Below are 57,671 nucleotides of genomic sequence, written 5' to 3' on the forward strand. Positions count from 1 at the left end.
ACCGAACGTGACTTCGGGGTCCGGATGTTCCGGCTTCACCTCCCGCTTGCGCTCCGCCACGACCTCCAGTACGCGGCGCAGGACCGGGTTCCTGACAGGAGAGACCCGTCGATACACGTTGATCACGTCCTCCGCAAGCTCCCGCCGACGCCGCGAGATATCCTCTAACAACCGGCCGTAGTCCCGACCGCGCCTTACGCGACCACGCTCCAGAAACCGGTCGAGCTCTCCGGCCAAGGGCGACGTTCTCCCCGTTCACTTCGACGTTTCCCCAGACAGGGTGCCGATAACTAGCTTGCGGGAGACAGAACGTTACGACATTCATAACAATTTACGGTTTTGGCGCCCCGGCCGGGATTTGAACCCGGGTCCCGGGCTCGACAGGCCCGGATGATAGACCGGGCTACACCGCCGGGGCTCGTCCTTCCGCACCCTCTCACCACCCGCCTAATTATAAACTTTACTCCTTAACCCGCTCCACGACCACCTTGATGAGTCCTCCTCCCGTCACATCCACCCTGTAGCTCGCCCATGATCCCTTCACTGGGTTCGGGATCTCGCTGACCGACTTCGGACGTCCGTACAGTGCCACGTAAACTTGCAGCAACACATTACGCTTCAGCAGGTCCACGACGCCTGTGGAGTTGTTGCCGGAGTAGCTGAGCTCGTATTCTACCCTGTCATCACTTAACTGGTATCTCACCACCGATAAGTTACCCGATACCTCCAAATTATCCACTGAGACCCCGACAGCCACCTGCTCTCGAGTCTTCGCGACGGCGTCGCTCACAGCCTTCTTCACGCAGTACCACTCATATTCTGGACCCATGTACCGACCCGCAATGAACGCCGCCGTGAGTACGATAATGGACAACAGTACGAACTCCACCGATACCTGGCCTGACGTGCGAGTGTCCATCTGGGGCTTAGCCCCCTGGTATCACGTACAGACCGAATTCGAACGGCTCGCCCGAAGTAGAAACCCACCACCCTCTCGGCCATTCTTCCACAGGTACGATGCTCCCGTATCTCGTGTAGGAGTCAGGGTCGATCAAGACGACACCGGGAGTGTTAGGAGGGTACCCGACCAGTACAGGTACGCTGGTAGTAACCTCCACGTCCCCACGCCACCGACCACCGAGCCTAAGAATTACCACGATCTCGCCAGGACCACCCGGCTTACCCTCCACCCGGACCTTAAGGTAGTACTCGCTGTTCCCTATCTTCTTCGGCAGGTGTATTTGGTTCGCGGTACTCTGCCAGTCCGGGAGCCAGCTGATCGTTCCGGCGATCGCGTTCGCGACGTAGTTGGCGATGTACCGGGCTTCGATCAACGCCATCACGTCCGACACTCCCAGGAACGTGCCCACGACCGAGTACGTGAAATACGCACTGAGGACCAACATCATGAGCAACAACGCCGCGAACTCCACCGTTACCTGTCCACTAGGCGTTGCGAACGACGAGCTTCGGGCCCTCAACGACGCTCACCTCCACAGTTCCTGGTACAGTTACGTTCTCCACTACAACGTCCTTCCCGAACGAGTAGAACTTGGCGACGCCTTTAACGCCGTTACCCTTGACGATCACGTAGTATTCGTCGTGCTGGCCTGTCGGTTCCACACTCACCGTGTAGCTTCCTTGAGCACTATATCTGCCCTTGATCCCGACGGTGAACCTGGTCCCGACGTCGCATGCTGCGGCTTTATCGAGCACTCTGGCCAGCTGCTCCGCCATCGCCTTCGCCTCGAGGGCGGACGCGGCCTCCTCGACACCGCCTGGCCCGTACATTCCCTCCTTCACGAACGCCATCGTCACACCGACGGCGGTGACTCCTATCAACAAAACCAGGAAGTACTCCAGAGAAGCCTGACCGCGGGAGAAATTCATAAACAAAGTCGTGTAACCCCCAATACGGGGCCGTGTCGTAAGTTGCCCCTCTTAAAGGAGCGTGGCCAGGTGTTCACCCTAGACGCGATGACGGCGCTCTTAATCTCCTTGGTACTGGTATCGCTAACCTTAGATTACATTCATATGGTTAGCTGGCCTTCAATCTCGCTCGGACAGAAGGTTTCCTCGGTCGCCGTCGTACAGCCTGTCAAGTGGGGATGGGTAGCCACCGGTGTGTACAGGGGAGAACTCCCGCACCTAGAAGTCAAAGAGATTAACGTCACGAATTGGAACGCGAACGGCGACAAGTGGACCGCGGAGGTCGACGTCTCGGACGAGATCCCACCGGACAAGAAGATCGTGATGGCGTTCCTCGTTCTCATGATAGGGGATAATCACGTAGCCGATGCCTACGACCCGAACGATAAAGACCTAGGTGTTTACGTCAATGTGAACGGCGACGAGAGACGCGTGTTTCCGACGGTCCCAATCGACTGGCGCGGTAACATCGGATGGAATTTCCCATACAACTACAACGGTCGCATCTGGGAGAAGACCATAGTCGACCTCACCGTGGACGGCATCGGCAACCCGCTCCTTGTCAACAAAACTTCAAACGACGACATCAAGGTGCGGATCGGAGTCAGAATTCGAGGTCGCTGGGGCAGTTCGTATAGGGATAAGACCAAGATCGTCCTCGTACTAGCTCCGAAGCAGTTCGACGTCGCTGTCCAAGTTTGGCGTCCAAACGATACTCAGATCGGCCCCCAACCCTACGACGACCGCGGAGGTAAGACAGGAGTACCTGTTAAAGGCCCTGTAGCGAGTGATCTCAGTAAGGAAGACCCTGTCACGAATTTCGCCGACTGGTACGGAGAAGACATAGACAAGGACAGGTTGGAGAACCCAGACGAGAACCCGGTACTCACAGTCAAAGATCTTGTTATGAGAATAGGCAAGGTCTTCGTCGATTGGGGACGGTGGACTCCGGTGGGAACCGGTCCTTACCGCGAATATTACGATGAAGGCGATGGAACCGTCCATAAATTGGAAAACGCGAGAGACCCGAACGGTGATGGGGCCGACGGCATAGTCCTGACCCGCCACGGGGATAACATCGACGACTCGTATCACCTCTTCGCGGCGTACGTGATGATGCCAAGGACGTTTTCGTCCGTATGTCCGCTGGACGCCCCAATGCTCGCGTTAACCACACAGCGCGACGGTCCTCCCGAGTTCTGGGTATACGCTAACGTCAGGACCCCACAAGATATAGCTAAGATAGACCCTGCAGATGTCGATGGATCGTTGGGAGAGTCTAATATAGGGACAAACATCACCCACGAGTGGAACAAAACCTCCGACCTTCACGAAGAGGATCAAATGGAATACTATAAGTACTACGATGACTGGTACTCGAGGAGCATAGGTGTTCCGGCTGACTACCTTTATGGTTCCTCAGGATATGGTCATCTAGTGATGATTGACCCGAAAGCCCCATGGCCTACCGGAGGACTCTTAGGCACGACGTCGACGGTCGAGCAAGTGTTAAGAACCCACGACACCATATACGCGTATTTGAGACTACCGAACAGGAGTCATGGGGTTCATCCTTACTATAATTATGATGTCAATAACGGATATTGGTACCTTAAATACCCGGGAGGTATCCCGGTTCAAGGCGGCCTCCAACCACGTATCATAACCATTTGGATCAAGGCACCACGATGGCTCTACGAGTGGGCTCCTTGGAACGACTCCGTGAACTTGTCGTGCGGATTCGCCAACACGAGGTTCAAGAACGTTCCAGGTGACGGTCGCTACGACGAACTCGATATGACGATTAATATTCAGAGGCCGCCCGACATGCCTCCCATGATCAAGAACTGGTCGGTTCAAGACGTGTACATGTTCGGTAACTTGGACGAGGATCCCGACAACTTCTGGGTCTACATTGATGGTAAGGAGGTTTGGCCTGATAACTGGGTCCCACCATCAATCGAGGACCTGGAGTCGCTCTCCAGTGGTAAGATCGCAACCCCGGGTATTCACACGATCAGGATCGGTGAGTACGAACAACCGTCTCCGGAAGCCGTCGAAATCGGCCCGTTCAACGTTCTCGTCCTGTATAAGGGTACCGTGTACCTGTACTTGCCTTGTCTCAAGAGGGACAAGGAGGACGCCGTGGATGCTCTCAAGCAGGAATTCAGGAGTCTCGGAATAGACCCGAACGATCCCAGATTGAGGATAACGGTCGCACCATCCCGTGGTTACGATAAGCCGCACAAGTTCAGGCTCGTAGTGTGGCAGGAAGAGCGTGCACTTTACACTCCGGAATACTTGAGAAAGTTGTCCGCCGAAACCCTCTCGCAGATGCAGTCCTCCGGAGCTCTGAGCTACGTGGCTATGGAATGGGAATACTACAAGGACACGGGAGATGCGACGGGGCTGCGTCGGGCTCTACAATCGATGCATTCACTGCTGAGCTCCGTCCTGGGAGTACATTTCAAGATGGAGGTCTATGACGATAAAGACAAGCGGTGGGTGACACTGCTCACTGACCAAGGCCCAGCGATTTGAATCATGCGGACGCTTCGTTTTAACACTAGCTTCCGTAAATGACGTCAGCCGACGTGCGATAACGTGTGTTAAGTTAAGGCCAATTAAGGCCAAATCCGGATGACTTTGTCGTTCTTCAGTACCATGTCCTCGTTGGTGCCAGGTAGCAAGAACCACTTCAGTATGTCGGCGCCCGGAAGCGCGAATCCCCTCCTCCTGTCCGAGTCCGTTGCCAGCTGCAGCCCGGTCCCAGAGAGTACGCTGTTTATGTTCTTAACCACGGGGTCGTCTGAGTTGAATCCGTAAAGTCTGAAGATCCTCATCGGCTCCCCCTGATCGTCGTACCTCTCAGGTATTCCGAATTCGCTGGCTCGCACCCCGTCGATAACTCCCCTGAGCTCGCCGCTTCTCGACGCTAAAACCTCCATCCATGCCATCCAGTCGACAGTCCCGAACGGGCCGTGCGCCCACACGTCCACCTCCTCCGCCGGCAGTGTCGGGATCATCGTCTCCATACCTGCTTTGCAATCTTCGATAGCTTCCACACCCGAGTCGTGGATGCCGTCGACCGAGACCACCCGGTCACTCGGGAGCACGTACAGTATCCCTGCGGCCCTCTCGATGAAGTTCGGTGGTCGACCAACGTCGTTGCTCAACACACCTTCCCTGATCGGGAAGTACGGTAGTATAACCCATTGGCTTTCGACCTCACCGTCTACCTCGTTCTTGTCCAGGAGTCTCGTGTCGTCCCACGGGAGCATCTTGCCCGGTACGGATAGTACGTGGGCCAGCCTGAGCTTGTCCTCGTCGTTCGTGCTGTTGCCTCCGTCACCGTTCACCTCGTTCAGGTAAGCTGAGTAGAACCTTATCACGTCTGGCTCTCCTACCGATTCTCCACCGATGGAGCCGCCTTGCCCCACGGCCACCTGATAGTTACCTATTACCATCATCGGTTTGAACTTCAACGGGCTGTCGTCACTCCATCGGTACTTAGACGCGTAGTACGCCCAGATCGGAAGTGGGTCGAACACGGCCCTGTTCTCGTTCCCATATGGGGCGTATCCTTGGATCGAGGCCTGGACTGTCGTCTCCCCGAGATCGATGTCAAGTACCTCCCACCCTGGTATCTGCGCCATCAAATGGATGTCGAGGTGCACGTAGATCGTGAACGGGTCGTGGGCGTCTGGTACGATAGGCGTCTTGCTTATATCGCTCGGATTGGACGGTACGTACTGTGAAAGCCTCACCTTCGGGTGTTCTGGATCGCTCCAATCCCAATATAGCCACTCTCCATGACCAGCGTAACATCGGGGTACTATCCACACGTCGGCTCCTTGAGTCCTCTTGATCGAGTCATGGACGTCCACCGCGAGTTTCGCGAGCTCGTAGTCGATATAATAGCGTAGCGACTCTATCACGGTACGGTACGAATCGTAGCTCCCGTTCAGCGACCCGACGTCCACGATCTTGTAAGGGGCGACTAGCCCGGTGGGCGGTGCTACCCACTCGATGTTAGAGCCTCCCTGGTGGACTGCGATGCGACCGTACCTGTAACCGTTCTTCTCCCCGCCCGGTAATTTAGCTCCGTTTAAGAAGTCTACGACACCCAAGTAGACGGCCCGGCTCAGTTGCTGATGCGTCATGGAAAGTATCGCCTCGTTGATGACGGGCTTGATGTACTCGCATCGAATCAGGTACCCCGACTCCCTACCATGGTACGATAAGTATGAAACCGATAGCAACAACAGTGCTAGCGACAATGCCGCCGCCGGGGTGAAGAGGAATCCACGCTCCCCTCTGGGGATCATCCAGTTGTCACCCCTGCCCGAAGTTTCACGGGAAACAGTCCGGCCGTCCACTGGTTCCAGAAGATCTCGTTCTCCGACCCATTCAGGGTGACGGTGAACGGTTTCCCTCCGATCGCGATGATAGTCAACGACAACCCCGCACCTTCACCCTCGGCTACGATCCTCCTTACGAGCTCCACGGGGTCGTCGGTAGCCCAACCGGACGACGAGTAGAACACTATCCTGTTACCTCCCGAATCTACTCTCACAGCCTCACTGGCGAGTTCCTTGTACGCCTCTCCTTCCGACAACCCCGACCGTATCAACTGGTTGTAGCGCTTGTGTAACCATCTCACCCAGCCGTACAACCCGTCTCCCGACACGGTCACCCACACAACTTTAACTCCTGGCACGTTTCCGGAGTAGCTTACCGTGTTCCCATAAACCTGTGGCAGATTCTCATCGTAGACTGGATAGTTTCCTCGTTCTACCAGTATGATGCCGTAGGACTTGACCACCGATTCTCCAGAGATGTTCAGATCGTCCTTCGGGAAGACTAAGTCCGCCACCATCCTGCCGTTTTTCACTCTGATCGGGGAGTCCAGTGAGCCGTCCTCTGAGTAACGCGTCCACTTGAACGCGTCGACGGCCAAGTACATTCTAACCCCTGTCCTCAGCGGCGCGCCGCCCCAAGTCCATCTCAATGGCTCGCTCCACAACCACACTATGTCGTACCAAGTCAGGTTGGCGCCTACCCAGGACGGTGAGGTCAACGACGCCACGAACCTGTCCACCGAGACGTACATCTCGTAGGCTTTAAGTGACGTTATTCCGTGGGCAGTCACTACCCGGGCTACGTCCGTCACCAAGAGTAGGATGACGGCGGATATAAGCCCGGCGGCGAGTGCGTCGACAGTGATCTGACCCCTCAAGGCGTGGCCGCCCTCCGCACTACCTCACTGCCCAGTGTTTTTATCCCGGACGAGGCGAACCCCGAGCCCGTGGTGGATGCGAAAGAGTTGAGAGCTATACCGAGGGCGAACACGGACGCTACGACTATCATCAGAAGCACCGTCCACTCGACCGACACCTGGCCTGAACCGCTACATCCAGTACTCGGCAAGCTCACGACACACGCCTGGAACCTTCCCGTTTTGAGCTCGGGCAACCTCGCCCAGCCCCGAAGAGGATACTTTGATCGGAAGGTAGTAACCCAACACAGCCACCATAATAGCGACGGACGCTACGAGCACCCCCAACACCAGCAGTTCTAAGTTCGCCTGGCCAGTCACAGACCCCTGGCGGAGGAAGCGAATCTCTCGAACCCCCTTGACACGGCCGATCCCACGCCCTCTAGGTTCCGTCCTCCACCGCTGATCGGCAAGTAGTACGCTATGACACCTATTGCGATAGCGCACCCGGCCACGATCGCCGTGATGAGAAGGTATTCGACACCGCCCTGCCCCCTCACCCCCAGAGCCATGACAACGGACTCCCCTTCAGCGTGTAAGTGACCACGTATCCGGCCGCGATAGCAGGCGCGAACGGAGTGGTGTGTCCCACCCTTATCTCGTGTATCCCGAGGCGTTTCAACTTTTCGAGTTCCTCACTTGTGAACCCGTCTCCTGATGGCACGACCGCTGGTTCCGCCCTACCAATGGCTACCAGGAGCGCCCCTTTCATCCTGCCGACCCGCTTGACTCCGTCCTCCGTGCGAACCACGATCTCCAGCGGGATCTCGCCCTCCCTCAGCTCCTCCACGTTCCGTTCCTCTCCCGCCCAACGGTACGCGGTGAAGGCCGTCGAGAGGATTACTGCGACACCAACCTCCCAAAGGATGACGATCGAGGACGTTCCGAGGTTGAGCAGGATCGCTGGAACCGCGAGTACTGGGATGATTACCTTCGGCTCTAACCAGCGTGATTTAATCCACCAAACCGCTAGGATTAGGAGAGCTCCTATCAACGAAGATATCGCGGTCCCAAGGACTGTCGACAACCCTCCCGCGATCGAGCTCACCAAAGCCAAGATCGTGGTGTTCAGACACAACTCCTCGAGGAAAGGGCGGCCTCGCTCCATCGCCGTACGGACGGTTAAGTACAGCAACGCGAACGGTGCGTACAGCAGGACCGAGTTGAATAAGATGTCGATACCTGTCGTGAAACGGTCACCTTGATGGATGAACAGTGCCAAAGACGGCATGAGCTTGACATCCCCGCCACCTATCACACCCAACGCGTTGAGGACGAAAGCTACCACGAACGCGACCACCGAGTCCAGCAACGCGTAACCGAAGTGGGACGGGTCGACGACCGCTGTGTAGACCACCCCAGCTACCACCGCCGGATAGGTGAGCAGGTTCGGCACGATCCCCCACCTTAGGTCGGTAATCGCGGCGGTCGAAGCGACGATCAGACCGGCCAGGAAACCCGTGTCCATCGGTCAATACCCCGACATCGCCGATAGGATCTCGTTCCACCCTTCGATCGGCCTGTTACTGTCCAACATCCTGATACCGGTGTCGATAGCTTCGAACCGCCGCTTGAGCTCCCTTACCCTGAGTCTGTCGTCTTCCTCTTCCACCTCGATCTTGAAGCGACGACCCAACTTCCGTAGTGCACCTATCACGATAGGTCGCTTCGAGACCCTGGCGAGTCTCTCCGTGTACTCTTCACCCAACTCCTCGGCGAGCCTCTTACACACCGTCAGAACCCGATGCGGGTTCCTGAAGCTCTCGGACGCCAGATGCGCCAGGACCGTTCTCCTGTCGCCGACCTCTTCAACGAGTTCGGAATGAAACCTCCAGACTTCGGATAAAGCGGTCAGTAAGAGGTGCTCTCGCTCGGTGAGTATTCCACGATCGTTGAACTTCGCCCGTACACGACCATCCGCCTCCTCCAAGACTTCCGAGAGTGGCTTGACGGGCAGAGAACGCGCTATCTTGTCCACTACCTTGAAGTGCCTATCCCCCGGGATCTCAGACCCAGCCCGGAGCACCACGACGTCGTACGAGTCCAGCCTACTCAACACCCTGTTCAGGAACTTCCTGTCCGTAACATCGCAGATTATCGGCGCCTCCGTGACTCCGTGTAACTCACCCACACGACCCTTCCTGCTCCAACCCGAACTGTCCGCATCGAACCCGAGTTCCGGGAGCTCCCTCAACAGCGCCTTGTTCACAGCCAACGCCGGGGCGCGGAAGCACTCACCGAACTCCGAGGCCAGTTCGATATGCGCCCTCGCATCCTCCTCAGGCACGTACGTGATTGGCACGTCGGAGTACGTGGTACAGTGGACATCCCAGTCCACCGCCTCGAGCACGTCACGCATCTCAAGGATTGACAAGTAGTCCGCGAAAACCGTGATTTGGGCGTCCCTGGGTAAAAACCTCAACCTGTGTCGCTCCATTTCTCCGAAAAGGTCCACTGTGATAACGAGTTCCACGCTCGGACCTCCGGTTATTTCTTGGTATTCGTCTGAACAGGCTCAGTTAGGTCATCTTACTTGTGTACGATTGCACTACGGTCGACGATTCCTTCGAGGCGGCTTCGGTCGCGGATTTTGTGGCCCCCGGTGGTGAGGCCGCCCCTCCCGCCCTCTTGGCGAAGCTCCACCAGTAGTAGGCGACTAACGTTCCCAGACCTATAAGGGCTGCGATGAGTATGAGGTATTCTACACCCCCTTGCCCACTGGTGCCAGTGCTAACTCTCCTGATGACTTTGATCCCCTTGACTGGCAATTTCCCTACACCCGGCTCAACAGTTTCGTCATCCCTCGTGAACTAACTCAAAATATTGGTAGAGTTAATACTGAAAAAATAAAAGTAACCCGAAAAAAGTGTGCTCCGCGCGATGGAGGGGTGCTGAGCCTACGTTGTCCTATCGGTTTTTATGAGATCTTACCGGCGTACGTCTGCGCTGTGCTGACACCCGTACTGCTCGCTTGAGAGCCTGCCGTTGCGGCACCGCCGCCGGCTGCAGCTCCGGCCGATTTCGCTGAGGTCCACCAGTAGTAAGCGATTAAGATACCTAGACCGATCAGTGCCGCGATTAACAGCAGGTACTCGATACCGCCCTGACCGCGCTCGGACTTCAATAATCCCTTGAGTGGGTGCATCGCGCCTCTTCCCCCGTTAACTCTGATCATTATCTCATTTTTAATCTTTTCACTTTGATCCATCATACCCTAGACCACACTTCCTCCGCCTTGCTCGCGGCAACGTTGAGCGAGTATGATCCGACCTCACTGGCTCCCGACGCCGTAGATTTGGAGGATGCCCAGTAGTAGTACGCGATCATTATCCCTAGGCCTACGAGGGCGGCGATTAAGATGAGGTACTCGATGCCGCCTTGACCGGAGCTTCTCAATCACATCATCCCCGATACGTACGACGGTACCGTCGATACGATCGCCAAGTACACGCCGGCAGCGGCTGCGCCCAAAGGAAGTCCGAATATCAACCCCCTCCTCAAACTTCCGTACCTGACTATCCCTATGGCCGCCCCTGATAATATACCGAGCACTAGCGGGTACGAAGCCAGAGGGTACTCCGCCTGCAAGTACATCGGGAGCATGGCGTAGGTCGGCCCCATCTTTTCCATCATCGCGATTCCCACCGTGGCTCCGAAAGCTACTCCTACCGGAAGTCCCGAGATCAGCCCGCCTAGCGCCAGTGAGAGACATGGCATGGTCGTGATGGCTTTCCGTTCTAACTCAATCTTTTGCACCTCTCGGATATCGTTCTCGACCGCCTCGAGTACGTCGGCCAGTGCTCCCCCTGACATCGAGATCCTGACGGTCAGGCGGATCGCACGCGTTAGGAGCTCTGAGTCCACACGCTCGGCCATGTCCAGGATGGCCTCCTCGAACGTCTTACCGGTGTCCATGTCCCTGACGACTATTCTGAACTCTCTGGACAGTTCCCCGTAATCCGACTCAGCCACGTTCCGAATGGCTTCGAACACGGAGAGACCCGCTCGAAGCTCCTCTACCATCTGACGCAAGGCGTCCGGTAGGTTCTCTTCGATCTCCTTGATCCTCAGGCTTTGAACGATGCGAGGGTGCAATAACAAGTACAAAGGTGCTACAGAAGGTAAGAGTGCGGTTGGACCTAATTTCGGTATCAGCGGCCCAGAGACGGCGATCCCGATAAGTACGTAGATGAGTGACGCAGACAGATATACTTCGTAGGGCACGTCGATATTGCTCATTCGGAGGAGGTAATCCATCCTTTTGAGGTACTCTGGGAACATACGGGTGACCAGGATCCTGGCTAGCGGTATCGCGATAGGATACGTTATTAGTACGGCCAGGCGTATCGCGGGTCCTAAGCTCCTAAGTACCGTTAAGGGTGAACCCATGATTGGGGGCCCCTAGACCTTCGGTTCAGCCGATTTGAACAAGAACAGGAACATTCCGGCCATCACTCCTACCATTCCCGCTATCATCGGTCCGAATAGACGCGGTGGTACCACGAACGCTCCGGACAGGTTCGCCGCCAGGAGCATAGCAACCGTCACGAGGGTCGGTATCACCAGGGTCAGCATTATGTACGGGAATGACAGCGCTTGGAGTTTGTGCCCGTACTCACGGTAACGCTGACGTAGTTCGTGCGCTATTTCGTCGGCGAGGGTCATCAGCGTCTTCGCTATATTAGCTCCGGATTCCATTGCTTGGACGATGAATCTGACCATCGTCTTCAACCCGTCTACGTCCCATCGGTTGGCCATCCTTTGTAAGGCTACGTTGATAGGAGTCCCGCTGTTGATCTCTCGGACTACCCTCTCGAACTCCTCAGAGAGCGCCCCGTAGTCGGACTCTGAGATGCTTTTCATCGACTCTATCAGCGACAGCCCGGCGGACACCTCAGTAGCCATCTGGCGGATGGCGTACGGGAGTTGTCGCGCGATCTCACTTTCCCGTCGCCTGATGAGGATGGTCACCATGATTCTCGGTACTATCATGCCCAATAATAAGACTACTATCGGTCCCAACACCTTAGCCGGTGTCGGTAGCGGGGAAGCCACGGCTAAGATCGTCATTAAGATCGATAGCACCAGTCCGCTCATGGCCATGAACGTCGCGAAGGCCGCAGGGGATACGCTGAGTCCCGCTTTCCTTAAAGTCTCCCTGTCCGGTGCCAACGTTGCAAGCCTGTTTCCGAGCGTTGGGCTGAAGGATTGTACGGTTTCGATCATTGTTTCCAAGACATTAGCACGTTCCGTGCGCAACCTGCGTAGCCTTTCGTTGATCTCCTCCGCGGTCCTGTCAGTTTCCCACTCCTCTTCCGTACCTAAGACTATTCGCTTGATCTTCTCGACGTCTTCGTCCTCTTCTCTAGCTGTGTGCCGTATTCCTCTTACCTTGATCGTGAGGTCGGATCCGAGACGCTCTCCTAACATTCTACCGGTGCTCTCGCGGAGCTTTTCAGTGAGTCCAGAGAAGGACGGTAACTTCAGTGGGAGTCCTTCACCCGCCCCAGACGGTGTCGACTCCTTTACTTTTTGCACCTGTCTAGTCACCACGAACAAAGCGTATTCCACGTACAGACCTACACGTTCGGCTATCCCCGTAGCGTAAAGGACTACCGCGCACCCGACTCCCAAACCGACGATCATGATGAAGGTATCGAAGTACGGGAGCAACCGTTAGTACCCCGTGATACCCACTTTCTCTAGTACCGACTCCCTATCCTTGTAGAATTCGTGTATGAATTTCCCAACCTCCTTCACGTGCCTTATATTATTATCGACTAGGTAACTTAAGATCCGCTTACGTATCTCGATTTCGTGAAGTATTTCATCCATGCTCATTCCGGTTTTCTCCTGAATCTTCTTGAAGACCATGCTCGGTACTTCCGTACTCGTAACTTCATCAGTCTCCGGTTTCCACTCGAACACTGTGTTCAACTGTACGGTTTCTCCCTCCATTCCAGCGATTTCAGAAATTTCTGTGATACGCCTAATTGAACCAGACCCACGCTGGAGAAACCTATTCTGCATTACTATGATATCGAGAGCAGGTATCATGATGTTCGGGACGTTCATAGGTTCGTTGGTAAGTCTGGTAATAGTTTCACGGGCTGTGTTAGCGTGTAATGTTCCCATACAACCGTCGTGTCCCGTATTCATAGCGGTGAACAACGTGCGTGCTTCAGGACCTCGTACTTCTCCCACTATAATCCTGTCGGGTCGCTGTCTGAGTGTATTCTTCACGAGGTCGTCCATAGTAATTTCACCACGACCTTCTATGTTAGGTGGTTTAGTCGTCAACCGTACCCAATGCTCGTGGGGAAGCTGGAGCTCGAGGGTGTCCTCGATGGTGATCACTCTCTCCTCTGGTGGTATGAAAATGCAGAGGCAGTTCAAGGTAGTGGTTTTACCGCTACCCGTACCTCCAGCGATCAGGATGTTAGCGCCGTATTCGACGGCTAGCCACAAGTAAGCCGCGGCCTCATAGCTGAGCGTTCCGAACCTAATTATATCGGTTATCGTTAGCGGATCTTCCCTGAACTTACGGATTGTGAGTGTTGGGCCGTCTGGACTTACCGGGGGGATGGTAGCATTTACTCGGCTACCATCCGGTAAATGCGCGTCTAGAAGTGGGTTTTCACGGTCTATCCTCCTACCTGACTCCCGTGATATCCTCTCTATCACCGTGCGAATCGAGCGTGAGTTGACACGGAAGTTACATAAACACATTCCATGATCGCGGTCGTACACGTAGACGAAGCAATTCCTGGCGGTACCCCCGAGTACGACCTCTGGTACTACCATTATCTCCTCTAGGTTGTCGTCTTTCAACAGCGGGTGTATCTCCTTGTACCCAACCATTTCGTACATGAGTAGGTGTGATAGATCGTCCCTTATAACTTCGAATTCCGGGTACTCTTCTAGCACTGCATCGAAGTTCTCTCTCACCAGCTCGACGAACGCGTCTTCCCTCTCCTTGAGAGTAGTGTACTCTGTGGGATCGAAATCTATGTTCATCGACAGGATATCCTTGATCTCGTCGATGGCTTCTCTGAATTTATCATCGTCTCGGACGTACGGCGGTGCTTGTGGTCCAAGGTGTTTCAGGACTTTCGTCCTGATACGCTCGAAGTTGTAGTACCGCTCGTACTCCTTCGATATATAAACAGGCACCGGTTGATCCGGATACTCCACGATCCTGCGAACGTCATCGTCGCACAGCGTCTTCCGTTCCTTCCCTTCCTCCTCCGCCGATTCGTGTACTTCCAGGACTTCTGCGGCCTCCTCGGACGGGAGTGGGGAGATCTTCGATTCCCCATCCTCGCGGTTCTTTTCACCGGTTTCGGTTTCTTTGACGGTCTCGAGACCTTCCGACTTCGAACCTCCTTTCCCGAGTATATCTCGGAGTAAGTCGTCTTCCTCCAGACCTCCGATAAGGTCTTTGACGTTCCTCTTCCTGGGCACCCTCATAACCTCCTTCCGGTGTTATAACTCTAGGTCCTCGAGTAAGTCGTCCAAGTCCTCGACTTCCTCCGTCTCCTCCTCCACTATACTTGTATCTCCGTCTACTTTTCCGGTTTCTGGTTCTATCCTCTCGCCCTCGGTGGTGTCCTCACTACCTTCACCTCCCATGAGTCCTTCCATCGTCGTGGCCTCCGCGAGGATCGAGGCTCGAAACGTGCCCACTACCTCGACATCGGCGAACTCTACACCACTCTCGCGTAGAAGACTGATGAACCGGGTGGGTGTAGTCCCCTCCAAGTCCACGTACACGTCGGAACCCAGGGTCGAGACGGTACGAACTCCTGGAATCTTTTCGATCTCGCTCACATCCTCTTCGGCAACACCTTTCACCACTACTGTCGTTACCGGGATTTCCGTTTCCTCGGTGCCGAACTTGTCGAGGTCCGCACCCTTACGCTGCAGGGTCAACGCGATGTGCTTCTTCAACGCCTTCTCGACGATTTCGCCATCGATGACGTCCTTCCCTTCTTGGATGCGGATCGCCTGGGCGAGCTGCGCGATGTCTCGAGCGTAGGCGAACGTGGGTTTCAATCCCCAACCTCCTTCTTCCTCGGGCGTGAACGCCCGGCGGTAGGTTGCTAGGGCGTCTTCGGTGTACTCCTCTCCCATATCCTCTAACCGTCTCCTGAACAGTTTCACCGCTTCTTCCAAAGGTGGGTGGGATAGGTGTACGAACAGTGGAGCACGACGCAAATGGGCCTCGTCGAACACCGTGATCGGTAAGTTCGTCGAGAAAGCCGCGATGAAGTCGCAGAACACTTCGACCGCAGTACCGCCGACGTGGATTATATCCTTCTTGTTCTCCATCGGTACGATCAATCTGTTCAGGATAGCGATATGCGAGTCCCTCTGACGCCCCACGTCGTCCACTAAGAACACTCCACCGTGGGCCTTGACGTGTGGAGGTACCTCGTAAACACCTTTATCCGCGTCATATCGGCCTTGGAGGTCTTCTAGGGTGAGTTCCGCTCCCGTGAACACGAACGGGGCGTGTATCTTCACCCACCGCTCGTCCCCCGGTTGCTCCCGCCTGGGTCTCGGCTCGTGGAAGTCCGGATCGTATAGTTGTAATACGCTACCAGCAACGTACACGGCTTTCGGGATCACGATTGGTGGCAGTAGTTTCGCCATGCGACTGAGTGTGAACGTCTTTCCCGTACCTGGGGGTCCGAAAACGATGATGCCTCTACCGCTGGTCGCCGAGAGGTAGTACGTCCGCTTGGCTTCCTCGGCCCCTATCACGTCGTGGAAAGCGTACTCGTACACCTCTTCTGGTATCTCGATCGGGTATCGTCCCTCGACTTGATCACCCACGACCTCCCGGTACATCTCGTAAGGTACTGGACACACACCAATGTACGGGTCCTCTCTCATGATGTCCGCGGCCAACTCACGTCCCTTGGGAGTCACGTCGAAAGTCGTGTTCTGGAACATTGGACCTCCTCCAGCGTGACCCACCAGCTTACGATCTTGAAGTTCGTCGACTATGTCCTCTAGTATCGGGATCGGAATCCTAGTAATCTCGTAGATTTCCCTACCGCTCACCGGCCCCCTATCCGCGATGACTTTGAGTACGAGGTTTTCGATGTACTCCTCGGGTAATCCCAGATCCTCGATAGATTTTGGTTTAACCAACGACTCCACTACTTCGACTATTTCCGGCCGGTTATAGTATTCCTCTACAGCTTCCAAGATTTCGGGCGGTAAATCTTCAGCCAACGTCTCTCACCCCCGTGTGACCGGCGCCTATGCGACCAATCCCGGCATCATACACTCGTAGTGAGAAATCCTTTTCGAAAACTTCCAATCGGGGCTCCGTCACCTTAGACCGCCGGAGCAGCTCTCCCCTAAGTCTCTCCCGCGGGAACGACTCGAGTCGAGGGGATCCGGACCAAACGTTCATCTCGAGCTTCCGACGCAGCCTTCCACCCTATTTCATTAAGTATCCTCATTATGCCACCATTCCCATGAGAACCGGAGCGTACGGTAGTTATCGCGTCCCGAGCTCCCCAGTCCCAGGAACTCACGGTTCCCTTTTCGTTGCGATCATCGTAACGATTTCCGGTTGGTGCGGGGGCCGGGATTTGAACCCGGGACGGCCCTACGGCCACGGGATCCTAAGTCCCGCCCCTTTGACCAGGCTCGGGCGCCCCCGCTCCGTCCACAACTTGCCCACATCCCCAGACCTTATTAACTTTGCTCCCTATTCGCGCTTCCTGCTCGTCAACGGTGGCTCGTAACCTCGCCAGTCCATGTCGTACGGGGTAACCCGGGCCGGTACCTTATCCACCTCGTAGTACAACCAAGCCTCGAAAGGTGGGTCCCCTTCTCCCCACGGTCTACCGTGCTTGAGGTTCTTCAGAACCACCGGCTTCATGAATTTCCAATCCGGATACTTCTCCCAGAACTCCTTCGACGGTTCAACTGAAAATTTCAGCGCCAGTGAAAATATCACCAGTGAGGATATCGCCATAGATACTGCGCACCTCTTCTCGTACCACAGAGGTGAGGTGACGACCAAATAAGGAGGACCGAGTCTTTTAACCACGAGGCCCGCAGACGTGTATGCTACGCCGACTAATTTTAACTTCAACGAGCGTCTCTCCGTTAACATCCCAGATATCACCGGTGATACTATCAACATATACCATAATACAGCGGCCATCTCGAAATTACCCGGCGGTCTCCATTCCGATACTACCCCCAATAATTTCGAGATCAAACCAGGATTATGGTAAACTAGTAAGCCATGTGATGCACTAATGTTCGGGTCAGGGATCGCGATCGTTATTGCGGCTCCGATCACGAAGGCTTTCCAAACTATTAGGAAAGTTTTCCTTCGATCGGGTGAGACATCCGGGATCAGTACGAACAGTACTGCTAGCGGAAGAATTTCTAACCACCCATCGTAGAACAATCCTGTAATAGCTCCGAGACACGTAGCGAGCGCTATCTCACTCCTACTGATTTTCCCGACTACTAGCGATTTAGCCAAGAGTGTCCCGAACACTGGGTACGTGAGTAGGCAAATCGTCCGTTTGCCTCCTAAGAAGTAACTGTAGTGTATCGTGTAAGTGGTAGTTAAAATCCATGGGATTACGGAACCCATCCTCGGCTCTATCAGGAACGACAGAATTGACCCCAGGAATCCGAACGCTAACGCGATTAGGAATCTGTAGTCGCTTTTCGGTCCACCTTTCGGATTTATGACCAGCGAACATAGTGGGATTATCGGGCTTCGGTAAATGAATTGTGGTTCGTCCTTACGCCACCAGCTGACTTTCGGATAATCTCCGTGTTCCGAATAGTATTTCGCTATGAACCCGTAATAGAACCAATCGCAAGTAGGCGTTGGATAGAGGTAACTGAGGTATGTGGACGTGGAGAAAACCGAAACACCCGAGATCAGTAGTAGGAGCCTGAAACGGTAGCCATCCCGAATCATCGCGTTACCCTCATGGATGTAAGCGTTTGCGGTCCCGCGGGAACAGGGTTACTTCACGGATGTTCTCGGCATCCGTGATAGTCATCAAGGTGCGCTCCAGTCCGAGTCCCCACCCACCGTGCGGCGGCATACCGTATTTGAAAGATTCGAGATAGTATTTGAAGTCCGCCGGGTTCAGTCCTTGCTCCTCTATCTGTCGGACGAGCACGTCGTAACGGTGTTCTCGCTGGGCTCCGGAGGCGAGCTCCAATCCCTTATACATTAAGTCGAACGCTGTCGTCACCTCGTCGTCCTTGGCCATGGTGTAGAACGGCCTAATCTCCTTCGGCCATTCGGTTATGAAGAACGGTTCTTCGAAGATTTCCCCGAGTTTGCGTTCGGCTTCGGTCGGTAGGTCCTCACCCCACTCGACCTCGATACCGTGGTCAGACAGTAGATTCAGAGCCTCCTCGTACGTTATACGTTCGAACGGTACCTCCAGCTCTGGCAACTCCTGATTCAACACCTTGAGCTCCCTCTCACACTCTTCTCGCACTTTCCGGAAGATGTGCGCCAGGAGCTTCTCGAGCACCCGCATTACGTCTTCCTCGCTCTCGATGAACGACATCTCGATGTCCACTGAGATGGCCTCGTTGAGGTGCCGCCGCGTGTTATGTTCCTCCGCGCGGAAGATTGGACCTATCTCGTAAACGCGCTCGAATCCTGCGGCCATGAGCATCTGTTTGTAGAGCTGTGGACTCTGCGCTAAGTACGCGTCCCTCTCGAAGTACACCACTGGGAACAGCTCTGTACCACCTTCCGTCGCCGAGGCGATTATCTTCGGCGTGTGAACCTCGATGAACCCGCGCTCCTCGAGGAACTCCCGGATCGCTGAGGTCACCACGTTTCTGATCTTGAAGATCGCTTGGGGTTCCTCGCGACGGAGATCTAGTATCCGTGCGTCGAGTCTGGTATCTAGGTCAGCATCCACCTTACCGGTCGGATCCAAGGGCAGGTGCGTGTTCGACTTCGATAGCACCTCGATGCGCCGCGGGATGATCTCGACGCCTCTGGGGGCCTTCTCGTTCGCCTGGACGATACCCTCGACACGGATTACCGATTCCTTGGTGAGCTTCGGTACCTTCTCGAACGTCTCCTTCGGTACCTTCTGCCTCGGAAGCGTCAGCTGTACGATCCCAGTACGATCGCGCAGGAGTACGAATTTGATCCCGCCTAAGTCCCTCACCTCGTGGACCCAGCCCGCCAATCTCACTTCTTCCCCGTCCCGCTCGGGAGTGACGTCTGCAGTATACGCGTCCTTGAGCATTTTCCACACCCCAGTCCGCGCGCATGGCTACTCTTAAGAACCCTCAGGACCTGCGCACCTTCACCGCCTCCGCGTGGTTCGGTAGTCCCTCACACTCGGCCAGCTCCTCTACGATCGGAGCGAGGTACTCCACGTCCCCCTCCCGTAACTGCTGGATCGGGATAATCTTCACGAAGTCCCACGTGCCTAGAGCACCCCTGGCCCGTGCGAACCCGCCGGTCGGTAGCACGTGGTTGGGACCCGTGGCGTAGTCCCCGAACGGCACCGCGGTCAAGTGACCCAGGAAGACGGTGCCCGCGTTTTCCACGCCCTGTAACAACTCCTCCGGGTTCTCTACGCACAGCTGTAGGTGCTCCGGTGCGTACCGGTTGGCCAATCGGACGCACTCCTCTAGGGAGTCGAGTACGACTATCCATCCGTTCCTGTCGAGCGCCTTCAGGACTACCTCCTCACGCTCTATCCCCGCGTCCAGTAACTCCTCGATACGTTCCTTCACGGCACGGGCTATCTCCTCCGAGTCGGTGGCCAGTACCGCCGCGGCGTTTGGATCGTGTTCCGCCTGGGCGATGAGGTCCCGTGCCAGCCAGTCCGGGTCGGCCGAGTCGTCCGCTATAACGAACACTTCGGAGGGACCCGCCGGCATGTCCACGTCGGTTAGCCCTCTTGAGTATGCTAGGAGCTTAGCCGCTGTCACGTAGACGTTCCCAGGACCCACGATCTTGTCGACTCGGGGTACCGCCTCGGTTCCCGTGGCCATCGCCGCGATGGCTTGCGCACCGCCGACCCGATAGACAGCGTCCGCGCCGGCTATCTCAGCCGCCACCAGCACCTCCGGTGAGGCACGTATGTCGTTGTCCACTGGAGGCGTACACACTATCACCTCGCGACATCCCGCGACGCGTGCCGGTATTACGGTCATGAGGGCTGTCGACGGATAGGACGCGCGTCCGCCGGGAACGTAGCATCCTACTCTCGGAACGGGTCGGAATGTGAGACCACACTCCGTCCCCTCCACGTCGAAGGTTATCCTGTCCACGCGGGGTAGGGACTTCCTGTGAAACTCTTCGATACGGTGGGCCGCCTCCTCGAGCGCCTCCACGGTACGCTCGTCCACGAGCTCACGGGCGACCTCGAAATCGTCTTCGGATACCCGGAGGTCCTCGGCCTCTAGCTCGATCCCGTCGAACCGTTCGGTGTATTCCAGCAGCGCCTCGTCACCTCGTTCGACTACGTTCTCGAAGATCCGCTCGACGTCGGATAAGACTCCCGTCACGTCCATCTCCGACCTGCGCAGGACGCGTTCCAGCTCTTCCTCTTCAGGTCGCACCAGCAGCCTCATCGGCCAACACCCGCAGTCGCTCTCGGATGTGGTCCAGAACTCGGGCCAGCACGCGCCCGTTATCGTACTCTCGGAGCACATACCTCGCACGATCTTGGTCCATCCTCTCGTACTCCCGCGCGATCTTTCGGACGCAGCGCACGACGTTGTCGACGATGGTGATATCGGCACTACGAGCTGTGCGGGAGAGTGGGTTCAAGTCTATGGCCACTACGGTCTTTCCGAGTTCCTTCAGGGCGTTGGTCCGGTCCCCATCTTCCAGGGGTACCAGAACCACATCCGCCCGATGGATCCCACGGTCGTCGACCACGGCTCGAGGAGAGGACAGGTTCGGGAGCCTGACGAGATGCTCCGGATCGACGCCTAACACCCTGTCGGCTCCGGCCTCCTTAAGGACCTTGGCGATCTTCTTCACTCGATCTTCCGTCCTGTGGAACAAGTTCACTTCGAGCGGGGCACCGGTGACCTCGGAGAGCTCTACGAGATCCTCTGAGCACAGGGCGGCGGTGTTCCCGTTCACCGATATCACAGGGTGTTCAGCGAGCTTGAACGCGGCTGCCGCCGCCTTGATCGCTTCCCGGACAGGCGGAATGGTTTTCTCACCGATTAAGTAGTCGAACGCCTCGCCCCTGCCTTGGGCGATCATTCCTTGAGGTACCACGTATCCATCTTCGAAGCCCTGCACGAGGCGCTCACGGATCTTCAACACCTCCGCCCTCGGGTGATCTGGTGGTATCTTCACCCGCGGTCACCCCGGAGCACGGAGCAATTTCGAGAGGGCGTCTACCAACTTCTTGGCTAGCTCCCGCTTGTCCCCTCTCACTCGTTCGATGACCTCGCCGTTTCCGTCCAATATCCACCACTCCGATTCCTCGGCACCGGCTGTTTCCGGAGGGTTGGCGACGACGAGTTCACACGGAACTTCGTCCAGAAGCCGTCGGGCTCCCCTCACCGGCTCGGGATCTAGCTTGAACGCCACCCTAACTCCGTCGAAATCCGGAAACACTTCTCTTACTATTTTCTCGGTGGGGATCAGACGGATTTCGTGCTCACGTCGCGAGTCCAGCTTCCCGTCGGCGCGCTTCGCCGGTCGAAAGTCCGACGGTGCCGCCGCCATCACGATAGCGTCCGCGTCGTCGACCCTACTCACGACCTTCTCGAGCATTTCACGGGTTGTTTCCACCTCCACGCGCTCATCCGTCGGAGGCGGATCTACCCGGAGCGGTCCGTGGATAAACACGACTTCGGCCCCACGCGCACGAAGCTCGCGGCATATCTCACACGCCGTCCGTCCCGAGCTCCGGTTGGTGATCACCCGAACATTGTCCAACGGCTCCATCGTCGGCCCTCCGGTAACCAAAATCCTGAAACCCGATAGCTCCCCCTCCACGGCTTTCACTATCTCCCCTATTGAGGCCAGCTTCGCTTTCCCCTCCTCGATCACGGGCCCCACGACGATGACTCCCATCTTCTCCAGTCGGCGTAGGATCTCTCGAGCCGGTGGTGACCGGTACATGTGTAAGGACATCGCGGGGGCGACGACTAATCGTTTCCCGGCCCCTAACGATGTCAAGGCCGTGAGGGGGACGGGGGCATCTGCTACCCCGTGCACGATCTTGGCAAGGGTGTTCAGCGTGGCCGGCACTACCACCACCACGTCGGCCCACTCGGCCAGCTCCACGTGCTCCGCCCGTGATGTGAGTCGTGGGACGACATCCTCGGCCGCGAATCCCAGTGCGTCCTCACCCACGAACCTCAGGGCTTCCTCCGACGTAACGACCCGTACGCGATGACCCCGACGTGTCAGTTCCCGGCATACGTCCGGGGCGCGATATGCGGCTACGCTACCCGTCACGCATACGACCACGTTAGCCAAAGGTCACCTCCACCTCCATCCCCGTGAGCTCTTTCACCGCCTTCTCAAGCTCCTCTGTGTCCGCAGGCACTCGGTGCCGGTCCCTGTGATGAATCACCGCCTTGTAACGCTCACCGTCCGGCTCGTAGACAACGTTCACACTGAGCAACCTCGCCGGTAAGATTAAATCTTGCACGAGTTTCCTCAACTGACGCACGTCCTCGGGATCCTCGACTTCCTCCACGACGCGCACCTTCTTACCTAAGTGGTCCGATAAGGCCCTGGAAATCCTACCCCGCTTGCCGATGAGCTTCCCGGCCATCCCCTGTCTCGTCACCAGTACCACTAGGTTTCCCGTGTCTACGGTCCTCAGCAGCGCTACGTCTTCGAGTGATGGATGATCTTCCTTGAGTTCCACCAGCTTCTTGGACACCTCAACGTCGGTTTCCGTGATCTCTCCTCGTTCCAGTCTCTCCTCGCACCCCGGGCATAGAAGCCCGGTCTTCGCACACACTTCACAGATCGGTAACTCCAACATCGAACCCCCGAGAATCAGGTTCACGGAGCTGCCGTGGGAGCCGTCCGTTAAAAAGTTGACTCGTAGGGCACCCGGCCTGTGTGGCGCGTTCCCGAAACTCATTTACTGGATCCACGGCACTGCGCACGGCCCAACCCAGCAACCGAAGTGGACGGGGGTCCACGCAATGGCTGAGGAGGAGAACGTCGTGTACGTCGGCAGCAAGCCCGTCATGAACTATGTTCTAGCCTGCATCACGCAGTTCAATGAAGGAGCCAACGAGGTCCGAATCAAGGCTCGTGGTCGTGCCATCAGCCGTGCGGTCGACGTCGCTGAGATCGTCAGGAACCGCTTCATGCCGGAGGTCGAAGTCAAGGACATCAAAATCGGTACCGAAGAACTCGAAACGGAGGAAGGAGATACCGTCAACGTGTCCACGATAGAGATAGTACTCGAGAAGCCTGTGTAAACCGGTTTTTTGGTCACCATCCTCGCTCGTCCTCCTGATTCTCACCCGAATCGGAAACGGAATCGGGAACGTCACCCCGCGATAATCCTTGGAACTTCCCTGGCCTTCCACTCCGAGCCGCGGAGGGACATACCCTACAACTCCCTGCTCCCTCCTCATTATTGGTACACTAATCGTAGTGGCGTTAACTTCACCCATCAGCCTACCTAAAGAGTCCGAGAAAGATGCTTCTACAACGTAAACCCCACTCTCCGTCAACTTCACCCACACGTCCACGTACAGTAACCTGTGACCTTCAAAGTGAACTTCTACCTTCTCCACGTTACCACTAACCACCGGATTACTTTGTCCCGATAGATCGACGAGGGCGCTTCCAACTACCTCGTTCAGTCTCCTCACTACCACTGTTAGGTATAAACCCATCCTAGTCGTTATGAGGTCGTAATCCGTGTTCACGCGAATTCGGAAGACGATCTCGTCCGCTCTTTTCGTTGCCTGACCAGGAGGTAGATTTAGTGTCGTTTTAATCATCCTGTACCTCATCGGTATGACCAACTGATATCCTCCGATGGAATCCTGAATGATCGTACTGGAATATACCACGATTGGAACTGATGGCATCACGAATGTTCCCTGTTCGGTTTCGTATATTACGGCGTTTACGCTACCGACACACCCTCCTACCTCTGAACCTGGACAAGTAATACTCTTGCTAGTTGTCACGACTACAGCCGATTTAATTTTGTTAGAAGCTACCGTCAGGGTCGAAGCCCAGGGTTCCCACAGTTTCACATCACTGAACTCGTCCCCTGGTAACGATATGTGAGGTACTAACTTAGGGTCCTGAGCCCTACCGTCCGTGGTTCCGAATACCCACAAGACCTCGTTGACGGTCTTCCCTTCTTCCTGCTTCTCTCTTTCCTGTTTTTTCTGTACTACCTTTTTCGACACCGCGAGCACGCACGGCGTCGCGTACGTCTTCTCTTTCTCCCCTTCACTGGCCACCTGGATCCTGGCCACCGGAATCGGGAACGACCTGATGCCCTCCTTCTTACTGAGGACGTCCAACCAGAAAATCGCTATAGAAGGTTTAGAATTCTTCAGAACGCCGATACTAATCAACGATATCGGCGTGCAACCCATAGGAACGATGGCTGCGGGTTTGTTTTTAATCATAACTCGAACTTCCGGTCTGTCACCTATCTCCAGGACCGCGGGTTGACACCAGACGACTTCACCGTCGACCTTTACCTCACCCGTGGGTGGTGGGTACAATAACTCTTTAAATTGTGACGCTGGGTCCCTACCGTCCTTCCATACCGTTAGGAATACCACCGTTCCGTCCTTCAAGACGACGTGAGAAATCAATAGGTTCTCAATCGGAGGAGAGCAACTCATGTCCGACAGTCTCGTCCAGACCATCGGTAAGTAAGTATCATCGGCGGATGAGTAACCCAAAATCGACAGGTAAACTCCACATTCCTTCCACTGCTCCGCGTACGCCACTGCGACCCATTTTGCCTCTACCTTTCGGTTCCCGAGTTGATACTCGTAGTACTCGGGAAGGACGTCGACGTTAAACGTGGTTACGTGCTGGAAATCGTTGATAATAGAGTTGGAGGTTACTTCTATTCTGTCGTTATCCGGATCCACTCGAACTAGGGCGGAGTAAAGGTCAGAACCGTATTCCTCGACAGGTTTCTTCAAGTTCTCCACCGTGTATATTACCAGGAACAGAACTCTCTCCACGCTGCCGTTCTTCCCGTACTCGTAGCCTACGTGTAATACTCGGACTCGGCTGACCTTTCCTTGTGCCGGTATAACCCTCCTATCTCCATCCTTCATCTCCGGAACGTACAAGACTTCCTCTTTCTCTTCCTTTTTGAATCTTAGGTATTCCTTGAACGATAGGTGCAGTGTGTGTAGGAAGACCCCGTTTCCATCCGGTCCGGCTAAGAGTACGATTCCTTCTTTTCCTCCTTTTATTGTTGCGTAAGCTGTGTCGGTTGGTTTCTCTTGTATTGACATCAGCTTGAGTGCCCAGCCGTTCCAGTTCACGATCCATATGTCTGATGACTCTTGTGATGATCTCGTCACTACGAGTACGCCCTCCGCCTCTATCCCTGGTTGTAGTTGTACCTTCGTTCCCGTCGTGATCTCACACGACGCGCAGTACTCCCCATCTAGCTTGACGTCCCCTGGGGTGAAAGCGTCGTAATGCGGGTAGTAATCAGAGAACATCGCCTTCAGATCTTCTCTCAGTTCCTCGTATGGATCACCTTGAAGTTTCGACGAGGTCGCGGTAGCGGGTGCGGTCACGGCAAAAAACATTATAAGTAAGACCTGGGCGGTGTGACGCACGGTTCGGATTCCCCCGAAACTGGTTTCGGGAAAACCGTAAGGTCGGGTGGTAGGGTAATGCCCCCGTTCGAGCTCGAGTTCGATGGGTTGAAGGTTCAGATAGGTTCTGTGGAAGGTTTCGAACCCAGGGGAGAGGGACCGTTACCGTGTCCCACTGTCTCGGATCTCGCTGATTGGGATAGAAAACTTTTCGCCCGGTATCGAGTGGTGTCGTTTCCCGTATGCGATATGTGTTGTATGTGCACGTACGGCCGTTGCAACTTATCAGAGGGTAGGCGGGGTGCTTGCGGGATAGGCATCCGCTCCAACACGGCCCGATTCACCGCGCTCAAGGCCTGCATCGGTGCGGCTTGCCACACGGCCCACGCACGCCACCTCGTCGAGTATATCCTAAAAAAGTTCGGTGACATGGAGATCGATCTGGGCCCCGAGATCGACGTTGTAGCCCCGATATTCGAGACGATCGTGGGTTTCAGGCCGAAGACGGTCTCTGACCTCGAGAAGGGGCTCGAGTACATCGAGCGCGAGCTCGCTAAGGTTCTATCTTCCGTACACATGGGTCAGGAGATGGACCCTCACGATTACGAGTCCAAGTCCCTCCACGCCGGGATGATCGACAACCTCGCGCTCGAGATAGCCGACGTGGCGCAGATCACTGCTTTCGACATGCCTAAGGGCGAGGCGCCCCTTGTGGAGTTCGGTCCGTTCGCGGCGGATGACTCCAAACCATGTATACTGTTAATAGGTCACAACGTGGCCCCCGGTACCGAGGTCCTCGATTACCTGGAAGATCGCGGTCTCGACGAGGAGGTCGAGGTTCTCGGGATCTGCTGTACGGCTTGGGACGTCAGCCGTGTAGACGATCGATCGAAGGTGATCGGGCCCCTGTCGAGACAGCTCCACTACGTGAGGATGGGTATCGCGGATGTGATCGTGCTCGATGAACAGTGCATCCGCGCGGATATCGTGGAGGAGGCCAATGAGGTCGGATCTAGAGTCATCGCGACGCGAGATCTGGTGATGGCCGGACTGCCGGACGTCACGGACGAACCCACGGAGAAGATCGTCGAGAAGATGGTTTCCGGAGAGTGGATGGGAGTCTTCATCGAGGATCTGGAGAAGGCCGCAGAAGTCGCTGTTGAGGTCGCGATAAGGGTCCACGAGCGGCGGAAGAAGGAAATCCCACAGCCCGATCCGAGGAGACTCCAGAAGGAGGCGGAGCGCTGTTTGGGATGCGGCGACTGTGAACGGGTGTGCCCGAACGACTTACCGATCGTCGAGTCCATGGAGAGGGCGGCGAACGGCGACTTGGATGGACTTGCCGAACTGTTCGACCGGTGCGTGGGTTGTGCCCGGTGTGAGTCCGAATGTCCGTCGAAGATCCGCATCATGAACATGATCGAGGACGCCTGGAGACTGAGGACCAAAGAGGAGAAATATAAAGTACGCACCGGCCGAGGTCCGATCAAGGATGTCGAGATACGACAGGTCGGAGGTCCCATCGTAATGGGTGATATTCCCGGTGTAGTCGCTTTTGTAGCGTGTCCGAACTATCCCGACGATGTGAAGCAAGTGGGTAAAATGGTGGAAGAACTTCTGGAACGAAATTATATCGTACTAACTTCGGGCTGCGCAGCAATGTCACTTAGTATGTACACGGATGAGGATGGTAAGACCTTGTATGAAAAGTACGAAGATAAGTTCGACGCGGGTTGTCTCGTGAACACCGGTCCTTGTGTCTCGAACGCTCATATACTCGGTGCGTGTATTAAGATCGCTGCTATTTTCGCGAAAAAGCCACTTAAAGGGAACTTCAAGGAAATCGCCGATTACATCCTCAACAGGGTCGGAGCTTGTGGGGTACTGTGGGGCGCGATGAGCCAGAAGGCCCTCGCGATATCCACGGGTTTCACGCGATGGGGTATTCCAATAGTTTACGGTCCGGCTGGTCTCAAGTATCAAACATTGTACATCGGTGACCTCGATGGGGATTGGACGGTGTACGATGCACGCACCGGTGAGGAGTGCGAGGAGTATTGTCCCATCCACCTGAAGTACGCGGCGGAAGACTGGAGGGAGGCGCTAGTTCAGGCGGTGAAACTCTGCATCCGTCCCAACGATACCCCACAGGGACGACAGACTAAGCTTCAAAACTACATCGAGTTGTACAAGGAGTTCTACAACGAGCTCCCACCGGACCTTCCACTGTACGTCCGCGACAAGAACGACGTTCCGATCACTTTGCGCGACGAGGTGATGGAGTACCTGAATGAGGTCGGTTGGAAGCCAAGGAAGGGTATCGCCGAACCCTCGCTGGGAGAGAACGTGCGGGGTTAAGCCCGTTGTCGCTACCGAAGGATCCCACGCTGATTTACACGGACAAGGCCAAGGTAGCCCGAGCTCCGGTGCTCAAGATGGTGTTCCGTCGCGCTAACGATCCGCTGATGATCGTCGGCCCGAAGGCTGTGGAGGACGAGGAGTGGCGGGAACTCCTGGTGAAGCTGCGTGAGGAGTTCAGGATGAGCGCCGTCTGCACTGCCCCGTACGAGGGCAGTGACCTGGGTCGCAAGATGGGTATTGTCGAGGTGGCGGCCTTGCTCCAATGGGACGCTCCAATACTCGGAGTTCACCCAGATCTCGTCGTGTTCACTGGGTCCCGTACCGACGTAACCGACCGAGTACTCCAGGGACTCCGTCACGCGCGACCTGACCTGGTGAAAGTGTCGTTGAATCCCGAGTACTGCCCCAGCGCGGACTACTCGTTGCCTACAATGAAAAGGGAGCAGTTCCTCCAAGAGCTGAGCTCTTTGGCGGGTGTTTAATCATAGTAAGGGCGTGGTCAGGTTGGACGTGAAATGGGAGGACGTTGAAGTCGAAATAGGGGAGCTGGTGGTTGAGTGGGGCTCCGAAAGTGAGGTGGAGGGACCGACTCGCCGCGAGTTGCTTCCGTGGGACAGGACGTTGACGTCGGTCTACGATTTGACCGTGGTCCCAGGTGATTCGGAAGAGAAACGGCGAGAAGTAGCTCGCACGGTGGTAACGCTATGTTGCGAGGGTACGGCGGGGCTAATCTCCACGGCCCGACTCGCGGTAGAACTGCTGCGTCAAACTGGAGAGCCCTTGGATCCCGGGTTCGGTGCGGAGACGCCGCTCCCTCTATACGAGACGCTGCTCGGGAGTCCTCCCGAGTGCACAGATGACCTCGAAGTCGGACTGTCCTACGCGGGGTTGGAGCTGGCTTCCTCGGTCTCGGAGCTCCTGCGGTCGCACTCCATAGAAGGTTACGAGTCCGTGGCTATGCACGCCGGCGCGATCGGTCTCCTCGCGATGGAAATAGCCGATGCGGCCCTCTCCACGCTGATGAAGGTCCCGGAATCGGAGGGAGTGTTCGAGATCGGGACGGATGATCTACCGGAACGTCCTACGGTGTTGTTGGTCGGTCATCTACCGCTCCTGGGCCATATCATCAACGAAGAGTTAGGAACGCTCGCGAGACAGGTGGGGATCGTCGGATTAACACACACCGCGTGGCCCAACTGCGAGGACCACGTCAGGGTCGTAGGACTACTGTCCATGTACTACGAATACGTCTCTTCCGGGTTCGCGGATGTGGTGGTAGTCGACGGGACGTGCACGGGAGAAGACGTGATCGAGGCGGTATGCGAGGGCGGATCCAAGCTCGTCGCCACCGTCGGGGCTCGCGTAGCTGACCTACCCGACGTCACCGACTACCCTGTTGAGAAGGCTGTCGAGGTCCTCGTTACCGACGAGGACGCTGTTTACGTGGAGGAACCTCTCAAGGCCGTGGAAATCGCCGCGTGGACGGCTCTTCGAGTCTGTGGATCACGCGATCGGAAGGGATACCCTCGGAAGGTTTTCCGGATCGGCCCACCGACCCGCCTCACGGATGTGGTGATCCGAAACGTAGGTGTTCCGGTAGTTTCAGGCAACATCCCGGGGATAGTCGTCCTAGTGTCCTGTCCCGAGAAGTCCGAGGACGTCGAAGAACCCGCCAAGATCGCCGAGGCCCTCCTAGAGCGCGGATACTTGGTGCTAGTCCCGGGTTGTTTAGCCGTTGCACTGGGCTCATACTTGGACGAAGAAGGTAAGACGTTGTACGAACGGTACCCGAATACGCTCCTCAATACCGGACCCTGTACGTCCACCGCGCATTTGGTCGGGGCCTGCGTCCGCGTGGGTGTGATCTTCGGTAGGCTTCCCATCAGGGGAGAACCCGTACGGGTCGCCGATTACGTACTCAATCGAGTCGGGGCCTGCGTGATAGCCTGGGGAAATGAGTACCCGGAACACTTGGTTTCGGCGGCCTACGGGATCACTCGGTGGGGTATCCCAGTAATACTGGGTCCCGACCCGGAGGCGGGCTCGTTGTTGATCGAGAAGGACCCGAAGATCGTCGACGCTCGTTCGGGAGAGGAAGTAGAGGATCCTACCCCGAGACATCTGAGGTGCGTGGTATCGAATTGGAAGGAGGCGGCTGTCACCGCGGCTCGGCTGTGTATGCGTCCCAACGACACCCCGGAAGGTCGCCAGAACAAGGTCGAATCGTACGTGGAGTTGTACCGGGAGCTTTACGGAAAACTCCCGCCCGACCTCGACCTGATCATTCGGGACGAGAGCGACATCCCGGTGACGCTCAGGTCCGAAATACGGGAGCTGCTGGAGAAGACCGGATGGGCACCTAGATCGCGCGCATCCGATCCTACCTTACTGTCCGAGGGGGGTGAGTGAGGAGTTGACGGGTCTTGCGGATCTGCCCGTGGACGTGAGCCCGAGGCACGAGGGCGAGCGGATACGAAGCGGTGACATGTACGTCGAGTTGGCGGGGCCGAAGGGCTTAGGCGCTGAACTGTTCAAGGTTGTGGACCCGGACGAGATCGAGCCGGACAAGGTGGAAGTAATCGGCCCAGACATCGACGAGATGGAGGAAGGAGAGCGATACCCGTTCGCCATTTACGTGAAAGCCGCCGGTGAGGAGCTCGAGGAGGACGTGGAAGGTGTACTAGAGCGACGTATCCACGAGTTCTGCAACTACGTTGAAGGTTTCATGCACCTGAATCAGCGAGACCAGATTTGGTGTAGGGTCTCGAAGGACGCCGTGGAGAAGGGGTTCCGATTGGAGCACCTCGGCATCGTGCTCCGGGAGCTGTACAAGGAGGAGTTCGGCAACGTCATCGACTCGGTGGAAGTCACGATAATTACGGACGAGGAGAATGTGGAGGAGTTCATAGAGTACGCCAGGGAAATCTATCAGAAGCGCGACGAACGTGCGAAGGGACTCTCGGAGGAGGACGTCGACGAGTTCTACGTGTGCCTGATGTGTCAGTCCTTCGCGCCGACTCACGTGTGTGTAATAACTCCGGACCGACCGAGCCTCTGTGGCTCGATCACCTGGCACGACGCTAAGGCGGCCTACAAGATCGATCCTGAGGGCCCTATATTCCCGATCGAGAAGGGAGAGTGTCTTGACCCCGAAGCCGGCGAGTACGAGGGTGTGAACAAGGCCTTTCAGGAACACTCTCAGGGTGCCGTCGAGCGAGTGTTCTTGCACTCCTGTCTCGAGTACCCGCATACGAGCTGCGGCTGCTTCCAGGCTGTCGTGTTCTACATCCCCGAGGTAGACGGGTTCGGAATCGTTGACCGTGAGTACCCGGGTGAGACCCCGATCGGGCTCCCGTTCTCGACCATGGCGGGTGAGGCCAGCGGCGGTGAGCAGCAGCCGGGTTTCGTTGGCGTAAGCTACGGTTACATGGAGTCTGATAAGTTCCTACAGTACGACGGCGGCTGGGAGCGCGTGGTTTGGATTCCTAAGGCGCTGAAAGAACGCATGAAGCACGCCATCCCCGACGAGCTGTACGACAAGATAGCCACCGAGGAGGACGCGACCACTGTGGAGGAGCTCCGGGAGTTCCTCGAGAAAGTCGAACACCCGGTCGTCGAGCGCTGGGCCGAAGAGGAAGAAGAGGAGGAGAAGGTTCCGGAGGAGGAAGCACCAGCCGAAGAACCGACGATGGAGGTGGAGGAGCTTCCGATCGCGCCCGGTGGAGGTCTGAACGTGAAAATCGTGCTGAAAAACGCCAAGATTTACGCGGAGAAGGTCATCATCAAGCGCGCCGATCGGGAAGATGAGAGTTGATCCTAGCCTTCACCGGTAAGGGGGGCACGGGGAAGACTCTCCTCGCCGCACTCACAGTACTCGAACTCCTCGACCGACACCCCGACGCCGACCTTCTGGTGGTCGATGCCGATCCGGACGCCAACATGCCCGACGTGCTAGGGGTAGAGGTCGACACCACGCTCGGTGAGATCAGAGAGCACTTCAAGCGTGAGATCGAGGGAGGAGGGCTCCCGCCAGGCTTCGATAAGCAGGCCTACATGGAATACCTTGTGATGAACGCACTTCAGGAGTTCGACGACTACGATTTGCTAGTGATGGGTAGGTCTGAGGGTAAGGGCTGCTACTGCGCAGTGAATCACTGGCTCCGTCGGGTTATGATGGATCTCCTTCCCAACTACGATTACGTGATAGTGGATTGCGAGGCAGGGCTCGAACACATCAGTCGTGGTATCATCGAGGGCGTCGACACGGTATTGACAGTCGTAGATCACTCCTACAAGGCGCTTCGGACTGCGGTCAGGATATCCAAGCTAATCGACGAACTCGAATCCGACGTCGGTGAGATGTGGGTCGTGGCGAACCGCGTGACTGAGGATGAATACGCGGTCATACGCGAGAAGGGCGAGGAGCTCGGTCTTAAGTTCGCGGGATTCGTGAGACCCGACGACGAGGTAGTTCGACTCGAGCTTCATGGTATCCCTTTGACCGAACTCCCACCTGACGCTAAGGTCCGCCGTGATATGCGCGCCGTACTTACGCGGGCGGGGGTGCTCTGATCCGATGGCCGATGATAAAGATGTGAAGAACCTGCTGGAGCACCTCGTGAAGAACCTGTTACCGGAAGATGTTGAGGAGATCGAGCTGCGGAACGTGACGATCGGGTTAGATGAGCTGGAGCTGGACCTCAAAACCGTGGCACAAACTCTTCCGGTTGAAATCTGGAAACGCGTGTTCAAGCCTAAGGTTGAAGAGGAGGAGAGAGAGGTCGAGGTCCCGGAATACGAACCACCGGTTGAGGAGTACGAAGGCTGTGTGGCCGAGGTGCAGATCGGAGCGACGCGGTCCGACGGCGGTTCTCGGGATCGGGTCGTCGTCTTAGGTGGTGAGCGCGCCTACTTCCCGTTCGAAGAATCACGACCGAACCCTCCCGTGGTCACGTTCGACGTGTTCGACACCCCGGATGTGGGTATTCCCGGACCTATTCGGGAGGAGCTTGGCGACGTTATCGAGGACCCAGTGGACTGGGCGAGAACCGTCGTCAAGCGCTACGGTGTCGATATAGTCACCGTCCATCTGGTCAGCACGTCCCCCAAGCTTCATGATGCTCCCGTCGAGGAAGCTATGAAGACGCTGGAGGATATTCTTGACGCCGTAAAGGTCCCGATCATCGTGGGCGGATCCGGGGACCCGGAGAAGGACGTGGAGGTATTCGTGAGGGCGGCCGAAGTCTGTGAGGGAGAGCGGGTGATGATGTCCTCGATCAACGAGGACATGAACTTCGAGCGGGTGGTCGAGGCGGCCAAAAAACATGGTCATGTGGTGTTAACATTCGCCCCGGTCGATGTGAACCTCATGAAATCTCTGAACAAGAAAGTACTGAACAGAGGTCTCTCGAAGGAAGACATCGTCATGGACCCGACGACCTGCGCCCTGGGTTACGGTATCGAGTACACGATCGACGTTATGACCAGAATCAGGCTCGCCGCGCTGAAGGGTGATGAACACCTGCAGATGCCGATCTCCAGCGGTTCCACCAACGCGTGGGCCGCACGGGAGGCTTGGATGAAGGACGAATCTTGGGGATCGCGTGAGTACCGCGGACCGCTGTGGGAGGCGGTAACGGCGACTACGGTGGCACTCTGCGGTGCCGACCTGTTGATGATGTTCCACCCGTGGGCTGTGCAAGTGGTTATGGAAGCTATGGAGTACATGGCCGAAGGACGCGTCACCGGAGACGCGTACGTGACCGATGTGATCGCCTGAGGGGGAGACGCTCGTGGCCCAGCTCAGCGCGATGGACGTGTACAACCTGCTACCCAAGGCCAACTGCGGGGCGTGCGGCTGCAAGACTTGCATGGAATTCGCTACGAAGCTCGTCAACCGGGAGGCGAAGCCTGAGGATTGTCCGAAGCTCGACGATGAGAGTCTAGAGAAGCTTCAGGAGCTGCTAGCGCCGCCGATCAAGGAGCTGACGATAGGGGAGGGTGACCGCGAAGTCATCGTCGGCGGCGATGAGGTGATGTTCCGACACGAGCTCTCGTTTTTCAATCCACCGCCGGTGTTCGTCACCGTTTACGATGATATGAAGGAGGACGAAATCGCTGGAAAGACGGAGGAAATTCAGGAGTTTCAAGTCGAGCGTGTTGGAGAGGTCTTGAAACTCGACGGCGTCGCGGTAGTATCCCGAACTGGGAACCCTGAGAAGTTCGCCCGGGCAGTTGAGATCGCTGTGGAGCGCTCTGAGGACCTCGCCGTGGCGTTGATTACAACCGATCCTAAAGTGATGGAGGCCGGTCTCGACGTTTTCGACGAACGTCCGCTGCTTTATCCGGCGACCGAGGATAACATCGAGGACCTAGCGAAGCTAGCGGCCGATGTGGACTGTCCCTTGGGACTTCACGCCCGTGACGTCGAAGACCTCGTACCCCTAGTCGTCGAGGCGCAGCAGTACACGGACGATCTGCTCTTGGACCCGGGTACGGAGTTCGGTTCCCACGATGTGGTTTCTACCACGGACAAGCTGGCGGAAATCCGCAAGGCGGCCATCGAGGAGGAGTTCGAAAGCTTCGGTTACCCGACCCTCGTCACGACGTTTCCCTACGCGTTCCTCGAAGACAATCACGTGAAAGCCGCGAGACGGGAGTCGTACCTGGCATCCGCCTGTGTGCTCAGGTACGCCGACCTCCTCATCATGGACACCGTAGAACCTTGGGCGCTCCTTCCGGTGTTAACCCAGCGTCAGTGTGTGTATACCGACCCACGGGAGCCTCAGGAAGTAGAACCCGGCCTGTACAGGATCGGCGACCCGGACGAGAATTCTCCAGTCTTAGTCACGACGAACTTCACGCTGACGTACCACTGTGTGGCCGGTGACCTCGAGAGCGCCGACGTCGACTGTTGGTTGCTTGTCATCGATACCGGTGGACTCGCCGTGGACGTCAGCGTTGCCGGCGGTCAGTTCACGGGGGAGGCCGTGAAGGAAGTCATCGAGGAGACGGGCATCAAGGACAATGTCGAACATCGTGTCCTCGTGATTCCGGGCAAGGCCGCCGCCGTGAAGGGTGATGTGGAGGACGCCACCGGCTGGGACGTGGTGATCGGTACCCAGGACTCGTCCGAGCTGCCTGAGTTTCTGGAGAAAGAAGGTCTACTGAGGATTGATGAATAACCGGCGACTTTATCCTTCACCAGACCTGGCGCTTAGGTACTTCGGGGATGAGCTGTTGATCCTGGTGACTGGAGGAGCCGGGTTCATAGGTTCGCACGTGGTGGAAGAACTCGTCGATCGAGGCCACGACGTGGTGGTTTTGGACAACTTCAGCGTGGGTCGTGAGGAGAACCTCCACGGAGTTCGGGACGATATCGAGATCGTACGGGCCGACGTGACGGATCCTAGGGCCGTGGAGCGAACGTTCCGGGAGTACCGACCGGAGGTCGTGATCCACCTGGCTGCCCAGGTCAACGTACGCTACTCCATGGAGTCACCCTTCGTCGACGCCAGGATTAACGCCCTAGGTACCTTGAATCTCGTCTCGTTGGCCGCCGAGCACGACGTCGAGAGGTTCGTGTATGCGTCCTCGGGTGGTGCGGTGTACGGGGAACCGGAGTACTTGCCCGTGGATGAGGAACATCCCACGCGACCGATATCGAACTACGGCGTCTCGAAGCTCGCGGGCGAGTACTACGTCCGTGTGTACGCCGAGCGAGACGGGTTCGAGTACGTCATCCTACGATACGCTAACGTTTACGGTCCCCGGCAGGATCCCAGAGGTGAGGCGGGGGTAATCCCTATCTTTCTATTACGGGCCGCCCGAGGTGAACCGCTCACGATCTTCGGAGACGGCGAGCAGACCCGTGACTTCGTTTTCGTCGAGGACGTAGCTCGGGTCACGGCCGAAGCGGTGGAACGTGGTGAAGGTGTGTACAACATAGGTACCGGCCATGAGACCTCCGTGAACGACATCGTGAACGTCGTGGAGTCGGTCACAGGGGTTGACGTGGAAGTAGTGTACGAGGATCCGCGGCCGGGCGAGGTTCGCCGGATATACCTCGACCCGAGCCGGGCCCGGGAAGAGCTGGGGTTCGAGCCACGCGTCGACTTAGAGGAGGGGATCGAGCGAACCTGGGAGTGGGTCCGTCGGAAAATCGCGTAGCCATTTAATCTCCGTCTCGGAAGTCCTGGGGGGGGTGCCGAGTTGCCGGATGTCTTCGTCCTGGTCGTCGCCCCGGACCTGTGTACGGACTGCCGTAAGTGCGTCAACGCGTGCGAGAGCATCCACGGTCACGCCCGAATTTACAAAATCTCCGAGGATGCGCCCCCCGTCACGTGTCTCCAGTGTGATGACGCACCCTGCGCGAACGTCTGCCCGGTGAACGCGATCGTGGAGGAGGGTGACTCTTGGATCGTCACCGAGGACTGCGTTGGCTGTGGTCTATGTGCCGTCGCGTGCCCCTTCGGTGCTATAGAGATGGTGAACGGCCGGGCCGACAAGTGCACCCTTTGCGTAGACGCTCCCAAGAAAGTGCCTGCGTGCGTGGAGGCGTGCGATCGGGGCGCGTTGAGGTTAGTATCGAAGTCGCAGGTCGCGGAGGAGAAGCGCGAACGGTTCGCCATCGAGATGGAGCGAATATACCGGACGCTCGCGAAGCTCGAATCGGAGGAGGGGCCCCTTCGGGGTGAAAGTCGGAGTAGTGGGTAAAGGGGGCGTCGGCAAGACCACCATAGCCGCCGCCCTCGCCAAGGCTCTCACGGACGTAGGGTACGAAGTGCTAGCCGTAGATGCCGATCCCGACCCCGACTTGGCTTACTCCTTGGGCCTACCTGGATCACCCACTCCGATCGTCGAACGACGCGAGCTCGTCCGGGAACGTACGGGTGCGGAGCCGGGCACATCCTACGGCCCCGTGTTCAAGGTCAACCCGCGAGTCTCAGACCTTCCCGACGAGCTAGCCGTTAGGGTCGCGCCTGGTCTTCGACTCTTAGTGGTCGGAAGCGTTGAGAACCCCGGTGAGGGTTGCTTCTGTCCAGCTGCCGCGTTGGCGCGCAGGTTAATCCGTCACGTGATCGCCGACAGGGACGAGTCCGTAGTAGTGGACACCGACGCGGGTTTGGAGCACTTCGGAAGGAGGGTGCTGGAGTCCGTCGACTGGGTAGTGGTGGTGTGCGAACCTTCCGTTAAGTCTATGAAAAACGCCAGAGAGTCGGTGCGCCTCGCCCGTGAGATGGGAGTCGAGAGGGTGGCCCTCGTCAAGAACAAGTGGCGGAAGGACGCTCCAGAGCCCGATCTCGACGTCGACTTCGAGCTGACGGTCCCGTATTCCGACAAGCTCGTGGAGCTGGAGATGGAGGGGAGACCGGTATGGGAGGATCAGGTGGTGAGGGAGACGGGAGAGGAGTTGGCGAGACGTCTTACGAGGTAGTGATCCGAGAGGAGCACTGCAAGGGATGCTTCCTCTGCTCCTGGGTATGCCCGATAGACGCGCTGGATAGGTCAAACCGTAGGAACAAGCGCGGTTACCTGCTCCCGGAATGGAGCGGCGAGTGTACCGGATGTCGACAGTGTGAGCTCATCTGCCCTGACCTCGCGATCGAGGTGAGGGAGGTGGAGGGAGATGAGTAAGGTCGACTTCCTGCAAGGTAACGAGGCCTGTGCAGAGGGAGCGATCGTTGCGGGTTGTAGGTTCTTCGCCGGCTACCCGATCACACCATCCACCGAGATCGCGGAGCGGATGAGCTCACGGCTCCCCGAGGTCGGCGGTGTGTACGTGCAGATGGAGGACGAGATCGCCTCGCTCGCGGCGGTGATCGGTGCCTCTTGGGCCGGCATCAAGGCCATGACCGCGACCGCGGGGCCGGGTTTCTCGCTGATGCAGGAGCACATAGGCTACGCCGTAATGACGGAGACACCCTGCGTGGTCGTGAACGTGCAGCGCGGTGGGCCCAGTACAGGACAACCCACGAAGGCCTCGCAGTCGGACGTCATGCAGGCACGCTGGGGTTCTCACGGAGATTACGAGATCGTCGCGCTATCCCCCTCCACTGTGCAGGAAATGTACGACCTCATGATCGAATGTTTTAACTGGTCGGAGCGTCTCCGCGTGCCCGCAGTCCTCCTCACGGATGAAGTCGTCGGACACATGCGGGAGCGTGTGGTACTGCGGGACGACGTCGAAACGGTCGAGCGGGAGTTACCGCCAGAGGGTGAGGAGATCGAGAAACCCTTTCCGATGGAGCCCGACGATCTCGTTCCCCCGATGCCAGTGTTCGGTAGAGGGCACCGGGTCCACGTGACCGGGCTCACCCACGACGAGCGAGGATATCCGGCTACGGACGATCCTGAGATTCATCGCAAGCTCGTCACGAGGCTGTGCAACAAGGTCAGGAAGCGGGCTCGAGAAATCCACGAGGAGGTAGGATACGACTTCGAGGAGCGCGAGTCCGACGTCGCCCTCGTTGCCTACGGAGGCTGCGCTAGAACCGTGATCGAGGCGGCCGAGGAACTCGGGGTTACCGTCTTCCGCCCTAAGGTTATCCACCCGTTCGACCCCGATTTGATCCGTGACTTACTCGACGGCTACGAGGTCTTAGTCGTCGAGATGAACTTGGGTCAGTACGTCGAGATGGTCGAGCGTGCCCTGGATCGCGAGTGCGTGCACCTGCTCGGTTATCCGGGTGGCTATCCACCGACCCCAGAGCGCGTAATCCGTGAGGTGAAGAAGCTCTCGGGGTGACCGTCGTGGACTGGAAGGAACTCATACGCTGGGATCGCATGCCCCATATCCTATGTCCCGGCTGCGGGAACGGCACGATCTTGAACGTGCTGGTTCGCGTCCTGGCGGAGAAGTTCGAGGAAGGAGAACTAGATCCGGACAAGACGGTGTTGGTCTCCGGCATCGGTTGCTCGTCCAGATTACCGGGCTACGTTAAGCTAGACTCCCTTCACACTACCCACGGTCGTCCACTGGCTTTCGCGACCGGAATTAAGCTGGCGAATCCCGACCTTGAGGTCATCGTGATCACCGGTGACGGTGACGCGGCTGCCATCGGTGGGAACCATTTGATCCACGCTGCCCGCAGGAACCTGGACGTCACGGTGATCTGTGCCAACAACTACATTTACGGAATGACGGGTGGTCAGGTAAGCCCCACGACGCCCAGAGGTGCCAAGTCGACCACTACCCCCTATGGGAACCCTGAGCCACCGTTCGACCTCTGCGAGCTCGTTATCGGGGCCGGAGCCCCCCACGTGGAGCGGTGGACCACGGCTCATCCCGCCCAGCTGAGTGCCGCGATCGCCCGTGCCCTTGAGCGCGAAGGTTTCTCCTTCATCGACGTACTCTGCCAATGTCCCACGAACTACGGCCGGAGGAACGACATGAGGGATCCTAGAGAGATGGTAAAGTGGCTCCGGGAGAACACTTCCACGCGAGATGAGGAAGGTAAGATCCGGATCGGAATCCTCCGCGATGAGGAGCGCGAACCCTTCCTCAAACGCATGTACGACATGATCGAGGAGGTGAGAACGAGTGAGGAAGGAGATTAGGATCAGCGGTTTCGGCGGCCAAGGAATAGTACTCGCCGGTGTGGTGCTGGGTCGAGCCGCCGCGGTTTACGAAGGGTACAACGCCGTACAAACACAATCCTACGGGCCGGAGGCCCGGGGCGGTGCCTCGCGCTCGGACGTGATAGTATCCGATGAGGAGGTCATGTACCCGTACGTACGCCGACCTGACTTCCTCGTGACCATGTCGCAAGAAGCATACGAGAAGTACGTGGAGAACGTTCCCGAGGACGGTCTCGTCGTCTACGACTCGACGCTAGTCAATCCATCTCGTGAGGACGTCGAACACGTGGGTATCCCCGCGACCGATCTCGCCGAGGAAAAGCTCGGGCTTAGCATCGTCGCTAACATGATCATCTTAGGCGCGTTGCGTGAGCTTACCGGGATCGTTTCGTTCGACTCACTACAAAAGGCCGTCGAGGATTCCGTACCGCCTGGGACGGAGGACGTCAACGTCCGGGCCCTCAAGCTCGGAGCCCGGGAGGTGAGGGAATGATCAGACTACTGGAGTACCAGGCTAAGCGCCTATTCAAGGAGGCCGGGGTGCAGACTCCAGAAGGCGACGTCGCCCGCACCTCGGCGGACGCGGCCCGGATCGCCGCCGAACTCGGGGGACCGGTGGCCGTCAAGGCACAGGTGCCCGTCGGAACCCGTGGTAAGGCCGGAGGTATCCTGTTCGCGGACGACCCGGAAGAGGCTAGAAAAGCTGCCCGGAAGCTGCTCGGCTCGCGGATCCGGGGTGAGACCGTTAGGAAGGTGCTCGTGGAAGAGAAACTGGACATAGCCGAGGAATGGTACGTGTCCATAACGCTCGACCGTGCGGAGCGTAGACCCGTACTCCTCGTCTCCCGGGAGGGCGGGGTGGACATCGAGGAGGTTCCGGACGAGAAGATCGCTCGTAGGCATTTGGACCCGATCCTAGGACTACGCCCATTCGAAGCTCGGAAGGCGATTCTAAAGGCGGGTATCCCGAAGGAATACCTGCGAGACGTCGAGGAAGTTATCACTTCGATGTACGAGGTGTTCGAGGGCTACGACGCCCATCTCGTGGAGATCAACCCGCTAGTCCTTACGAAGGGCGGGGAAATGGTGGCCGCGGACGCCGTCGTGAACTTGGACGAGGACGCCGCCAACATCCGACACCCCGAGTTCGCCGAGGAAACCGGGGACTTCCCCCTCGTAGAGCTCGACGGTGACATAGGCATCATCGCCAACGGTGCGGGTCTCACCATGGCCACCGTGGACCTCGTCAAGGATCTCGGTGGCGAGCCGGCTAACTTCTTGGACGTAGGTGGTGGGGCCTACCCGACGCTCATCCGTAGGGCTATCCTGACCGTGGCCGAATTGGGCGTGAAAGTGATCCTCCTCAACATCTTCGGTGGCATCACCCGGTGCGATGAGGTGGCAGAGGGCATCGTCCAAGCCCTCGACGACGTGGACGTCCCGCTTGTGGTGAGGCTCGTCGGGACGAACGAGGAGGAAGGTCATCGCGTACTCCGAGAGCACGGGATCGACGTCTACACCGAGCTTAAGGACGCGGTCGAACGTGCCGTCGAGTTGGCGGGGGACTAGCCCTTGTTAGACTCAGACACTCGCGTACTCGTGCAGGGTATCACGGGCCGGCACGGGAGTTTCCATACGAAACTGATGCTGGAGTACGGAACCGAGATCGTTGCCGGAGTAACTCCCGGTCGAGGCGGCCAAGAAGTTCACGGGGTCCCTGTCTACGACACCGTCGAAGAAGCCGTCGAAGAGGCCGACGCCGAAGCTTCCGTCATTTTCGTTCCCGCTCCGCATGCACCCGACGCGGTCATGGAAGCTATCGAGGCGAAGCTTGACCCCATCGTCGTGATCACCGAACACATACCGGCCCATGATACCATGCGGTTCGTTGAGCTGGCTCGGCGGGAAGGTATTCGCATCATCGGCCCCAACACTCCCGGGATCATCGTACCGCCGGAGCGGGTGAAGCTAGGGATCATGCCTCATCAGGTATTCATCGAAGGCGAAGTAGCCGTAGCGTCCAGGAGTGGTACTCTCACGTACGAGATCGTCCAGGCGATGACCGAGGCAGGACTCGGCCAGTCCCTCTGCATGGGACTCGGAGGCGACCAGATCGTCGGAACTACCTTCATAGACTTCCTGGAATACGTCCAGGAGGACGACCGCACTGAGGCCGTGGTCCTCATCGGGGAGATAGGTGGAAACGCGGAAGAGCTCGCCGCCGAGTACATCGCGGAAACCGACTTCCCGAAACCCGTCGTCGCCTACATCGCCGGCCGTCACGCCCCACCAGGTAAACGTATGGGCCATGCCGGCGCCATCATCGAGAGAGGTCGTGGAACCGCAGAGTCCAAGATTAAGGCCTTCCGGAAGGCAGGAGTTGACGTAGCCGAGAAGCCGTGGGAAGTGCCGGAGCTGCTTCGGGAGTACCTTTAGTTGAAGTTCCCCGTCCCCGGTGCCCTTACGGGATTTTTTCATCCGCAGCCCGGTAAGACGCCGAAAGACACAGGATCGCCCGGCTTCGGCTTAGCCGTTGATTCCGTCGTGACAGTACGTGTCCGACGCCTACGTGCTGAGCGTCTCAGGGTTCGCGCAGACCACCCCATCGACTCTCGAATAGCCCGGAAGTGCTACGAGGTGCTCGATCCCGATGGGGGACTCAGCGTTCGTTACGAATTCTCCGTACCTCCCGGTTGCGGATTAGGGACTAGTGCGGCCTCCGCCCTGGGAACGTTGGCGGCCGGGGCCGCCGAGATGGGTCTCGAGGTGAGCCCCGAGTGGGTCGCACGTCGCGCTTACGAGATAGAGCTAGAGCTAGGTACGGGTATCGGTGACGTGGTAACGATCTGGCACGGCGGAGCCGTCCTCCGGGCTGGACCCGGGTACCCCGACGAGGTTCCTATCCACCGAATACCCGTCGAACCGGATCTCCGTGTCTTGATCTACGATCCTCAACCTATCGAGACTCGCGATGTACTCGATGGACTTTCTGGCACCGAGGTGGCTCTCAGGTACCTGAGAGAACTCGAGAGGCACCCTGATCTCGAACTCGCACTCCGTAGGTCGTTGGAGTTCGCCGAACGGCTCGGATTCTCCGAAGAAGCCAAGCTCGCCAGAAAGCTCTCTCACGAGCACCTGGGAGCTTCGATCGCCATGCTCAGTCGAACAGTTTTCGCGGTATCGTGGGAACACGACCCGCGAGCCGATGTCGATCTCCCTGTGTTCTACAGCTCCTTCCCGGAAATCATTTCAGGAATCTTCGAATTCAGTGTGGATGGGGATTGAGAAATGTGTGAGTTCACCGTCAAGCTAGGTGGTGAGGTGATCGCGGAGGACGTCCTATATCTGGAGGTGATGGAGGATGGTGTCTTACTGCGTGACGTGATGGGTGAGGAGAAGGTGGTCGAAAGTGCCCGGATCAAGCGCATCGACATGGACGAGCACGTGGTGGAGCTCGAGCGCTGACCTCCAGCTCAGGTCCCGACCCCGGTCGCCGAGGATCGTTATGTATACCATAACGGTTAGGATGGGGCTCGGCGCTCATGGGGCTCATCACCGCTCGGCCGGCCTGGAAGTCATCATCGCCCGAACTAGATCCTTCGCCGCTTCTATGGGATCCTGCGCTTCCGTGATCGCCCTGCCGATTATCTCGAAATCCGCACCCGCTCGCACCCCGTCACCGGGTGCCGCTCCCTGAGCCCCTACACCCGGGCTGACGATGAGCTTATCGGTGATCTTCCGGACCTCCAGGACTCTCTCGGGCCTCGTCGCCGGGGCTACGTACCCGATAACACCGTCGATATCGTCGCATGCTTTAACGATGTCCTGGCAGGCTCGATCGTAGAACTCCCGCGCCCCCGGGTGACTCATCGTGGCTACTACGAACACCGGTAGTACTCTCGCACATTCCTCGACGACGTCCGGACCTACGAATCCGTGGATTATGGTAGCGTCAGCACCGGCTTCGCTCACGCGCTCGACGATCGACCTCGATATCTCCGGAATGTCCGCCGTTTTCAAATCCACGAGCAAGAACGACTCCTCTAGAACTCCGGCGACCCGCTCTATACCTGCTACCCCCTCGGCCAGCACCACCTCGTACCCTACTTTGAACCCGTCGACGTACCCGTCGAGGGTTTCCGCTATCTCAACCGCACGATCCGGTGATACGTCTAGTGCAACGATCAGGCGCGTATCGGGTTCGAGCACATGATCGCCCCCGTCAGCAGTTCCGCGGCGTGGTACCCGAGGTCGAAGGCGATGACGGCGAGTGCCGTGACGTCGTCCAGGATCCCGAGTGCCCAGGTCACCACGGCCCCGATCTTGAGTACGGGTCGCAATCCTGTGGGTTCGACTGGGTGAATGACCTCGTCCAGAGTCGCTAGAACCGTGATGACCAGCAAGATGAGTGGGGTTACTTCGGTGCGCATGATCAGGACGCCGAGAGCTATGATAGCGGCGGCCACGAGGTGGGAGATTTCGTCGAGCTTACCGGCGACGGCGTTACCGAGGACCAGCCCTAGATACAGGTCAGGCCTTACCCCGGTGGTCACAGAAGCCAGGGCCGCGGCCGCCGCCACGAGCCCGCACAGTAGTGCCCACTGTGGCCGGCTCAGCTCATCTACCAAGTCGTCTGTGATCTTCAGCGCGAATCCGGACACCGCCGCCAACTCAGGCCCAATCATACGATCCCCAGCCGCTGCATCACACCGGATGCGAGTAGTGGGAAGATTACCAGGTAGTCACCTACGATGGTGACCACATCGGCGTCTTCTCGCACCTTCTCCCACGATTTACCTTCCTCAAGGGGCGCACCACTGAGACTCCCTGTTTCGGGTCTATCCATCGTGATCTGAACGGCGTAGTCAAGGCCACCTCGAAGCATCGCGGCCCCCATCGCGAAGTGCTTCGGTACACTTCCGCCCAAGATGATGGCCCCCAACTCTTCGGCTTCGAAAACGAGGTCCGCGAGGTGGTGCATATCGTCCACGAGGTCCAGATGAAAGTCGTGATCCTGGGAGTGTATCCACACTTGCAGGCCGACCATCGAGTCCAGTATTCCCGGCGAGTATACCGGTACCCCTTCGTCGGCCGCAGCCTTGAGGAAGCCGCTTTCGAGCCTCTTTCCCATCTCCCACAGCAGCTCTCGGCAGGATACCCGCCCCGAGAGATCTGAGAGGACTTCCCGCATGAAGCGCTCGAACTCCTCGAACTCTTCGGTCGGTATGTGAGTATCGTGAACCCGACCATACCCGTCGACGTTGCGCTCTCCCAGGCACACGTGGATACCACCTAGGGCGTCCAGTGCGTCGTGAACTACGTTGGCACCGGACGTGATCACGGCGTCGACGAGGCCCTCACGGATGAGTCGCTCGAAGAGCTCGCTAAGTCCACCCACCACCGCGGGGCCGGCTACGGTGAGGAGGACCGTGACATCGTCCGAAGACCACATCTTCTCCAGAACCCGTGCCGCTCTGCCCAACCTTCCGGCGCCTAACACGCCGACTCGTTCCATCTCTCGCAGGAACCCATCGAGGTCCATGTCACTTCGATACCTGAACGTTTCACGCTTCACCTTTCAGCCACTCCCTTGAGGTACTCGCTCACCAGGCGGGCGGTCGTCACCGGCGACACGTGACCTTCGACCGTGGGACAGAGCTCGACTATATCCAGGTGAGCACGCTTCCGACCGGCCCATCTCAAGATGTCGGCGCAGAGGTTGTACGGAAATCCTCCTGGTTCCGGGGTGGTGACCCCCGGGACTACGGACGGGTCCAGGACGTCGAGATCCAGCGACACATAATCCACGTCGTCGATTACCTCGGTTATATCTTCGTGATCGACGGAGACCAGGTGTTCATGCTCGCGGAACACGTCGTATTCTTCACGGGACCAACTCCTGACACCTACCAAGAACACTTCGTCGACGATCTCCAGACAGGCCCGTAGGGCCCCGTCGTGACGTTCGGATCTACGGAGGTCCGGGTGAGCGTCCAGCCAGAGCAAACGCCGTGGAGTGAGTTCCTGAACGATTTCGGGCGTGATGGAGTGATCGCCGCCGAGCACTAAGAATACCTCGGGTTCGCTTTCAGGCTCGAATTCCCTGAGGTTCCCCTCGTCTACCAGGGTCAGGATTTCCAGCGGGTCACCGACCTCCGGGTCGTAAAAGTCTAGGGTGGAAGCTGCCAACCTCACGGCGTCTGGAGCTTCGGCTTGCCCGGTCGGGTACCCTGGGAGCACGCGCTCCCTGGGAAGTCCTACCACGGCTACATCTGGGGATTTCACGTCGTCGGATGAAAACGAGAGTGGGAAGCGGGGCTCACTCCTCCTCCTTGATTCCAACAATTTTACGCTTGCCCGCTGCCTCCATGTACTCTACCATGGTTCCAGGCTCGAGTTGTGAGGCGAGTTCCTCGTCCTCCGGCTTCTGAACCTCGAAAGTCTCATAGGTTTCCATATCCATCAACTGCACCGTATCGCCCATATCGGATACTACTTGGGCTGTCTTCCGCTCGATCACCGGTACGTCCACTTTCGCGTCCACTGGTTTAGTAAGCGTGCGCTTCTTGCCGTCAAACAGTCCCACCGCTACAATCCGAGCCTTCGCCGAACCGTGCTTGCCCGGTGAGGACGTGGTGTACTCCACGATCTTACACGGCTCGTCGTCGATCATGATGTACTTGCCCTTCTTAAGCTGCCTAACCTCGACTTTCTTCACGGCCACATCCAGAACCCCCTTCCCGGGGTGCTACGGCGCGAGCGAGATCCCTCCTAATAAGCTTCGCGAGGGGATGAGATTGCTGGGGGTACCTAAGAAGTACGCCCTAGTGTCCGGAACTGGCGAGGCGGATACGTCCCTTGCGGCCTTCGACGCCGCGCTGATCGACGCGGGGATAGGTGATTGCAACCTCGTGGAACTGTCCAGCATACTCCCCCCGAACGCTGAGGAGGACGACCTCCCGGAGCTCCCACCCGGGTCCATAGTGCCGGCCGTAGTAGCGAAGGCCGTGGGACGCGGCCGGGTGTCGAGCTGCATCTGTGTAGGGAGACTGGAGTCCGGCCTCGGAATCGTTTCGGAACGGGCCGCCGCCGACAGCGTAGAAACCGTTCGGAGACTCGCTAAGAGGGACGTCGAGGAAATGGCTAGACTCCGCGGTGAGAAGCTCGTGGATGTGCGCACGGTCACGGCTTCTACCGAGCCCGAGGACGCGGAATGGGCGGCGGCGGTGGCGGCGGTGGTCTTCTGGGGGTGATCTCGAGTGAGAGAGACCGTCGAGAAGATCGTCAAGGAGCGGGTTTTACCGGAGGTATCCAAGGTACGTCGCGGTTGGGTCGAAGTCGGTAGGGGAGCGGACGGGACTCCGACGATGCGGGTGGACGAAATAGCAGAGCGGGAGTTCCTCCGCGGGTTAGAAGAAGAAGGCGTGGACGCGAGGGTAATCAGCGAGGAATCCGGTGAGATGCGTGTGGGTGAGGCCCCCGAGGTAACGCTGGTTCTAGATCCGCTCGACGGCTCACACAATGCCAGTCGCGGTCTTCCGTTCTACTGTGTTTCAGTCGGTATCGCCGATCCGGAGGCCGAGACCCTAGACGACGTGGAAGAAGGCTTGGTGATTTCGGAACTGCTGACCTTCGGCCCAGGTGACGTCGAAGAAAAGCCGGTAGTGGAACGCCCGCTGGTTTCGGCCTACTACTACGGATCGGACCGGATGCCGGTCGAGTTCTCTCGAGGTCGTTTCAAGCTCCGTTGCTTGGGGGCAGTAGCCTTGGAGCTGGCTTTAGTAGGGAAAGGAGCTCTGGACGGGTTCGTGGACGTTCGAGGCAGTCTGCGCCCCACGGACGTAGCGGGAGCGTTCGGAGCTGCGCGAGGTGAACTAGCATTCATCTTCGCGCGGAGCGGTCGGGAATTGGATCCTTCTGAGATACCGTTACGACCGGACTTTCGCTTCGAGCTAGCGACGGCACGGAGCGAAGATGAGGCTCGGGAGCTCTTCGAGGCCCTGAAGGAGGACGTGGGTGTCCGCGTGGTGCAGTGTCTGTTCGGCAAGCATCCCGAGGGACTCTCGGAACACACTCTATGCGGTAAGCTAGGCGAGGAATGCTGCGAGCTGGCTCACGCCGTAGGTAAGGGAGAGGGTTATGGAGAGGAACTCGCGGACGTGTTCGCCCTCGTCATGAACCTCGCGAATGAGCTCGACGTGGACGTTTTGACGGAACTGCGGCGTAAGTTTCGGAGGGTGTTCGAATGTTCCGACCGCAGATCGTCGGTGTGACCGGCAGGACGGACCTGGGTAGAGCAGTGCGGGTTGCGGAGAGAGTGTGTCGTCTTTGTGACCGGGAAGGATTTGAAGTCATAGTAGATGATTCGCTGGGGATCGGCGAGTACTCCCGAGTCAATTTGAAAGATATGGGTGAAGAGGTTGACGTGATCGTCACGATCGGCGGTGATGGGACTATACTTCGTGTCTCGAGGATTACGTCGGAGTACGAGGTGCCGATCTTAGGTGTGAACCTCGGAAAGTTCGGGTTCCTAACCGAGGTGAGTGAGAAAGACCTGAAGGAAGCCGTATCCCGACTCGCCCGGGGAGATTTCAACCTTGAAGAACACCGAAAGCTCAGGATAAAGATAGGGGGATCCGACGGAGGAGATGCTCTCAACGAGGTCACCGTGATCACGAGTCGACCTGCTAAGATGATCAAGTACCGGCTATCCATCGACGGGTTCGAGTTGGAGACCACGTGGGCGGATGGTGTACTCGTGGCGACCCCTACCGGTTCTACCGCCTACTCCCTCTCAGCCGGAGGCCCGATCGTGGAGCCACAAGTGGAATGTTCCATTATTACCCCTTTGAACCCGTTCAAGTTGGGGGCGCGGCCCATGGTAGTTTCCATGGACCGACGCGTTGAGATCGACGTGGACGACCCCGAGCGCGCCGAGGTCGTAGTCGACGGGCAGGAATACATGGATCTCGACGGCACGGTGTCCGTCACGCGGTCCCCGAACGTGGCGCGGTTCATACGGTTCGGGTCGGCGTACTTCGAGCGGTTGAAGGAGAAGTTCCTGAGGTGGGATTGATGCTACGCGGCACTATCAAGGAGATCGGTGAGGCGATCTTCCGAGCGTTTCTAGTGGGTCCGCTGCCTAAGCTTCTAGCACGAGTGTGTTTCATCCTCTGGGTCCGCCTCTACCGCGATGGTCGCGAATGGAGGAGATCACATCGAGGGTAGCGGCCGCTAGCTCGACATCTTCCGCCTTCACGGTCTTCCTGCCCGCGTGACGGGCCGCGAGAACCGACAACTTCGCCAGTGCTAGGCTGAGGGATTCGATCACTCGATAGTACTCTTTTTTGGCACTCATCCTGACGCCGAGGACTCCGTCGGCGGATCGAGCCGACTTCTTGAGTATCTCCTCCAGAACGTTTGTCGGGAGATCGGGGTCCAAGCTTTCCCCTCCCCTGGGGGGTACCCGGGGGGACTCAGTTGATCACCTACGTTCTCGATACATCAGCATTCATCAAGGGTGTGCCTCCGGAACTCCTGGACGGCCCCGCTTACACGGTTCCAGAGGTCATCGAGGAGCTTAAGGATGATCTTTCCCGCATGAGGTATGAGGTCGCGTCGGTGAGAGTCAAGGAACCTGAAGACTGGGCGATTCGCCGCGCGCGCAGGCGCGCTAAGGTCACGGGTGACCTGCCTCGGTTGTCAAAGACGGATCTGAAGGTTCTCGCGCTCGCTATCGAGTTGATGGAGGAGCAGGACGTAGTCTTGGTTAGCTCCGATTACAGCGTCCAGAACGTGGCGCTTACACTGGGTATTCGGGTGTACGGGCCCGTCCACGGCGAGGTGGACGAGGTAATCGGGCCGGGGGGACGGCGTTGAAGACAGTCGGTGTAGCAACGGTCGTGACGGTGTCGGGGTTGACGGGATCGAAGCGCGTGGCAGCTCGTGTGGATACCGGTGCCGAGAACGACTCCATCGACCTAAAGTTGGCGTCGGAAATAGGCGCCGGCCCCGTCATTGGGGTGAAGAAGGTCCGCTCCGCCTCCGCTTCGCGGTTACGCTCTGAGCGTCGGCCCGTGGTTCACGTCACTTTGGAGCTGGCCGGGAGATGCATATCGTCGGAGGCCACGCTGGCGGACCGGCGAGATATGCGGTACCCGATGATTGTCGGGCGTAAAACGCTACGTCAGGCTGGGGTCACGGTCGACCCGTCCCGTGAGGAGAAACCGGAGGGAGACGAAGTCGATCCACGTCGTATAGTCGCTACCTTGAAGCTCCACAAGAGACTTCTGAAGACCGTCAGAAAGAAACGTGCGGTGACCCCTGCCATCTTGGCACTTCAGCACGGAGGAGCGTGGTCGTACCGTGACGGTGACGTATCGTCGGTGGCCGTTCCTGTTCGGAAATTGTCGAACGGCGTAGTGCACGAAGATCTCTACTTGCTTCTCAACCCCGAGATCGAGCGCGCCGAGGGTACGTTAACTAGGCTCGAGAAGTGTGGTCGTGAGAAAGTTCGACGTGTCGCGAAGCGTCCACGGCGGCTTGAAGTACGACACGATGGTGGCGCTATCATCCGCGTCGATCCGAAGCATAAACGCATCCGCGTTCGGGAGTTAGACCCGGGAACGCTCCAACTTGAGGGCATTCCCGCCGCCAACCTTCACCACGAGCTCTCTCACCTTACGGGGAACGACCTGGGTCCCAGCGTGCTGGAGTTCGAGGTCGAGTGAAGGGGGACGCCATCACAGTGTCGGAAACGATTCGGGTCGCCACCCGATCCAGCCGTCTGGCGATCATCCAGACCAGGGAGGTAATCGAGCTGTTGGAGCTGGAATCTCCGCATGACATCGAGGTTGAGATCGTGAAGACAAAGTCGCGTGGAGACGTCGTTCGGGATCGACCCCTTCACAAACTGGGTGAGAAGGGCGTGTTCGTGAAAGAGGTTGACAAGCTAGTACTCGAAGGTAAGGCCGACATCGCCGTTCACAGCGCCAAAGACGTCCCCTCCGTCGTAGATTATCCCGTGGACGTGGCGGCTGTGCCTCCCCGGAGGGATCCCCGAGAATGCCTGGTATCGCGACACGGCGGACTCAAAGAACTTCCACGGGGAGCTACCGTGGGGACTAGCAGTCCCAGACGGCGTGCGCAGATTCTCCTAGAAAGACCAGATTTGAAGGTGGAACCGATGCGTGGGAACGTGGATACCAGGGTTTCCAAGGTGAGGCGTGGGGAATACGACGCCGCCGTTCTCGCCAAGGTCGGGCTGGACCGACTCGGAATAACATCCGCGGTTTCTGAGGTGTACGACCCGGAAGAGTTCGTGCCGCCGGCGGGCCAAGGAGCCTTGATGGTCACCTGCCGCAAGGACGACGATCGCGTCAAACGCCTTCTGGAAGTCGTGGACGACGAGAAGAGTCGGGTGGAAGTCGAGACGGAGAAAGCCGTCGTAAGGGAGCTCGGAGTGAGCTGCTCGGAGCCTGTAGGAGTCCACGTGCGAGCTCGCAATGGTGGCTACGTGAGGTTGGTGTTAGGGGTGTTCGAAGAAGAGGGCTCTTGCGGCCACGTGCTCAAGGTACGGGGCTCGCCTGAGGACGTCGTCCGTGAGGCAGTGTCTCATGCCAGGGAGGTGATATCGGATGGGTGAGCTGTACCTGGTCGGAGGTGGCCTCTCCGACGTTCGGGATCTCACGTTGCGAGCCCTTGAAGTGTTAGCTAACGTGGAATTGGTGCTGGTCGATACCTATACCAGCGTGTACGACGTAAGCGAAGGTGACCTGAAACGGTTGCTCAAAGAGTTCGGAGGTGATCCTGAAATACGTATGTGTTCGCGGCGGGACCTGGAGGAGCGCTTCTTCGATCTGTGTGATGGGTACGATCGCGTCGCCCTGCTCTCCCCGGGCGACCCGATGGCGGCTACCACTCACGTGGCGCTGGTGGTCGAAGCCGCCGACCATGGATGGGACGTTGAGATAATCAACGGTGTGTCGGTGTTCACCGCGGCGCCGTCCAAGTCGGGGCTGGAGATGTACCGGTTCGGACGTACCGCCACGATTCCGTTGAAAGTACGCTCCGTGTACCCCTACGATGTGCTCGAATCGAACCGGCGGGCCGGTTTACACACCCTATTCTTGCTGGAAGTTGCTGAAGATGGTGAGTTCGTCTCTGTCGCCGACGCCGCTCGTTACCTTTTGGAAATTGAAAGGGAAGAAGGTCGCGGAGTACTCGATCCCTCGGATCTCGCGATCGCCGTAGTAAGGCTCGGGTTCGAGGACGAGTTGGTGGCTCGGGGAACCCTCGAAGAACTCTCCGACTGGGAGCCCAATGAACCTCCGCAAGCTCTAATACTGCCCGCCTCCCGACTCCGTGAAACGGAACACGAATACATCAGTCGTGTCCTACCACACATTCGAGATGTGCGTGGGGTCTAGCCTTTGGGTGAGGAGACTGTCGGTGACTATCACGTCGTACTCGAGGCCGCATGGATCGTGTACAACGTCGACGACGAGGACGACGCCGTCAACATTGCCATCGCCGAAGCGGGCAAACGTTTGAACCGGCATGGTCTCGATTACGTGGACATCGACGTCGGGTTTTACGAGTGCCCTGAATGTGGTAATGAGATCGAAGGTGTGTGGATAGTGGCGGGTACAGCCCTCGTCCGACTGATTCTATCGATGCGAGTGTTCAACGCGGAAAGTGAAGAACACGCCGTTCGCATCGCTAAGTACGAGATCGGTCAAGCGTTGGAAGATGTACCCTTAGGTGTCGTCGAAGTTACTCCGCTATGACCATTCACTTGCTCCTTATAAGATGAGCCCATATCAGTGCCGAGAGCAACGTGAACGTGGCCAGGGCGAAGGAGTTCATCGCCCTAGAGAATAGGAATACCCCTATCAACGACTGAACTGAGAACGCGATCAGACAACCGAAGAGTATGGACTCTCTCGCCAGGAATCTCGCCGTCATCTTACGCCTTCTCAGTCTTATGTACTCCGATAGACACCTTGATCCTATGTACAGTGTGGTTGCAACCCATATGGACAGTAATATCGACCCGATGTACCCGAAGTCGAAAGCCCAGGTGAACAGCCCGGGCAGCATGTAATCGAGAAGGTCCTTCTTAACTACAAGTGCCCCGTGTAGTGTTGGTACGTCGAGTCTGAACATCATGAGGTACCCGACAGGCAGTGTGACGAACCCGTCACCGAAGCCTCGCCACTCGTACCCGGCGGGAAGCGCCTTCGTGGAGTGACCGATTATGTGCGTGTTCTTCGCTACGAACTCTAGTCCCGGTACGGTGTATTCAGCGAATCGCTTGATACGGAGCGTCGGGCTGAGTACGGGCTTGTTCAGGATGTGAGCGAGCAATTCCAGGAGACCGAAGAGACCTATGACCATCAGTGTTACCATCACGATCGACCTTTTGCTCATTTTAGCCGCTCGAGCAGCAAAAGCTCTGAATCTCGACTCCACTTTCAAGTACTTCGCTATGAAATGTTCCGTGAGCGCCCAGCACAGGAACCAGGAGAGTAGGAAGTCACGGTGCATAATTCCTCCGACTATCCCTACGTACACCCATAAGAGATTGAAGTACGGCCGAGTACGTCGGGCCGTAGTGATACCACGGGTTTCGAGCAGTTGCAGAAGGTACCTCGAGGTCGCCCAGGCGGCGAGCGCCAGTGGGCCGAACGGGTGTGTGAACTCGTGGCGTGGTATTGGGAGGAACAGCGAGAAAGCGTCAACGGTGAATAGAAGGGCCAGTACTCCTAATGTGAAGAGGGACAGTGAGAGGACCCTTTGCACCGTTACTGAGGAATAACTTAGGGCGAACGGTATCGTCAAGTGGGTGATCACGAAGAAATCCAGAAGGGCTTCACCCGTGTTATAGGGAACCACGTACAAATTACCACGCCCGCAGCCTCCGATTTACGAGTTCTCTGATCCCTCCGAGCACGATCAGCGCCACTCCTACGGCGGAGCTGATCAGGCCTAGGGAGTGTAGTGTCTCGGGGGAGATCGGAGTCTTCAACGGCGGCTTTTTGTACCCCTTAGGTAGCGGACGCATGTAGATAGTGATCAGGTTGGCCTCGGGTTCCACTTTGACGTCACCAGGTAGTATGTAGTCGTACCCTAACAGCGTGTTGTTGTCTATGTCGGAGTCGATCGCGCGGGCGATGTCCTCCGGTTGCTTCTTCCCGGCTTGGACTAGCGTCTGGACGGTCTCGACTATCGACACTTTATCGTACACGCTCTTGATTCCATAAACCCGGACGATCGGCCGATCCTTCCTCACCGTGATCATGTCTCGGGCGACCTGCCAGGCGTACTCCGTTCGGAGGGGGGACCCGCAGACGGGACACCGCGAGTACTTGGAGGCCACCGGGTAGGCGACGCTCCATCCACATTTGGGGCAGACTTTACGGTAGACAGTGTCCATCGGGATACCGCGCGCGTTGAGCTTGGGCGGGACGAAGGTATCGCCCGTCGACAGACCGGCGGTGATGTTGACTACACCACCTCCGTACTTCTCTCCGGACTTCTTGGCCACGTAACCCATGATCCTTGTCACTATCTCCGTCGCGGGTAGACCGTCCCTGATCATCCTACCGGCCATGATGGCAGCCTCTATTCGGACCTTCGTAGCGGTGCCGTACATAGGGTTACCAGGCGTGTTACGCAGGTGGATTACGGCGCACTTGACGTTTTTGGGTATCCGGACGATGTTAAGGCCTTCGCTGCTGTGGTACTGCTTGATGATGATCCTGTTCCCTTTCACTATCACCACTGCGATATCGTAGCTTCCGCCTACCGCAACGCCCTTCCCGGGGCCTCCGACCAGAAGTCGGTCCGTGGGTGACCGGCTGATACCGGCCCTCACTGCACTTTCTATGCCCTCACCCAGCTCCAACGCCCGTATACACGCCAGGATGGCCTCCAGACGTGCCGTACCCTTGCTCAGACCTCCCGCTAGGACGGCCACGTGTAACTTCTTAGACACCAGGAACGTTGACTGGAACATGTTAGGTGCGAAGGACATCGAGGCTGCGGCTGCACCATTAGGATCCTTGCCGCTGGGGTCCGTGATCACGATCATGTTGAAGGTAGCGGACGCTCCGGAGACCAGTGCCAGGAGCGCGATCAGCGGGATCAGCACACGGATCGCGGGATCCCCCCTACCTCGGCAATCCGTAGTCTTCGATCACCCGAACCACGACGACTCCTGATCGTTTGATCGTGATCTGGACGGATCGGATGGGTTTGATCTTCGTTCCCGGGATCACGCTCCTCATCGCGTATATCCTCGCCCTCCTAATCGCCTCATGCAGCGGGATTTTCTTGCCTTCCGGGGTGATGAGGGTCCCGCCCTTGATAACCGAACCGGGGCGCAGGCCCGACGCCATCACGTTGCTACGTATGACCTCTTCCGGCAGGAAATCGCAGCCGACTACGTCGATACCTATGATCCTGAGTCCTTCCTGCTTGGGTACCGGACGTGCCGCCCACGCGGTGTACTCTGCGATCCTCCCGATGCTGAGGAGTAGAGCGCCCATCAGCATGATCACCAGGTTACGTCGGGAAACTGGCCACGGTTTGATCCACTTCCTCTTCTTTTCTTCCTCTTCCACCACTAGATCACCCCCATATCGCGCAGGACCTCTCGGGCAGGTTCCATTCCTTGGGCTCCTCCCAGCAGAATCACGGTGTCATCGTCCGCTAGGTCCAGTGCACGCTCCAAAGCGTCTTCTAACCGATCGTAGTGCTCATAGTCGATGCCGGAACGCTCCAGTTCCTCCAGGAACGCCTTCCGCTCCTTAGGACGCACTACGTTAGCATTGTTCACGAGACCCTCTGACGAGGTCGCGATCACGTGGACGCGGATTCCCTCGTCCTGCAGATCCTTAGCACCTTCGGCCAGCGCCCGGGCGATTTGACGGTTAATGTCGACGCCACGCGACCCGCGGATCGCGAATACGATAATCACCCTAGAGCGATTCAGCCGCCGCATGGCACGAACCGTGGCGAGTACTCCGTCGGGGTTATGGCAGAAATCGTCGTAAATCAGCGGGTCGTCGCACAGGCGTTCGAACCTCCGCTTCAGGGGCTGGTACGTCCTCAGACCTTCGGCAATATCTTCACGATCTATTCCTAGAGCTCCCGCGGCGGCTACGGCGGCCAACGCGTTGTATAGGAAGTGGTCCACCGGTAGGGGGAACTCCCGTACGAGTATCAGGGGCTTCTCGTCCAGTACTATCCACTCTTCCCCTTCGTGTTCCTCAATGTGTGAATACCCTTCGTTCCATCCATACCATACCGTCTCCACACCTTTCTTGATCATCTGCCGTACGTACCGATCATCACGGTTGAGCACAGCGATACCTCCCTCTCGTAGGGCCCGCACAACACCGTACACGGCGTCCGCCATCTCGTCCATAGAGGAAACCAGGTTCGTGTGGTCTATCCCGACGTTCGTTACGACCGCCAGCTCGCATTCGAGGGCCTTCGCCATCCGGTAGGCATGGTCCTCCATTATTCGACCCGTAGGTAGGCCTTGTACTTCGGATACCTCCACACACAGGTAATCTTCAGGCTGTTCCTCGCGCAACTCCATCGCGACCACTGGGTCTATGAGAGTGTTCTTCTCGGAACGGAAGTCCGTGTTGCAGTAAACATCGAAGCCGGCAGTATCGAGAATGTGGTGAAGCAAGTGATTCGTGGTCGACTTACCATTAGTACCCGTCACGCAGATCGCGGTCGCGTCGGGAGCGCACTTCTCCCGGGCTACGCGTAGAGCGTACTCGTTCGCCCGATCCACCTCCGTCAGGATCAAGGGAATTCCAAGCTCGTCGCATCTCTCGATCAGCTTGCCGCGCGGACGTTCAGTCACCAGACACGCTACGCCTCTCTCCGACGCGATCTCGGCACCTTTGTCGTCCAACCACCATCGGATCACTACGTCTCCTTCTCTCGCTCTCCCTAACGTTGAGAACCATCCGGTGATTACGTTGTCCGGGTCGCCTGAGCGTATCTTCCCTTCCACATTCTCAGCCAGCTCCCTCACCGTGAGCTCCAGCAGCGCCCCTCACCCCACAGAAATCCGGAGTGCCACTGCGGCGAACGCAGCTCCGACAGTCCAATGAAGCGCCACAACCACGGGTTCGGGTAGGTCGTACTTGTACTGGATATGGTGGTGGAGAGGTTCCACAGTCAACCGGATCACTCCGGCTCGGTGGAGCAGGCTGATGAGCGTGGATAAAATAGGGACTCCTAGGGCGATCATAGCGGGTATCTCGATCTTGTAGTACAGCGCCCCTGCCGCGTAAGCTGCCCCTAAGAAGCAACTCCCTGTGTCTCCCATGAATATCTTAGCAGGATATCTGTTATGGAACAGGAAACCCAAGGACGCTCCGGCAAGTGATGCGAAGAAGGCAGCACCAGGAAGCTGACCCTGTCCCAGGCATACTCCAGAGCAGGCCAGCGAGGCCAGGAGCAGTAACCCGGCGGCCAGACCGTCCATTCCGTCGATGAGGTTCACGGCGTTTGTGGCGCCGACGATCCCGAACACCGCGACCGGGTAGAAAAGGTACGAGAGATCCCAAACGCCGACCTTGGGTATCCAGAGCCATGTGGCTGGTACGATAGGGAGAACAAAGAGGGCGGCACCTATCTGTAGTGCGAGTTTCTCACGTTCTCTCAATTCTTTCTTGATAGGCACCTCACCGACGATCTC

General features: G+C 57.6%; 62 protein-coding genes and 2 tRNA genes (2 of these 64 running past the window's edge). 28 read left to right on the forward strand and 36 right to left on the reverse strand.

Going from position 1 to position 57,671, the window contains the following annotated elements:
* The 5 genes from BW921_RS05150 to BW921_RS05170 all read right to left on the reverse strand — a co-directional run.
* Positions 1-237, reverse strand: the beginning of a protein-coding gene (locus tag BW921_RS05150; RefSeq protein ID WP_148688844.1) for a DNA double-strand break repair nuclease NurA. 933 nt of this gene lie to the left of the window's left edge; the window shows 237 of its 1,170 coding nt (coding positions 1-237); its start codon is at positions 235-237; its stop codon lies beyond the left edge, outside the window.
* A gap of 103 nt (positions 238-340) precedes the next feature.
* A tRNA-Asp gene (locus BW921_RS05155) sits at positions 341-418 on the reverse strand.
* A 42-nt stretch (positions 419-460) separates the two neighbouring features.
* Entirely contained in the window at positions 461-919 is a 459-nt protein-coding gene (locus tag BW921_RS05160; RefSeq protein ID WP_148688845.1) for a class III signal peptide-containing protein, read from the reverse strand.
* A 7-nt stretch (positions 920-926) separates the two neighbouring features.
* Complete coding sequence (locus tag BW921_RS05165) at positions 927-1,481, reverse strand: hypothetical protein (protein WP_148688846.1); 555 nt, start codon at positions 1,479-1,481, stop codon at positions 927-929.
* Positions 1,447-1,890: a hypothetical protein gene (locus tag BW921_RS05170; RefSeq protein WP_148688847.1), complete on the reverse strand. Its 444-nt coding sequence runs from the start codon at positions 1,888-1,890 to the stop codon at positions 1,447-1,449. Before BW921_RS05170 ends, BW921_RS05165 begins: the two co-directional genes overlap by 35 nt.
* A 42-nt stretch (positions 1,891-1,932) precedes the next feature.
* Between BW921_RS05170 and BW921_RS05175 the strand changes: the two genes are divergently transcribed.
* Entirely contained in the window at positions 1,933-4,470 is a 2,538-nt protein-coding gene (locus tag BW921_RS05175) for a hypothetical protein (protein WP_148688848.1), read from the forward strand.
* Between the two features lie 83 nt (positions 4,471-4,553).
* Here BW921_RS05175 and BW921_RS05180 read toward each other — a convergent pair whose 3' ends face one another.
* The 20 genes from BW921_RS05180 to BW921_RS05275 form a co-directional block, all read right to left on the reverse strand.
* A complete protein-coding gene (locus BW921_RS05180; RefSeq protein ID WP_148688849.1) occupies positions 4,554-6,257 on the reverse strand; it encodes a hypothetical protein in 1,704 nt (567 codons plus the stop codon).
* Entirely contained in the window at positions 6,254-7,168 is a 915-nt protein-coding gene (locus tag BW921_RS05185) for a hypothetical protein (protein WP_148688850.1), read from the reverse strand. Before BW921_RS05185 ends, BW921_RS05180 begins: the two co-directional genes overlap by 4 nt.
* Positions 7,169-7,339: 171 nt before the next feature.
* Positions 7,340-7,528, reverse strand: coding sequence for a hypothetical protein (locus tag BW921_RS05190; protein ID WP_088335840.1), 189 nt, complete (start codon positions 7,526-7,528; stop codon positions 7,340-7,342).
* The gene (locus BW921_RS05195; RefSeq protein WP_148688851.1) at positions 7,525-7,719 is read right to left on the reverse strand and encodes a hypothetical protein; all 195 of its coding nucleotides are present in this window, start codon (positions 7,717-7,719) and stop codon (positions 7,525-7,527) included. Before BW921_RS05195 ends, BW921_RS05190 begins: the two co-directional genes overlap by 4 nt.
* Positions 7,704-8,675 carry a prepilin peptidase gene (locus tag BW921_RS05200; protein ID WP_148688852.1) on the reverse strand — a complete coding sequence of 324 codons (972 nt, stop codon included), beginning with the start codon at positions 8,673-8,675 and terminating at the stop codon, positions 7,704-7,706. The genes BW921_RS05195 and BW921_RS05200 overlap by 16 nt, the downstream gene beginning before the upstream one ends.
* Positions 8,676-8,678: 3 nt before the next feature.
* The gene (locus BW921_RS05205; RefSeq protein ID WP_148688853.1) at positions 8,679-9,680 is read right to left on the reverse strand and encodes a hypothetical protein; all 1,002 of its coding nucleotides are present in this window, start codon (positions 9,678-9,680) and stop codon (positions 8,679-8,681) included.
* 46 nt (positions 9,681-9,726) lie between these two features.
* The gene (locus BW921_RS05210) at positions 9,727-9,975 is read right to left on the reverse strand and encodes a hypothetical protein (RefSeq protein WP_088335844.1); all 249 of its coding nucleotides are present in this window, start codon (positions 9,973-9,975) and stop codon (positions 9,727-9,729) included.
* A 149-nt stretch (positions 9,976-10,124) separates the two neighbouring features.
* Positions 10,125-10,352, reverse strand: coding sequence for a hypothetical protein (locus BW921_RS05215; RefSeq protein WP_148688854.1), 228 nt, complete (start codon positions 10,350-10,352; stop codon positions 10,125-10,127).
* A 62-nt stretch (positions 10,353-10,414) separates the two neighbouring features.
* Positions 10,415-10,603 (reverse strand): hypothetical protein, encoded by a 189-nt coding sequence (locus tag BW921_RS05220; protein WP_088335846.1) that lies wholly within the window; start codon positions 10,601-10,603, stop codon positions 10,415-10,417.
* On the reverse strand, positions 10,604-11,596 hold the full coding sequence (locus BW921_RS05225) for a type II secretion system F family protein (RefSeq protein WP_148688855.1): 993 nt from the start codon (positions 11,594-11,596) through the stop codon (positions 10,604-10,606).
* Between the two features lie 12 nt (positions 11,597-11,608).
* The gene (locus BW921_RS05230) at positions 11,609-12,880 is read right to left on the reverse strand and encodes a type II secretion system F family protein (RefSeq protein WP_148688856.1); all 1,272 of its coding nucleotides are present in this window, start codon (positions 12,878-12,880) and stop codon (positions 11,609-11,611) included.
* A gap of 3 nt (positions 12,881-12,883) precedes the next feature.
* Positions 12,884-14,671: a CpaF family protein gene (locus BW921_RS05235; protein ID WP_210400437.1), complete on the reverse strand. Its 1,788-nt coding sequence runs from the start codon at positions 14,669-14,671 to the stop codon at positions 12,884-12,886.
* Between the two features lie 21 nt (positions 14,672-14,692).
* Positions 14,693-16,450, reverse strand: a complete 1,758-nt coding sequence (locus BW921_RS05240; protein ID WP_148688858.1) for an ATP-binding protein — start codon at positions 16,448-16,450, stop codon at positions 14,693-14,695.
* A 347-nt stretch (positions 16,451-16,797) separates the two neighbouring features.
* A tRNA-Leu gene (locus tag BW921_RS05245) sits at positions 16,798-16,887 on the reverse strand.
* A gap of 47 nt (positions 16,888-16,934) precedes the next feature.
* Positions 16,935-18,176 (reverse strand): hypothetical protein, encoded by a 1,242-nt coding sequence (locus BW921_RS05250; protein ID WP_148688859.1) that lies wholly within the window; start codon positions 18,174-18,176, stop codon positions 16,935-16,937.
* 10 nt (positions 18,177-18,186) lie between these two features.
* Positions 18,187-19,482: an aspartate--tRNA(Asn) ligase gene (aspS, locus tag BW921_RS05255; RefSeq protein ID WP_148688860.1), complete on the reverse strand. Its 1,296-nt coding sequence runs from the start codon at positions 19,480-19,482 to the stop codon at positions 18,187-18,189.
* A 43-nt stretch (positions 19,483-19,525) separates the two neighbouring features.
* Positions 19,526-20,821 carry a histidinol dehydrogenase gene (gene hisD, locus BW921_RS05260; RefSeq protein WP_168168772.1) on the reverse strand — a complete coding sequence of 432 codons (1,296 nt, stop codon included), beginning with the start codon at positions 20,819-20,821 and terminating at the stop codon, positions 19,526-19,528.
* Positions 20,799-21,563: a 4-phosphopantoate--beta-alanine ligase gene (locus BW921_RS05265; RefSeq protein WP_148688862.1), complete on the reverse strand. Its 765-nt coding sequence runs from the start codon at positions 21,561-21,563 to the stop codon at positions 20,799-20,801. The genes hisD and BW921_RS05265 overlap by 23 nt, the downstream gene beginning before the upstream one ends.
* A 6-nt stretch (positions 21,564-21,569) precedes the next feature.
* Entirely contained in the window at positions 21,570-22,688 is a 1,119-nt protein-coding gene (coaBC, locus tag BW921_RS05270; RefSeq protein ID WP_236953808.1) for a bifunctional phosphopantothenoylcysteine decarboxylase/phosphopantothenate--cysteine ligase CoaBC, read from the reverse strand.
* A gap of 1 nt (position 22,689) precedes the next feature.
* Positions 22,690-23,211, reverse strand: coding sequence for a transcription elongation factor NusA (locus BW921_RS05275; protein WP_168168773.1), 522 nt, complete (start codon positions 23,209-23,211; stop codon positions 22,690-22,692).
* 169 nt (positions 23,212-23,380) lie between these two features.
* Here BW921_RS05275 and albA point away from each other — a divergent pair, with 169 nt between their 5' ends.
* From albA to BW921_RS05370, 19 genes are all read left to right on the forward strand, one after another.
* Entirely contained in the window at positions 23,381-23,662 is a 282-nt protein-coding gene (gene albA / locus BW921_RS05280; protein WP_011019084.1) for a DNA-binding protein Alba, read from the forward strand.
* Between the two features lie 2,418 nt (positions 23,663-26,080).
* Positions 26,081-28,360 (forward strand): CO dehydrogenase/acetyl-CoA synthase complex subunit alpha, encoded by a 2,280-nt coding sequence (cdhA, locus tag BW921_RS05285; protein WP_148688865.1) that lies wholly within the window; start codon positions 26,081-26,083, stop codon positions 28,358-28,360.
* 5 nt (positions 28,361-28,365) lie between these two features.
* A complete protein-coding gene (locus tag BW921_RS05290; protein WP_168168774.1) occupies positions 28,366-28,845 on the forward strand; it encodes a carbon monoxide dehydrogenase beta subunit family protein in 480 nt (159 codons plus the stop codon).
* Between the two features lie 28 nt (positions 28,846-28,873).
* Positions 28,874-30,772 (forward strand): hypothetical protein, encoded by a 1,899-nt coding sequence (locus tag BW921_RS05295; RefSeq protein ID WP_236953810.1) that lies wholly within the window; start codon positions 28,874-28,876, stop codon positions 30,770-30,772.
* A 76-nt stretch (positions 30,773-30,848) separates the two neighbouring features.
* Positions 30,849-32,177, forward strand: a complete 1,329-nt coding sequence (gene cdhC / locus BW921_RS05300; protein ID WP_394338950.1) for a CO dehydrogenase/CO-methylating acetyl-CoA synthase complex subunit beta — start codon at positions 30,849-30,851, stop codon at positions 32,175-32,177.
* Complete coding sequence (locus BW921_RS05305) at positions 32,174-32,935, forward strand: AAA family ATPase (RefSeq protein WP_148688869.1); 762 nt, start codon at positions 32,174-32,176, stop codon at positions 32,933-32,935. The genes cdhC and BW921_RS05305 overlap by 4 nt, the downstream gene beginning before the upstream one ends.
* A gap of 4 nt (positions 32,936-32,939) precedes the next feature.
* Positions 32,940-34,142 (forward strand): CO dehydrogenase/acetyl-CoA synthase subunit delta, encoded by a 1,203-nt coding sequence (cdhD, locus tag BW921_RS05310; protein ID WP_148688870.1) that lies wholly within the window; start codon positions 32,940-32,942, stop codon positions 34,140-34,142.
* Between the two features lie 13 nt (positions 34,143-34,155).
* On the forward strand, positions 34,156-35,547 hold the full coding sequence (gene acsC / locus BW921_RS05315; protein ID WP_148688871.1) for an acetyl-CoA decarbonylase/synthase complex subunit gamma: 1,392 nt from the start codon (positions 34,156-34,158) through the stop codon (positions 35,545-35,547).
* A 64-nt stretch (positions 35,548-35,611) separates the two neighbouring features.
* A complete protein-coding gene (locus BW921_RS05320; RefSeq protein WP_236953811.1) occupies positions 35,612-36,532 on the forward strand; it encodes a GDP-mannose 4,6-dehydratase in 921 nt (306 codons plus the stop codon).
* A gap of 42 nt (positions 36,533-36,574) precedes the next feature.
* Positions 36,575-37,078 (forward strand): 4Fe-4S dicluster domain-containing protein, encoded by a 504-nt coding sequence (locus BW921_RS05325; protein WP_148688873.1) that lies wholly within the window; start codon positions 36,575-36,577, stop codon positions 37,076-37,078.
* Positions 37,056-37,799, forward strand: coding sequence for an AAA family ATPase (locus BW921_RS05330; RefSeq protein WP_088335868.1), 744 nt, complete (start codon positions 37,056-37,058; stop codon positions 37,797-37,799). Before BW921_RS05325 ends, BW921_RS05330 begins: the two co-directional genes overlap by 23 nt.
* Complete coding sequence (locus BW921_RS05335) at positions 37,799-37,999, forward strand: ferredoxin family protein (protein ID WP_210400438.1); 201 nt, start codon at positions 37,799-37,801, stop codon at positions 37,997-37,999. Before BW921_RS05330 ends, BW921_RS05335 begins: the two co-directional genes overlap by 1 nt.
* Positions 37,992-39,110: a 2-oxoacid:acceptor oxidoreductase subunit alpha gene (locus tag BW921_RS05340; RefSeq protein WP_148688875.1), complete on the forward strand. Its 1,119-nt coding sequence runs from the start codon at positions 37,992-37,994 to the stop codon at positions 39,108-39,110. Before BW921_RS05335 ends, BW921_RS05340 begins: the two co-directional genes overlap by 8 nt.
* The gene (locus BW921_RS05345; RefSeq protein ID WP_148688876.1) at positions 39,107-39,922 is read left to right on the forward strand and encodes a 2-oxoacid:ferredoxin oxidoreductase subunit beta; all 816 of its coding nucleotides are present in this window, start codon (positions 39,107-39,109) and stop codon (positions 39,920-39,922) included. The genes BW921_RS05340 and BW921_RS05345 overlap by 4 nt, the downstream gene beginning before the upstream one ends.
* Positions 39,906-40,436, forward strand: coding sequence for a 2-oxoacid:ferredoxin oxidoreductase subunit gamma (locus BW921_RS05350; protein ID WP_088335872.1), 531 nt, complete (start codon positions 39,906-39,908; stop codon positions 40,434-40,436). Before BW921_RS05345 ends, BW921_RS05350 begins: the two co-directional genes overlap by 17 nt.
* The gene (sucC, locus tag BW921_RS05355; RefSeq protein WP_210400439.1) at positions 40,433-41,512 is read left to right on the forward strand and encodes an ADP-forming succinate--CoA ligase subunit beta; all 1,080 of its coding nucleotides are present in this window, start codon (positions 40,433-40,435) and stop codon (positions 41,510-41,512) included. The genes BW921_RS05350 and sucC overlap by 4 nt, the downstream gene beginning before the upstream one ends.
* 3 nt (positions 41,513-41,515) lie before the next feature.
* Entirely contained in the window at positions 41,516-42,379 is an 864-nt protein-coding gene (gene sucD, locus BW921_RS05360; RefSeq protein ID WP_088335873.1) for a succinate--CoA ligase subunit alpha, read from the forward strand.
* Positions 42,380-43,228 (forward strand): pantoate kinase, encoded by an 849-nt coding sequence (locus BW921_RS05365; protein WP_148688877.1) that lies wholly within the window; start codon positions 42,380-42,382, stop codon positions 43,226-43,228.
* Between the two features lie 3 nt (positions 43,229-43,231).
* On the forward strand, positions 43,232-43,408 hold the full coding sequence (locus BW921_RS05370; protein ID WP_148688878.1) for a CooT family nickel-binding protein: 177 nt from the start codon (positions 43,232-43,234) through the stop codon (positions 43,406-43,408).
* An 87-nt stretch (positions 43,409-43,495) separates the two neighbouring features.
* Here BW921_RS05370 and pyrF read toward each other — a convergent pair whose 3' ends face one another.
* The 5 genes from pyrF to BW921_RS05390 are packed head-to-tail and all read right to left on the reverse strand — an operon-like array spanning position 43,496 to position 46,667.
* Positions 43,496-44,152, reverse strand: coding sequence for an orotidine-5'-phosphate decarboxylase (pyrF, locus tag BW921_RS05375; RefSeq protein ID WP_168168775.1), 657 nt, complete (start codon positions 44,150-44,152; stop codon positions 43,496-43,498).
* Entirely contained in the window at positions 44,128-44,628 is a 501-nt protein-coding gene (locus tag BW921_RS07795) for a hypothetical protein (RefSeq protein ID WP_168168776.1), read from the reverse strand. Before BW921_RS07795 ends, pyrF begins: the two co-directional genes overlap by 25 nt.
* Positions 44,625-45,518 (reverse strand): deoxyhypusine synthase family protein, encoded by an 894-nt coding sequence (locus BW921_RS05380; protein ID WP_148688880.1) that lies wholly within the window; start codon positions 45,516-45,518, stop codon positions 44,625-44,627. Before BW921_RS05380 ends, BW921_RS07795 begins: the two co-directional genes overlap by 4 nt.
* Positions 45,515-46,288 (reverse strand): arginase family protein, encoded by a 774-nt coding sequence (locus BW921_RS05385; RefSeq protein ID WP_148688881.1) that lies wholly within the window; start codon positions 46,286-46,288, stop codon positions 45,515-45,517. Before BW921_RS05385 ends, BW921_RS05380 begins: the two co-directional genes overlap by 4 nt.
* Complete coding sequence (locus BW921_RS05390; protein WP_148679590.1) at positions 46,263-46,667, reverse strand: translation initiation factor IF-5A; 405 nt, start codon at positions 46,665-46,667, stop codon at positions 46,263-46,265. The genes BW921_RS05385 and BW921_RS05390 overlap by 26 nt, the downstream gene beginning before the upstream one ends.
* Positions 46,668-46,740: 73 nt before the next feature.
* Here BW921_RS05390 and BW921_RS05395 point away from each other — a divergent pair, with 73 nt between their 5' ends.
* Genes BW921_RS05395 through BW921_RS05405 form a run of 3 tightly spaced genes read left to right on the forward strand, consistent with a single transcriptional unit; the run spans position 46,741 to position 49,019 of the window.
* Complete coding sequence (locus tag BW921_RS05395) at positions 46,741-47,196, forward strand: pyruvoyl-dependent arginine decarboxylase (RefSeq protein WP_168168777.1); 456 nt, start codon at positions 46,741-46,743, stop codon at positions 47,194-47,196.
* A 6-nt stretch (positions 47,197-47,202) separates the two neighbouring features.
* A complete protein-coding gene (locus BW921_RS05400) occupies positions 47,203-48,216 on the forward strand; it encodes an inositol monophosphatase family protein (protein ID WP_148688883.1) in 1,014 nt (337 codons plus the stop codon).
* On the forward strand, positions 48,189-49,019 hold the full coding sequence (locus BW921_RS05405) for an NAD(+)/NADH kinase (RefSeq protein ID WP_148688884.1): 831 nt from the start codon (positions 48,189-48,191) through the stop codon (positions 49,017-49,019). The genes BW921_RS05400 and BW921_RS05405 overlap by 28 nt, the downstream gene beginning before the upstream one ends.
* A gap of 90 nt (positions 49,020-49,109) precedes the next feature.
* Here the strand turns inward: BW921_RS05405 and BW921_RS05410 are convergent, their stop codons facing one another.
* Positions 49,110-49,385, reverse strand: a complete 276-nt coding sequence (locus tag BW921_RS05410) for a histone family protein (RefSeq protein ID WP_148688885.1) — start codon at positions 49,383-49,385, stop codon at positions 49,110-49,112.
* 38 nt (positions 49,386-49,423) lie between these two features.
* Here BW921_RS05410 and BW921_RS05415 point away from each other — a divergent pair, with 38 nt between their 5' ends.
* Genes BW921_RS05415 through BW921_RS05435 form a run of 5 tightly spaced genes read left to right on the forward strand, consistent with a single transcriptional unit; the run spans position 49,424 to position 52,731 of the window.
* Positions 49,424-49,822 (forward strand): NOB1 family endonuclease, encoded by a 399-nt coding sequence (locus tag BW921_RS05415; RefSeq protein ID WP_168168778.1) that lies wholly within the window; start codon positions 49,424-49,426, stop codon positions 49,820-49,822.
* The gene (locus BW921_RS05420) at positions 49,819-50,673 is read left to right on the forward strand and encodes a RimK/LysX family protein (RefSeq protein ID WP_148688887.1); all 855 of its coding nucleotides are present in this window, start codon (positions 49,819-49,821) and stop codon (positions 50,671-50,673) included. The genes BW921_RS05415 and BW921_RS05420 overlap by 4 nt, the downstream gene beginning before the upstream one ends.
* Before the next feature lie 17 nt (positions 50,674-50,690).
* Positions 50,691-51,587, forward strand: a complete 897-nt coding sequence (gene hemC / locus BW921_RS05425) for a hydroxymethylbilane synthase (protein WP_168168779.1) — start codon at positions 50,691-50,693, stop codon at positions 51,585-51,587.
* A complete protein-coding gene (dph5, locus tag BW921_RS05430) occupies positions 51,580-52,371 on the forward strand; it encodes a diphthine synthase (protein WP_148688889.1) in 792 nt (263 codons plus the stop codon). The genes hemC and dph5 overlap by 8 nt, the downstream gene beginning before the upstream one ends.
* Positions 52,372-52,374: 3 nt before the next feature.
* Positions 52,375-52,731 carry a DUF555 domain-containing protein gene (locus BW921_RS05435; RefSeq protein ID WP_088335888.1) on the forward strand — a complete coding sequence of 119 codons (357 nt, stop codon included), beginning with the start codon at positions 52,375-52,377 and terminating at the stop codon, positions 52,729-52,731.
* 4 nt (positions 52,732-52,735) lie between these two features.
* Here BW921_RS05435 and BW921_RS05440 read toward each other — a convergent pair whose 3' ends face one another.
* The 5 genes in view from BW921_RS05440 to BW921_RS05460 are tightly spaced (at most 21 nt apart) and all read right to left on the reverse strand, a layout consistent with a single transcriptional unit that may run on beyond the window.
* A complete protein-coding gene (locus BW921_RS05440) occupies positions 52,736-53,845 on the reverse strand; it encodes a hypothetical protein (protein ID WP_148688890.1) in 1,110 nt (369 codons plus the stop codon).
* Position 53,846: 1 nt separating this feature from the next.
* Positions 53,847-55,097, reverse strand: coding sequence for a hypothetical protein (locus BW921_RS05445; protein WP_148688891.1), 1,251 nt, complete (start codon positions 55,095-55,097; stop codon positions 53,847-53,849).
* Between the two features lie 19 nt (positions 55,098-55,116).
* Positions 55,117-55,572, reverse strand: coding sequence for a hypothetical protein (locus BW921_RS05450; RefSeq protein WP_148688892.1), 456 nt, complete (start codon positions 55,570-55,572; stop codon positions 55,117-55,119).
* On the reverse strand, positions 55,572-57,002 hold the full coding sequence (locus BW921_RS05455) for a Mur ligase family protein (RefSeq protein WP_148688893.1): 1,431 nt from the start codon (positions 57,000-57,002) through the stop codon (positions 55,572-55,574). The genes BW921_RS05450 and BW921_RS05455 overlap by 1 nt, the downstream gene beginning before the upstream one ends.
* Before the next feature lie 21 nt (positions 57,003-57,023).
* Positions 57,024-57,671, reverse strand: partial view of a phospho-N-acetylmuramoyl-pentapeptide-transferase gene (locus tag BW921_RS05460; RefSeq protein ID WP_148688894.1) — the 3' portion only. Its footprint extends 423 nt past the window's final position; only the last 648 of its 1,071 coding nucleotides appear in the window; its start codon lies beyond the right edge, outside the window; its stop codon occupies positions 57,024-57,026.

The sequence above is a fragment of the Methanopyrus sp. SNP6 genome (assembly GCF_002201895.1).
Classification (GTDB): Archaea; JAADCQ01; Methanopyri; order Methanopyrales; family Methanopyraceae; genus Methanopyrus.

Excerpts from the sequence above, each read along its gene's own strand:
- BW921_RS05160 (WP_148688845.1), bottom strand. The coding sequence starts at position 919 with ATGGACACTCGCACGTCAGGCCAGGTATCGGTGGAGTTCGTACTGTTG.
- BW921_RS05170 (WP_148688847.1), bottom strand. The coding sequence starts at position 1,890 with ATGAATTTCTCCCGCGGTCAGGCTTCTCTGGAGTACTTCCTGGTTTTG.
- BW921_RS05180 (WP_148688849.1), bottom strand. The coding sequence starts at position 6,257 with ATGATCCCCAGAGGGGAGCGTGGATTCCTCTTCACCCCGGCGGCGGCA.
- BW921_RS05195 (WP_148688851.1), bottom strand. The coding sequence starts at position 7,719 with ATGGCTCTGGGGGTGAGGGGGCAGGGCGGTGTCGAATACCTTCTCATC.
- BW921_RS05200 (WP_148688852.1), bottom strand. The coding sequence starts at position 8,675 with ATGGACACGGGTTTCCTGGCCGGTCTGATCGTCGCTTCGACCGCCGCG.
- BW921_RS05215 (WP_148688854.1), bottom strand. The coding sequence starts at position 10,352 with ATGCACCCACTCAAGGGATTATTGAAGTCCGAGCGCGGTCAGGGCGGT.
- BW921_RS05225 (WP_148688855.1), bottom strand. The coding sequence starts at position 11,596 with ATGGGTTCACCCTTAACGGTACTTAGGAGCTTAGGACCCGCGATACGC.
- BW921_RS05250 (WP_148688859.1), bottom strand. The coding sequence starts at position 18,176 with ATGATTCGGGATGGCTACCGTTTCAGGCTCCTACTACTGATCTCGGGT.
- aspS (WP_148688860.1), bottom strand. The coding sequence starts at position 19,482 with ATGCTCAAGGACGCGTATACTGCAGACGTCACTCCCGAGCGGGACGGG.
- hisD (WP_168168772.1), bottom strand. The coding sequence starts at position 20,821 with ATGAGGCTGCTGGTGCGACCTGAAGAGGAAGAGCTGGAACGCGTCCTG.
- albA (WP_011019084.1), top strand. The coding sequence starts at position 23,381 with ATGGCTGAGGAGGAGAACGTCGTGTACGTCGGCAGCAAGCCCGTCATG.
- cdhA (WP_148688865.1), top strand. The coding sequence starts at position 26,081 with ATGCCCCCGTTCGAGCTCGAGTTCGATGGGTTGAAGGTTCAGATAGGT.
- cdhC (WP_394338950.1), top strand. The coding sequence starts at position 30,849 with ATGTACGTCGAGTTGGCGGGGCCGAAGGGCTTAGGCGCTGAACTGTTC.
- cdhD (WP_148688870.1), top strand. The coding sequence starts at position 32,940 with ATGGCCGATGATAAAGATGTGAAGAACCTGCTGGAGCACCTCGTGAAG.
- BW921_RS05340 (WP_148688875.1), top strand. The coding sequence starts at position 37,992 with ATGAGTAAGGTCGACTTCCTGCAAGGTAACGAGGCCTGTGCAGAGGGA.
- sucC (WP_210400439.1), top strand. The coding sequence starts at position 40,433 with ATGATCAGACTACTGGAGTACCAGGCTAAGCGCCTATTCAAGGAGGCC.
- BW921_RS05370 (WP_148688878.1), top strand. The coding sequence starts at position 43,232 with ATGTGTGAGTTCACCGTCAAGCTAGGTGGTGAGGTGATCGCGGAGGAC.
- BW921_RS07795 (WP_168168776.1), bottom strand. The coding sequence starts at position 44,628 with ATGATTGGGCCTGAGTTGGCGGCGGTGTCCGGATTCGCGCTGAAGATC.
- BW921_RS05405 (WP_148688884.1), top strand. The coding sequence starts at position 48,189 with ATGTTCCGACCGCAGATCGTCGGTGTGACCGGCAGGACGGACCTGGGT.
- dph5 (WP_148688889.1), top strand. The coding sequence starts at position 51,580 with ATGGGTGAGCTGTACCTGGTCGGAGGTGGCCTCTCCGACGTTCGGGAT.